62 protein-coding genes, 2 pseudogenes and 1 riboswitch (2 of these 65 cut by a window edge) are annotated in these 54,512 nt (G+C 58.0%); of the genes and pseudogenes, 42 read left to right on the top strand and 22 right to left on the bottom strand.

Annotated elements, in window-relative coordinates:
• Nucleotides 1–17, top strand: the 3' end of a protein-coding gene (locus ACZZ0B_RS09235) for a thiol-disulfide oxidoreductase DCC family protein (RefSeq protein WP_463544951.1). 460 nt of this gene lie to the left of the window's left edge; 17 of the gene's 477 nt are visible here — the last part of the coding sequence; its start codon lies off the left edge, out of view; its stop codon occupies nt 15–17.
• Here the strand turns inward: ACZZ0B_RS09235 and ACZZ0B_RS09230 are convergent.
• The 3 genes from ACZZ0B_RS09230 to ACZZ0B_RS09220 all read right to left on the bottom strand — a co-directional run bounded on the left by ACZZ0B_RS09230 (nt 1) and on the right by ACZZ0B_RS09220 (nt 6,758).
• Complete coding sequence (locus ACZZ0B_RS09230) at nt 1–492, bottom strand: DUF2269 family protein (protein ID WP_463544950.1); 492 nt, start codon at nt 490–492, stop codon at nt 1–3. The genes ACZZ0B_RS09235 and ACZZ0B_RS09230 overlap by 17 nt on opposite strands.
• A gap of 2 nt (nt 493–494) precedes the next feature.
• Nucleotides 495–1,622: a saccharopine dehydrogenase NADP-binding domain-containing protein gene (locus ACZZ0B_RS09225; protein ID WP_463544949.1), complete on the bottom strand. Its 1,128-nt coding sequence runs from the start codon at nt 1,620–1,622 to the stop codon at nt 495–497.
• A gap of 1,311 nt (nt 1,623–2,933) precedes the next feature.
• Complete coding sequence (locus tag ACZZ0B_RS09220; RefSeq protein ID WP_463544948.1) at nt 2,934–6,758, bottom strand: autotransporter outer membrane beta-barrel domain-containing protein; 3,825 nt, start codon at nt 6,756–6,758, stop codon at nt 2,934–2,936.
• A gap of 253 nt (nt 6,759–7,011) precedes the next feature.
• On the opposite strand from ACZZ0B_RS09220, the gene ACZZ0B_RS09215 reads away from it, so the two are divergent.
• The 27 genes and pseudogenes from ACZZ0B_RS09215 (at nt 7,012) to ACZZ0B_RS09085 (ending at nt 30,436) form a co-directional block, all read left to right on the top strand.
• Entirely contained in the window at nt 7,012–8,595 is a 1,584-nt protein-coding gene (locus ACZZ0B_RS09215) for an EAL domain-containing protein (protein ID WP_463544947.1), read from the top strand.
• 99 nt (nt 8,596–8,694) lie between these two features.
• Nucleotides 8,695–8,900, top strand: a riboswitch (cobalamin riboswitch).
• Nucleotides 8,901–8,993: 93 nt separating this feature from the next.
• Nucleotides 8,994–10,931 (top strand): TonB-dependent receptor plug domain-containing protein, encoded by a 1,938-nt coding sequence (locus tag ACZZ0B_RS09210; RefSeq protein ID WP_463544946.1) that lies wholly within the window; start codon nt 8,994–8,996, stop codon nt 10,929–10,931.
• A complete protein-coding gene (locus tag ACZZ0B_RS09205; protein WP_463544945.1) occupies nt 10,931–11,290 on the top strand; it encodes a (2Fe-2S) ferredoxin domain-containing protein in 360 nt (119 codons plus the stop codon). Before ACZZ0B_RS09210 ends, ACZZ0B_RS09205 begins: the two co-directional genes overlap by 1 nt.
• Nucleotides 11,287–12,216, top strand: coding sequence for an ABC transporter substrate-binding protein (locus ACZZ0B_RS09200; protein ID WP_463544944.1), 930 nt, complete (start codon nt 11,287–11,289; stop codon nt 12,214–12,216). The genes ACZZ0B_RS09205 and ACZZ0B_RS09200 overlap by 4 nt, the downstream gene beginning before the upstream one ends.
• Nucleotides 12,217–12,363: 147 nt before the next feature.
• Nucleotides 12,364–13,617: an MBL fold metallo-hydrolase gene (locus ACZZ0B_RS09195; protein WP_463544943.1), complete on the top strand. Its 1,254-nt coding sequence runs from the start codon at nt 12,364–12,366 to the stop codon at nt 13,615–13,617.
• Between the two features lie 65 nt (nt 13,618–13,682).
• Nucleotides 13,683–13,790, top strand: a pseudogene (locus ACZZ0B_RS09190) (ABC transporter substrate-binding protein); the annotation flags it as partial.
• 50 nt (nt 13,791–13,840) lie between these two features.
• Nucleotides 13,841–14,041 (top strand): PLD nuclease N-terminal domain-containing protein, encoded by a 201-nt coding sequence (locus tag ACZZ0B_RS09185; RefSeq protein WP_008085597.1) that lies wholly within the window; start codon nt 13,841–13,843, stop codon nt 14,039–14,041.
• 64 nt (nt 14,042–14,105) lie between these two features.
• Nucleotides 14,106–15,164 (top strand): NAD(P)/FAD-dependent oxidoreductase, encoded by a 1,059-nt coding sequence (locus ACZZ0B_RS09180; RefSeq protein ID WP_463544942.1) that lies wholly within the window; start codon nt 14,106–14,108, stop codon nt 15,162–15,164.
• Between the two features lie 140 nt (nt 15,165–15,304).
• Nucleotides 15,305–16,906 carry a hypothetical protein gene (locus ACZZ0B_RS09175; RefSeq protein ID WP_463544941.1) on the top strand — a complete coding sequence of 534 codons (1,602 nt, stop codon included), beginning with the start codon at nt 15,305–15,307 and terminating at the stop codon, nt 16,904–16,906.
• Nucleotides 16,907–16,981: 75 nt separating this feature from the next.
• Entirely contained in the window at nt 16,982–17,533 is a 552-nt protein-coding gene (locus ACZZ0B_RS09170; RefSeq protein ID WP_463544940.1) for a P-loop NTPase family protein, read from the top strand.
• A gap of 34 nt (nt 17,534–17,567) precedes the next feature.
• Entirely contained in the window at nt 17,568–17,894 is a 327-nt protein-coding gene (locus tag ACZZ0B_RS09165) for an isochorismate lyase (protein ID WP_463544939.1), read from the top strand.
• A gap of 15 nt (nt 17,895–17,909) precedes the next feature.
• Nucleotides 17,910–18,587 (top strand): hypothetical protein, encoded by a 678-nt coding sequence (locus tag ACZZ0B_RS09160; protein WP_463544938.1) that lies wholly within the window; start codon nt 17,910–17,912, stop codon nt 18,585–18,587.
• A gap of 21 nt (nt 18,588–18,608) precedes the next feature.
• Nucleotides 18,609–19,040, top strand: a complete 432-nt coding sequence (locus ACZZ0B_RS09155) for a bleomycin resistance protein (protein ID WP_463544937.1) — start codon at nt 18,609–18,611, stop codon at nt 19,038–19,040.
• Between the two features lie 45 nt (nt 19,041–19,085).
• On the top strand, nt 19,086–19,571 hold the full coding sequence (locus tag ACZZ0B_RS09150; protein WP_463544936.1) for a GNAT family N-acetyltransferase: 486 nt from the start codon (nt 19,086–19,088) through the stop codon (nt 19,569–19,571).
• Entirely contained in the window at nt 19,568–19,990 is a 423-nt protein-coding gene (locus ACZZ0B_RS09145) for a hypothetical protein (RefSeq protein WP_463544935.1), read from the top strand. Before ACZZ0B_RS09150 ends, ACZZ0B_RS09145 begins: the two co-directional genes overlap by 4 nt.
• Nucleotides 19,991–20,070: 80 nt before the next feature.
• Nucleotides 20,071–20,934: an AraC family transcriptional regulator gene (locus ACZZ0B_RS09140; RefSeq protein WP_463544934.1), complete on the top strand. Its 864-nt coding sequence runs from the start codon at nt 20,071–20,073 to the stop codon at nt 20,932–20,934.
• A gap of 32 nt (nt 20,935–20,966) precedes the next feature.
• Nucleotides 20,967–21,353 carry a cupin domain-containing protein gene (locus ACZZ0B_RS09135; RefSeq protein WP_463544933.1) on the top strand — a complete coding sequence of 129 codons (387 nt, stop codon included), beginning with the start codon at nt 20,967–20,969 and terminating at the stop codon, nt 21,351–21,353.
• A gap of 67 nt (nt 21,354–21,420) precedes the next feature.
• Nucleotides 21,421–22,329 carry an alpha/beta fold hydrolase gene (locus tag ACZZ0B_RS09130; RefSeq protein WP_463544932.1) on the top strand — a complete coding sequence of 303 codons (909 nt, stop codon included), beginning with the start codon at nt 21,421–21,423 and terminating at the stop codon, nt 22,327–22,329.
• A 67-nt stretch (nt 22,330–22,396) separates the two neighbouring features.
• A complete protein-coding gene (locus ACZZ0B_RS09125; protein ID WP_440097145.1) occupies nt 22,397–22,720 on the top strand; it encodes a gamma-glutamylcyclotransferase family protein in 324 nt (107 codons plus the stop codon).
• A gap of 105 nt (nt 22,721–22,825) precedes the next feature.
• Nucleotides 22,826–23,020 (top strand): hypothetical protein, encoded by a 195-nt coding sequence (locus tag ACZZ0B_RS09120; protein ID WP_008085616.1) that lies wholly within the window; start codon nt 22,826–22,828, stop codon nt 23,018–23,020.
• Nucleotides 23,017–23,343 (top strand): low molecular weight protein tyrosine phosphatase family protein, encoded by a 327-nt coding sequence (locus ACZZ0B_RS09115; protein WP_463544931.1) that lies wholly within the window; start codon nt 23,017–23,019, stop codon nt 23,341–23,343. Before ACZZ0B_RS09120 ends, ACZZ0B_RS09115 begins: the two co-directional genes overlap by 4 nt.
• 54 nt (nt 23,344–23,397) lie before the next feature.
• A complete protein-coding gene (locus ACZZ0B_RS09110) occupies nt 23,398–23,556 on the top strand; it encodes a DUF2986 domain-containing protein (RefSeq protein WP_440097144.1) in 159 nt (52 codons plus the stop codon).
• Between the two features lie 334 nt (nt 23,557–23,890).
• Nucleotides 23,891–24,871 carry an ABC transporter substrate-binding protein gene (locus tag ACZZ0B_RS09105; protein ID WP_158832782.1) on the top strand — a complete coding sequence of 327 codons (981 nt, stop codon included), beginning with the start codon at nt 23,891–23,893 and terminating at the stop codon, nt 24,869–24,871.
• Between the two features lie 14 nt (nt 24,872–24,885).
• Nucleotides 24,886–25,503, top strand: coding sequence for a glutathione S-transferase C-terminal domain-containing protein (locus ACZZ0B_RS09100; RefSeq protein WP_463544930.1), 618 nt, complete (start codon nt 24,886–24,888; stop codon nt 25,501–25,503).
• Between the two features lie 42 nt (nt 25,504–25,545).
• Nucleotides 25,546–26,619, top strand: coding sequence for an AraC family transcriptional regulator (locus tag ACZZ0B_RS09095; protein ID WP_463544929.1), 1,074 nt, complete (start codon nt 25,546–25,548; stop codon nt 26,617–26,619).
• A gap of 129 nt (nt 26,620–26,748) precedes the next feature.
• The gene (locus tag ACZZ0B_RS09090; protein WP_463544928.1) at nt 26,749–29,103 is read left to right on the top strand and encodes a TonB-dependent receptor; all 2,355 of its coding nucleotides are present in this window, start codon (nt 26,749–26,751) and stop codon (nt 29,101–29,103) included.
• A 7-nt stretch (nt 29,104–29,110) separates the two neighbouring features.
• Complete coding sequence (locus tag ACZZ0B_RS09085) at nt 29,111–30,436, top strand: LLM class flavin-dependent oxidoreductase (protein WP_463544927.1); 1,326 nt, start codon at nt 29,111–29,113, stop codon at nt 30,434–30,436.
• A 17-nt stretch (nt 30,437–30,453) separates the two neighbouring features.
• Here the strand turns inward: ACZZ0B_RS09085 and ACZZ0B_RS09080 are convergent, their stop codons facing one another.
• The gene (locus ACZZ0B_RS09080; RefSeq protein ID WP_045123253.1) at nt 30,454–30,906 is read right to left on the bottom strand and encodes an Lrp/AsnC family transcriptional regulator; all 453 of its coding nucleotides are present in this window, start codon (nt 30,904–30,906) and stop codon (nt 30,454–30,456) included.
• 150 nt (nt 30,907–31,056) lie between these two features.
• Between ACZZ0B_RS09080 and ACZZ0B_RS09075 the strand changes: the two genes are divergently transcribed.
• Both ACZZ0B_RS09075 and ACZZ0B_RS09070 read left to right on the top strand, forming a co-directional pair.
• On the top strand, nt 31,057–31,674 hold the full coding sequence (locus tag ACZZ0B_RS09075) for a LysE family translocator (RefSeq protein ID WP_158832741.1): 618 nt from the start codon (nt 31,057–31,059) through the stop codon (nt 31,672–31,674).
• Nucleotides 31,675–31,708: 34 nt separating this feature from the next.
• Nucleotides 31,709–32,182, top strand: coding sequence for a MaoC family dehydratase (locus ACZZ0B_RS09070; protein WP_158832739.1), 474 nt, complete (start codon nt 31,709–31,711; stop codon nt 32,180–32,182).
• A 63-nt stretch (nt 32,183–32,245) separates the two neighbouring features.
• On the opposite strand, the gene ACZZ0B_RS09065 is transcribed toward ACZZ0B_RS09070, so the two are convergent.
• Together ACZZ0B_RS09065 and ACZZ0B_RS09060 are read right to left on the bottom strand one after the other, a co-directional pair.
• On the bottom strand, nt 32,246–33,343 hold the full coding sequence (locus ACZZ0B_RS09065; protein WP_463544926.1) for a catalase family protein: 1,098 nt from the start codon (nt 33,341–33,343) through the stop codon (nt 32,246–32,248).
• Nucleotides 33,344–33,670: 327 nt separating this feature from the next.
• The gene (locus ACZZ0B_RS09060) at nt 33,671–34,132 is read right to left on the bottom strand and encodes an HhH-GDP family DNA glycosylase (RefSeq protein WP_463544925.1); all 462 of its coding nucleotides are present in this window, start codon (nt 34,130–34,132) and stop codon (nt 33,671–33,673) included.
• Nucleotides 34,133–34,214: 82 nt separating this feature from the next.
• Between ACZZ0B_RS09060 and ACZZ0B_RS09055 the strand changes: the two genes are divergently transcribed.
• Together ACZZ0B_RS09055 and ACZZ0B_RS09050 are read left to right on the top strand one after the other, a co-directional pair.
• The gene (locus ACZZ0B_RS09055) at nt 34,215–34,604 is read left to right on the top strand and encodes a low affinity iron permease family protein (protein WP_463544924.1); all 390 of its coding nucleotides are present in this window, start codon (nt 34,215–34,217) and stop codon (nt 34,602–34,604) included.
• 126 nt (nt 34,605–34,730) lie between these two features.
• Nucleotides 34,731–35,309 carry a GNAT family N-acetyltransferase gene (locus ACZZ0B_RS09050; protein WP_463544923.1) on the top strand — a complete coding sequence of 193 codons (579 nt, stop codon included), beginning with the start codon at nt 34,731–34,733 and terminating at the stop codon, nt 35,307–35,309.
• A 40-nt stretch (nt 35,310–35,349) separates the two neighbouring features.
• Here the strand turns inward: ACZZ0B_RS09050 and ACZZ0B_RS09045 are convergent, their stop codons facing one another.
• Together ACZZ0B_RS09045 and ACZZ0B_RS09040 are read right to left on the bottom strand one after the other, a co-directional pair.
• On the bottom strand, nt 35,350–35,661 hold the full coding sequence (locus ACZZ0B_RS09045; RefSeq protein WP_158832731.1) for a hypothetical protein: 312 nt from the start codon (nt 35,659–35,661) through the stop codon (nt 35,350–35,352).
• 83 nt (nt 35,662–35,744) lie between these two features.
• Nucleotides 35,745–36,404 carry a hypothetical protein gene (locus tag ACZZ0B_RS09040; protein WP_463544922.1) on the bottom strand — a complete coding sequence of 220 codons (660 nt, stop codon included), beginning with the start codon at nt 36,402–36,404 and terminating at the stop codon, nt 35,745–35,747.
• A 459-nt stretch (nt 36,405–36,863) separates the two neighbouring features.
• Here ACZZ0B_RS09040 and ACZZ0B_RS09035 point away from each other — a divergent pair, with 459 nt between their 5' ends.
• Entirely contained in the window at nt 36,864–38,201 is a 1,338-nt protein-coding gene (locus ACZZ0B_RS09035) for a hypothetical protein (protein WP_463544921.1), read from the top strand.
• Between the two features lie 69 nt (nt 38,202–38,270).
• Here the strand turns inward: ACZZ0B_RS09035 and ACZZ0B_RS09030 are convergent, their stop codons facing one another.
• Nucleotides 38,271–38,825 carry a P-loop NTPase family protein gene (locus ACZZ0B_RS09030; protein ID WP_463544920.1) on the bottom strand — a complete coding sequence of 185 codons (555 nt, stop codon included), beginning with the start codon at nt 38,823–38,825 and terminating at the stop codon, nt 38,271–38,273.
• A 72-nt stretch (nt 38,826–38,897) separates the two neighbouring features.
• Nucleotides 38,898–39,785: an EamA family transporter gene (locus ACZZ0B_RS09025; RefSeq protein ID WP_463544919.1), complete on the bottom strand. Its 888-nt coding sequence runs from the start codon at nt 39,783–39,785 to the stop codon at nt 38,898–38,900.
• 107 nt (nt 39,786–39,892) lie between these two features.
• On the opposite strand from ACZZ0B_RS09025, the gene ACZZ0B_RS09020 reads away from it, so the two are divergent.
• Nucleotides 39,893–40,675: an AraC family transcriptional regulator gene (locus ACZZ0B_RS09020; protein WP_463544918.1), complete on the top strand. Its 783-nt coding sequence runs from the start codon at nt 39,893–39,895 to the stop codon at nt 40,673–40,675.
• 73 nt (nt 40,676–40,748) lie between these two features.
• Here ACZZ0B_RS09020 and ACZZ0B_RS09015 read toward each other — a convergent pair whose 3' ends face one another.
• A complete protein-coding gene (locus ACZZ0B_RS09015) occupies nt 40,749–41,180 on the bottom strand; it encodes a hypothetical protein (protein WP_463544917.1) in 432 nt (143 codons plus the stop codon).
• An 89-nt stretch (nt 41,181–41,269) separates the two neighbouring features.
• Nucleotides 41,270–41,977: a class I SAM-dependent methyltransferase gene (locus ACZZ0B_RS09010; protein ID WP_463544916.1), complete on the bottom strand. Its 708-nt coding sequence runs from the start codon at nt 41,975–41,977 to the stop codon at nt 41,270–41,272.
• 146 nt (nt 41,978–42,123) lie between these two features.
• Here ACZZ0B_RS09010 and ACZZ0B_RS09005 point away from each other — a divergent pair, with 146 nt between their 5' ends.
• On the top strand, nt 42,124–42,645 hold the full coding sequence (locus ACZZ0B_RS09005; RefSeq protein ID WP_463544915.1) for a hypothetical protein: 522 nt from the start codon (nt 42,124–42,126) through the stop codon (nt 42,643–42,645).
• Nucleotides 42,646–42,709: 64 nt separating this feature from the next.
• Here the strand turns inward: ACZZ0B_RS09005 and ACZZ0B_RS09000 are convergent, their stop codons facing one another.
• From ACZZ0B_RS09000 to ACZZ0B_RS08975, 6 genes are all read right to left on the bottom strand, one after another.
• Nucleotides 42,710–43,147, bottom strand: a complete 438-nt coding sequence (locus tag ACZZ0B_RS09000; RefSeq protein WP_463544914.1) for an SRPBCC family protein — start codon at nt 43,145–43,147, stop codon at nt 42,710–42,712.
• Between the two features lie 65 nt (nt 43,148–43,212).
• Entirely contained in the window at nt 43,213–43,599 is a 387-nt protein-coding gene (locus ACZZ0B_RS08995) for a nuclear transport factor 2 family protein (RefSeq protein ID WP_463544913.1), read from the bottom strand.
• A gap of 80 nt (nt 43,600–43,679) precedes the next feature.
• Nucleotides 43,680–44,423, bottom strand: coding sequence for an SDR family oxidoreductase (locus ACZZ0B_RS08990; RefSeq protein ID WP_463544912.1), 744 nt, complete (start codon nt 44,421–44,423; stop codon nt 43,680–43,682).
• Between the two features lie 65 nt (nt 44,424–44,488).
• A complete protein-coding gene (locus tag ACZZ0B_RS08985; protein ID WP_463544911.1) occupies nt 44,489–45,592 on the bottom strand; it encodes an alkene reductase in 1,104 nt (367 codons plus the stop codon).
• Between the two features lie 113 nt (nt 45,593–45,705).
• A complete protein-coding gene (locus tag ACZZ0B_RS08980) occupies nt 45,706–46,962 on the bottom strand; it encodes a cation:dicarboxylate symporter family transporter (RefSeq protein ID WP_008085680.1) in 1,257 nt (418 codons plus the stop codon).
• Nucleotides 46,963–47,076: 114 nt separating this feature from the next.
• A complete protein-coding gene (locus ACZZ0B_RS08975) occupies nt 47,077–47,502 on the bottom strand; it encodes a VOC family protein (protein ID WP_463544910.1) in 426 nt (141 codons plus the stop codon).
• A 151-nt stretch (nt 47,503–47,653) separates the two neighbouring features.
• On the opposite strand from ACZZ0B_RS08975, the gene ACZZ0B_RS08970 reads away from it, so the two are divergent.
• The 6 genes from ACZZ0B_RS08970 to ACZZ0B_RS08945 all read left to right on the top strand — a co-directional run bounded on the left by ACZZ0B_RS08970 (nt 47,654) and on the right by ACZZ0B_RS08945 (nt 51,330).
• Nucleotides 47,654–48,532 (top strand): LysR family transcriptional regulator, encoded by an 879-nt coding sequence (locus tag ACZZ0B_RS08970; RefSeq protein WP_440097125.1) that lies wholly within the window; start codon nt 47,654–47,656, stop codon nt 48,530–48,532.
• A 219-nt stretch (nt 48,533–48,751) separates the two neighbouring features.
• Nucleotides 48,752–49,234 (top strand): HIT family protein, encoded by a 483-nt coding sequence (locus ACZZ0B_RS08965; protein ID WP_463544909.1) that lies wholly within the window; start codon nt 48,752–48,754, stop codon nt 49,232–49,234.
• A gap of 41 nt (nt 49,235–49,275) precedes the next feature.
• The gene (locus ACZZ0B_RS08960) at nt 49,276–49,398 is read left to right on the top strand and encodes a hypothetical protein (RefSeq protein WP_440097122.1); all 123 of its coding nucleotides are present in this window, start codon (nt 49,276–49,278) and stop codon (nt 49,396–49,398) included.
• Nucleotides 49,399–49,752: 354 nt separating this feature from the next.
• Nucleotides 49,753–50,115 (top strand): DUF6124 family protein, encoded by a 363-nt coding sequence (locus tag ACZZ0B_RS08955; RefSeq protein WP_440097121.1) that lies wholly within the window; start codon nt 49,753–49,755, stop codon nt 50,113–50,115.
• A 229-nt stretch (nt 50,116–50,344) separates the two neighbouring features.
• Nucleotides 50,345–50,827, top strand: a complete 483-nt coding sequence (locus ACZZ0B_RS08950) for a hypothetical protein (RefSeq protein ID WP_463544908.1) — start codon at nt 50,345–50,347, stop codon at nt 50,825–50,827.
• A gap of 338 nt (nt 50,828–51,165) precedes the next feature.
• On the top strand, nt 51,166–51,330 hold the full coding sequence (locus tag ACZZ0B_RS08945; protein ID WP_463544907.1) for a MafI family immunity protein: 165 nt from the start codon (nt 51,166–51,168) through the stop codon (nt 51,328–51,330).
• A gap of 433 nt (nt 51,331–51,763) precedes the next feature.
• On the opposite strand, the gene ACZZ0B_RS08940 is transcribed toward ACZZ0B_RS08945, so the two are convergent.
• The 3 genes from ACZZ0B_RS08940 to ACZZ0B_RS08930 all read right to left on the bottom strand — a co-directional run bounded on the left by ACZZ0B_RS08940 (nt 51,764) and on the right by ACZZ0B_RS08930 (nt 54,091).
• Nucleotides 51,764–52,717, bottom strand: a complete 954-nt coding sequence (locus ACZZ0B_RS08940; RefSeq protein ID WP_463544906.1) for a DUF2971 domain-containing protein — start codon at nt 52,715–52,717, stop codon at nt 51,764–51,766.
• Nucleotides 52,718–53,107: 390 nt separating this feature from the next.
• On the bottom strand, nt 53,108–53,491 hold the full coding sequence (locus tag ACZZ0B_RS08935; RefSeq protein WP_463544905.1) for a hypothetical protein: 384 nt from the start codon (nt 53,489–53,491) through the stop codon (nt 53,108–53,110).
• Between the two features lie 309 nt (nt 53,492–53,800).
• Nucleotides 53,801–54,091, bottom strand: coding sequence for a hypothetical protein (locus ACZZ0B_RS08930; RefSeq protein ID WP_440097174.1), 291 nt, complete (start codon nt 54,089–54,091; stop codon nt 53,801–53,803).
• Between the two features lie 21 nt (nt 54,092–54,112).
• On the opposite strand from ACZZ0B_RS08930, the pseudogene ACZZ0B_RS08925 reads away from it, so the two are divergent.
• Nucleotides 54,113–54,196 (top strand): annotated as a pseudogene (locus ACZZ0B_RS08925) (WYL domain-containing protein); the annotation flags it as partial.
• Between the two features lie 33 nt (nt 54,197–54,229).
• Here ACZZ0B_RS08925 and ACZZ0B_RS08920 read toward each other — a convergent pair.
• A protein-coding gene (locus ACZZ0B_RS08920) for a type II toxin-antitoxin system HipA family toxin (RefSeq protein ID WP_463544904.1) crosses the window boundary here: on the bottom strand, nt 54,230–54,512 show its 3' portion. Its footprint extends 1,001 nt past the window's final position; the window shows 283 of its 1,284 coding nt (coding positions 1,002–1,284); the start codon falls outside the window, past its right edge — the gene reads right to left on this strand; its stop codon occupies nt 54,230–54,232.

The raw sequence follows: 54,512 nt of genomic DNA, 5'->3' as shown, positions 1-54,512 counted from the left end.
CTATCCCAGCAGACTGAGCCACTGCGCCGGCGACAGTTTCGTCACCATCATCAGCACAATCACAAACATCCCGGCAAACCCGACAACGCCCATCCAGAACCATTTCTGGTAAACGGCGCGGAAGTCGTCATTCAGCCCCTCGCCAGCCGCGTCGGCAGTCAACGCCATCCCGCACAGCCTCTTTTGCAGCACCAGGACCGGCAGCCACAGCGAGCCCACGCTGAAGAAGATGACCAGCGAGGTGAGCACCCATTCCGTGCTCATCGGCAGCCCCGACACCCTCAGCAGCAGGTAACCCGTGATGATCTGGGCAAACCCTGCCGGCGTGGTAATCCAGGTATCGAAACGCACAACCATCCGCGCGACATGCGCGATGACTGCCGGGTTGGCTGTGCGACTGGCGGCGATCAGGTAAAGGAACGAGCCCATGCCGAAGCCGAACAAAAATATCGCGGCGATCACGTGCAGGTACTTCAAGCACAGATACAGCATGCTCAGCGCTGCCCGTCAGAGAACTGCACGGACAGGCTCAGGTTGTCCGGATCGTTAATGGCGGCCATGTATTCGTCGACGGTGATTTCGCCCACGCACGGTCGTGCGCCAGCCTGTGGCTCATATCCCAGAGCCATTTTCGCGGCCAGGGCGACAGCGGCGCAGCTGGGGATCTCCGGGCCCTTGTCATTCAGGGCGGTCAGTTGCACGGTCATCGACAGCGGTTGTGCCTCAAGACCGACGCCGTGCACATCGATGTACATCGCGCTTTTGCCATCGCCGAACCGTTCGAAACGCGTGCCCAGACGGTGCAACCGCGCCGCCCACAGCGCATGGTCACGCACTAGCCCCAGCCGCAAGGCCTGCGCCAGCAGGTAGCTGGCGAGGCTGCCCATTTTCAGCCCGGCGCCAGCCTTGAAGCTCAGGGTTTGCGCGCCATAGCGGCCGGCGAAAATGTCCATGTCCGGGACATCGACGTTGGCCAGCAGACGCGTGCCCATCTGCGGCATTTTGCGCAAAGTCAGGTCCTGCCAGCCCAACACCTCATGCACTTGACCGTTTTTCAGTTGCTTGATCGGTTTGCCGGCGTAGGCGAACACCCCTTCAATCGTCGACAGGCCGGGCATTTTCGCCGACGACGAAATGCCGTGTTCGATCACGTCGATGCGCGAGAAACGCGAGCGCTGCTGATCGATGATCGCCGACGACAGCGTCGGCACCGAACTGCATCCGCTGAGAATCGCCACGCCCGCCTGTTTCGCCTGGGCATCGAGCAGGCCAATGCCATTGACGAATGTGCGGCAGTCAGACAGATCGCAGTAGTTCACGCCCGCCGCGATGCAGTTCTCGGCGACCGCATAGGATTGCCCCTGAAACGGCCCGCCGGTGTGGATGACCAACTGAATGTCCATCGCGCGCAACGCCGCTCTGAACTCGGCGCCCATGGCATCGCCACACCAGCCTTCGGCGACTGTGCCGGGGTGGGTATTGAGCTCATCGACCTTGCGCTGCAACTTCAGCCGGTCACGGCCCGAGAGCAGCAATTGCACACCCGGCATCTGCGCCAAATGCCTGCAGACGATGCTGCCGAAATTTCCATATCCACCGACGACCATGACCCTGAACGGCATGCAATGCTTCCCTAAACAATTCGATTACACGCCGGAAGAATATAGCGCCGCGCGCCAGCAAGCCATTCCGATCACGCCGACCGCGCGGTCAGTGTTTTACCGTGTTGCCCAGTTTTGTCTAAACCCGAGAAACCTGTGGGAGCCGGGCTTGCCCGCGATAGCGGATTACCTGTGCCGACGATACCGGCTGACCCACCGCATCGCAAACAGCCCCATCCCCGCAGTGTTTTGCCGTGTTGCCCAGTTTTGTCTACACCCGAGAAACCTGTAGGAGTGAGCCTGCTCGCGATAGCGGATTACCTGTGCCGATGATATTGGCTGACCCACCGCATCGCGAACAGCCCCATCCCCGCAGGGTTTTGCCGTGTTGCCCAGTTTTGTCTACACCCGAGAAACCTGTAGGAGTGAGCCTGCTCGCGACAGCGGATTACCTGTGCCAATGCTCCCGACTGACCCACCGCATCGCGAGCAGGCTCACTCCTACAGGATTTTGCAGTGCTGCGCTGGGTTATGCGCACCAGAGATCCCTGTGGGAGCCGGGCTTGCTCGCGATAGCGGATTACCTGTGCCGACGATATCGGCTGACCCACCGCATCGCTAACAGCCCCATCCCCGCAGTGTTTTGCCGTGTTGCCCAGTTTTGTCTACACCCGAGAAACCTGTAGGAGTGAGCCTGCTCGCGATAGCGGATTACCTGTGCCGATGATACCGGCTGACCCACCGCATCGCGAGCAGGCTCACTCCTACAGGGTTTTGCAGTGTTGCCCATTTTTTTGTACACCCGAGAAACCTGTGGGAGCCGGGCTTGCCCGCGATAGCGGATTACCTGTGCCGACGATATCGGCTGACCCACCGCATCGCAAACAGCCCCATCCCCGCAGTGTTTTGCCGTGTTGCCCAGTTTTGTCTACACCCGAGAAACCTGTAGGAGTGAGCCTGCTCGCGATAGCGGATTACCTGTGCCGATGATGCCGACTGACCCACCGCATCGCGAGCAGGCTCACTCCTACAGGGTTTTGCATTACTGCGCTGGTCTATGCGCACCCGAGAATCCTGTGGGAGCCGGGCTTGCCCGCGATAGCGGATTACCTGTGCCGACGATATTGGCTGACCCACCGCATCGCGAGCTGGCTCACTCCTACAGGGTTTTGCAGTGCTGCGCGGGGTTATGCGCACCAGAGATCCCTGTGGGAGCCGGGCTTGCCCGCGATAGCGGATTACCTGTGCCGACGATGCCGACTGACCCACCGCATCGCGAGCAGGCTCACTCCTACAGGGTTTTGCAGTGCCGCGCGGGGTTGTCGGGGGTACCTAAAAATTGATCTTGAACCCGAGCATCGCGTCATACCCGTGGCTGTCGCCATCAAAGCCCTGGCGATATCCCGCCGACGCGGTAAACGTGGTGCGTCGATTGGCCTGGTAATCCACGCCCACGTTGACCTCGCCCCACGTGCCCTGAATGTCCGACTCGAACGGGATGTAACCCGATTCGGAGGAAAACTCGGTCTTCGGCTGGCCCTTGAATTCGTGCCAGACACTCGGCCGTATCCACGCGTTGGTGCGCCGTGCGCTTTTGTCGACGCCTTCGGTGTCCCAGTCCTTGGCGATGCGCACGCCGGCCCGGCCGATCAGTGAGTCGACGTCGCGAAAACGGATTTTCGCGCCGACGTCATCGCTGCTGTCGAGGTCGACATAGCTGTAGATCGCCTGCAATTGCGGTTCGACGTACCAGTCCTTGTCGACCTCGAACGGGTAGCCGTTTTCCAGCGACGCGGTGTAGCCCCAGCCACGGGTTTTCAGTTTGCCGAGGTCGTTGGGTTTGGCTTCGATGTCGAAGCGGTTGACCTGCAGCACACCGTCCAGGTACCAGCCGGACGGGCCGAAGTGCGTCCAGTAGGCGCCCACGCCGTAAGCCCGCAAGGTGTCTTCGCCGGCGGCGCGACGGGTGTAGTGGCTGACGCCGGCGTCGATCGTGCCGGCCGACAGGGAAATCCCGGCCTGCTCGTGACTGCCATCGGTTCTGACCTTGCGATAAAGGTCAGTGCCGACCTGAAAAGCCGTCAGGTCGTAGTTGTATTCGGGCGTGTTGCCCAAGGCGTTTTTAGTGTCGCCATCCTGTTTACCACTGCGATAGATCACCCGGCCCCAACCCATGGACGGCGCCAGCGTGGACTCATCGTCCTTGGGCAACGGATCGCCGGCATTCAGGCGTTCTTCGCCGACGCGCTCGTGCAGGGTGTCGACCATCGTCCGGCCGTAGACCAGCGCCAGCGCCGGAACCGCGCTGTACAACGACACTTCCGGCCGGTAATTGGGCACGTGCGCAGGCGTTGGCTCGGGATCAGGGCCTGGCGGATCGTCCGGAATTGGCGCATCCGAGCGCAGGTACCAGGTGTCCTTGGCGCTGCCGTCCTCAGCACCTTGTTGCAGGCGATACTCATACGGCCCGGCGACCACCCGGCGGGCCAGGCGGAACGCGTTGGGGTCGCTGGCCGCCTCGGTTTTATTGAGCAGTTCGACGACAGCGATGCCGTTGCCCTGAGTCAACTCACCCTGCCCACCGACATTGCTCACTGCCAATCCGGTGGCGCCGCCGCTGCCGGTGATGGTCGAGTCGACGACCAGCATGTCCGAGCGACTGTTCACCCCGCCGCCGTTCAATGTGGTGTTGAGCAACAGGCTGCCGCCGTTGGACACGAAGACCCCGCCACCGTCGGTGCCGGCCGTGTTCGCTCCGCTGATCAGCAAGACATTGCCGACCGTGTTCCCGCCAGCTGCCAAGTCGAGGGTACCGCTGTGAGTGAAACGGCTCACCCCGAGCAATTGCCCCTGCACCGCACCGCCCGGTGTTGGCGTATTGGCTGCCTGGCCCAAGGGCAAATAGGCACCGCTGGCACTGAAGCTGGCGATGCCCGTCGCCGGTTGCGCGGCCAAGCGAATGACCCCGCTGTTATCAATGCTGTTGTTGCCGGCCGAACCGAGATCACCGGTGGCAACACCCCAGGTATCACGCGTGCCGCTACCGCTACTGTCGACAAAGTTGCGCAGCGTCCAGGTGCCGCTGTTGCTGACGTTACTGCTGGCGCTCACCGCATTCACCGAACCGGTCATCTGCCCGGTGTTGTTCAGCGAAAACGCCGTGCCCGGCGTGGTCGCATCGGCGCGTACCGCGACATCGCTGAGCGCGCCGATCGTGCCGGCGTTGTTCAACGTTTGCGTCGCACCGCCGAGGGCCACCCCGCTGCTGTCTGCGCGCCCACCTTGCAGGGTCGCGGTGTTGCTGACACTGACCGTGCCGCCCTCGGTCAGCGCGTCGATGGCTGACGAGCCGCTGCCCTTGCTGGTAATCGCCCCGCTGTTGGTCAGCGAAAGGCTCGCCGCGCCTGAAGCCTGCGCAAGAATCCCCTGACTGTTGCTGCCGCCAAGCGTCTGGATCGCCCCGCTGTTGACGATGGTTTGGCTGCCGCTGACCGACAACGTGCGAATACCGCGCTGCTGATCGCCGCGCGCGATCAGCTCACCGCTGTTACTGACGTTCAGCGTGCCGACGCCGCTGCCGGCGTTGAAGGCATTGCCCGCCAGAATCGCCGCGCCAGCGCCGTTGACATCGATCAGCGGCCCGGTAAACGTGACGCCGACATTGCCCCCCAAAGTCAGCGCCTGTATGCCAAACGAACCGATGCCGGTGCCGTCGCCTGAGCCGGCATCGGAATGGGTAATGATCGTGCCGCCAGCGTTGACGTCGACCGTGCCTGTCGGCGCCTGGGTCGAGACATAAATACCGTTGGCATTGCTGTGCAGTGTTTCGATGCGGTCGCCGGAATAGTTGACCCGCACGTTGCCACCGGTCGAGTCGACCCGAATGCCGCCCGCACCAAAACCACTGGCTAAAATGTCGCCGGAATAATCGATCAGCACGTTGTTGTTTTCAGCGCTGACGATGATGCCGTAAGCCCGCGTGGTGTTGGGGCTGCCCAGTACGGTGAGATTGCCGCTGCCGGTGACCGTCGCATCGCCGGTACCGCGCTTGATGATGTAGATCGCCCTTGAACCGGCGGTATTCGCGGTGCTGCCCACCGTGATCGGCGCGTTGTTGTCGATACTGATCGACCCGCTGCCACCGACGTTGTCGTTGGCGTAGATACCGTGGGCGGCACCGCCGGTAGTGGTGATCGCACCGTTGTTGACGATGGCGATACTGCCGACCGTGGAAAAGGAACGAATGCCGAAACCGTTGAGGCCATTGGTGCTGAGGGTGCCGTTATTGGTCAGGCGGGTATTGCCGGCGCCACCTTCGGTGAAGAGGCCGAAGGCGTTCATGCCGATAGCCTGGACGCTGGCGGCGCTCACCACGGTGGTGTTGCCGTTGACCGCTCGGGTGTGAACCCCGGCGTGATTGCCGATGCCGGCAGTCGGCAAGGTATCGTCGATGATCGGCAGCCCGGCAGACAACGCATCGTCGTTGTTCACCAGAATACTCACCCCGGCACCCACATTGACGTTGCTCTCGCCACTGCCGGTGGCCTTGGTCCAGATGCCGTTACCGCCAAGCAAGGTGATTTGCCCGCTGCCTTGATGGCTGAGGTTGATCGCACCGCCGCCGCTGGCGTTGATGTCGATGCCATCGTGCTCGTTGCCGACCACGCTGTTGAGAATATTCAGCGTGGTGCCGGAACTGACCGAGAACGTCGACGACCCGCTGCCGGCGTTGGTGATTGCCAGGGCGTCGAGCCCACTCCCGCCGACGTTGACCGTGTTGGTACCGCCATTGACGGACAGGTCAGCGTTGCCGGTGCTGCCAATCACGTTGGCAAACACCGCGTTCGCGGCCGTGGGCGGAGTGCTGTCGATCGTCGTGCCGCTGAGGGTCAGCGTGGTGTTGGCGTTGTTGCCGCGGCTGAGCAGTGACGACCCCGCCGTGGTGGTAATGCTCGTCCCCGCTTGAGTGCTGATCGCCGCATCGACAGTCACAGCGGGCATACAGGTTTGCGAGACGTTATAGGCACCCGCCGCCAGCGGTCCGCAGGCGGCCTGCGCGTCTGTCAGCATCAGCGCATTGGCCATGGCGACCACCACGGCACTGCGCAGCAAATGCGGGGCAAACCCGCCGATGGAGTGCTCGCAAACACGTTGCATGAAAACCTCCTTGTTAGGTGTTATCCACGGCGAACGGGCCACGCTCGGCGCCACTTGAATGTTGCCTGCTGATCACAGCTATAGACCTTAGTAGTTATTTCCGAAGAAGGAGCAAAACCGACCGAGGCTCAACCCATTCATCACCGACATTGATCTGCAGCAATATCGGCAAACCGCAACCGCCGTATTCTGTCTTTGCTGGATACAGCCGTGCTGTGCGCACGTCACAGGCCTGTGGCCAAGGTGGCGACAAATGAACAAAAAACGCATCGTCTGGGGGAGCATTCTCCTGGGGTTTCCGTGTGTCTTGCTGCCAGTGATTCTGATGGGCTACCTCGCCTGGATGCTCAATCTGGCGTCTGCTCAGCAGCGTCTGGAAACTCTCGCCGCTGTGGCCTCCAGCCGCGCCAATGGCACGTTCAACGAAGCCGCCGGGGCGCTGAAAGCCATCGCCGGTTCCCACCTGGTACCGTGCACGCCCGAGAGCATCGATGAGATGCGCCTGCTGACCATCAACACCTTCTCGGTGAAGTCAGTCGGCTATGTCGAAGAAGAGATTTACGCCTGCGGTTCCTGGGGGCCGGTCGGTCATCACGCCGTCCCTTGGCGCGAAGACTTCACCAGCGCCGATGGCGTGCGCGTGTCGCTCGGTGTGCAGTCACGCATCGTCCCGGCCAAACCGATGATGGCCCTGCAATATGCAGCGTTCAATGTGCTGGTCGACCCTGAGCAATTCCTCCAGGTGATGCTCGAAGACGATCTGCATCTGGCGGTCGCGACCGCGACCGGCCAACTGGTCAGCGCCTCGCGCCCGGGGGCCGAGCATTTTCTGAGTCGAGTGCACTCCGGCCCTCACGCAGGCCTTGAAGACGGTTATCTGTACACCCTCGTACACAACGGCGACTGGGTCGCCATTGCCACGCTGTCGCGCCATGAATTGATGCAGGGGCTGGTCCGCCGGGAAATGCTGCTGTTGCCGATTGGCGGCTTGCTCGCCGGCGTGTTGGTGTTGCTGATCATCCGCCGCACCCGGCAGCGCTTGTCGCCGCTGGCCGAGCTGAAACTGGCGGTGCGCAATCGCGAGTTCATCGTGCACTACCAACCGATCGTCAGCCTCAGCGATGGCGCCTGTGTCGGCGCCGAAGCACTGGTGCGCTGGCGCCATCCGGACGGCACGCTGGTGCGCCCCGATGCGTTCATTCCGCTGGCCGAGGACAGTGGCCTGATTTTGCCGATCACCGATCAGGTGATCGATGCGGTGATGCGCGACCTCGGTCCGCTGCTGGTCAAGGAACGGCAGCTGCACGTGGCCATCAATCTGGCGGCCAGGGATGTCAGCAGCGGTCGTTTCCTGCCCGGTCTGGAAGCGGCTGCCCGCAACGCCGGCGTGCAGCAGAAGCAGATCTGGCTGGAAGCCACCGAACGCGGTTTTGTCGATATCGACGCCGCCCGCGCCACCGTCAATCAGGCGCGCTCGCTCGGTTATCTGGCGGCCATCGACGACTTCGGCACCGGGTTTTCCAGCCTTCAGCATGTGCAGCAGTTGCCGCTGGACGTGCTGAAGATCGACAAGTCGTTCGTCGACAACATCGATCAGGATGCGGCGACCGGTTCCGTGACCGGGCACATCATCGAAATGGCCAAAAGCTTGCGCCTGAAGATCGTCGCAGAAGGCATCGAAACCGCGGCGCAACGCGATTACCTGCGCGACCACGGCGTGCATTACGGCCAGGGCTGGCTGTTCGGCAAACCGATGCCGGCCGAGGAGTTTCTGCGCTTTTATCGAATGCGCGCCAACGTGGTCATCGACCACGCGGCGCTGGAGGGTGTGGCCTGAGGTCAGAAGCGCGCCTTGACCGAGACCATGAAGTTGCGTGGATCACCGTAGTAGTTGCCGAAGGTGCGCAGAAGTTGACGAACGGTCTTTCGAATGTTCAGATGCCGCCCTGTTTCAGGTGTCCCATGCCGCCGTGCATGGGGTGAAACGGGAAACCGGTACGTTCGAATCGAACAAGTCCGGTGCTGCCCCCGCAACGGTAGGCGCGTGATGCTTTCAACAAACCACTGTGGCCAGACGGCCATGGGAAGGTGAAAGCCTCGATACGCGCGAGCCCGGAGACCGGCCCGAAATGTCTGTTTGGCAAAATCCTGCGGTGGGCGGGCATGGGCCGGTATTGGCTGTGCGCGATGCCTTCTCCTGCATGCTCTTCTGCGAAGATCCTTTTCGAGAAGACAATGATTCGACCTTTCAACACCTCTGCTCCAACCCTTCTGTTCGGCTGCCTGTTCAGCCCTCTGTTGCTGGCCGACGACACGGCGCTGGAACTCAATCAGCAAATCGTTTCCGCCCCGTCGGTGGAGTCCACCACCGTCGCCGACATGGCGCATTACGGCAGCAAAGTCGAAATCGTCAGCCGCGAACAGATCGAGCGCGCCGGGCCGAGTGCCGACGTCAGCCGGGTCATGCAGATGTTCATTCCCGGCCTCTACGTCGCGCCGAAAAACGGCCCGTTCGACTACGGCACTTATTCGCTGCTGGGCGGGCACAATGACGACACGCTGATCCTGCTCGACGGCGTGCGCCTGAACAATCGCCTGTACGGCGGCCTCTATCTCGACACCCTGCCGGCCAACGCGATCGAGCGCATCGAAGTGCTCAAGGGTGGGCAGAGCCTGTTGTTCGGCACACAAGCGGTGTCGGGGGTGATCAACATCGTCACCCGCAGCCCGCAGTCGCGCCAAGCCATGGGCGAAGTGAACCTGGGCGTCGACACCTTCGGCGGCACCACCGAAGACGCGCGAGTGGAAAACATTTTCACCAACGGTTTTGGCGATCTGGGTTTGCTGGCGTACGTCAGCCACAACGTCTCCGACGGTTATCAACCGTATCGCAACCGCAACCTGAAAAACGTCACCGAGAAAAAGCGTGCCTACGAAGTCACCACGTTCGGTGGCAAGGCGATCCAGTCGTTCGGCGACGATTCGCGGCTGGAGCTGTTTTATCAATACGCCGACGCCAAACTCGATTTCGCCCGCCCGGTCGACAATCACAACACCACCAACGACCGTGTGCAGCAGATCGCTACCGCGACGTTCGAACAGAGCCTCAACGAGCGCTTCAGCTACTTCGTCAAAGGCCACATCAACGATTGGGACACGCGTTACACCCGGGTCAACAATGTCGAGGGCGGCGCCACCAAAGTCATCAATCACAACGACTACTGGGGTTTCACTGACTGGGGCGTGCAGGCCGAAGGCAAGGCTGAACTGCCCGGCGGCCATGTGCTGGTGTTCGGCAGCGACAACCAATGGTTCAAGGGTCAGGACGATGTGCTGATCATTGACAACGACAAGGCCGAAGCCCACGCGATCTATACGCAATTGCGCCCGCAGATCGACGCCCTGCCCGACTGGCATCCCAGCATCGGCGTCCGTCACGAGGCCATGGGCGGCGGCGACAGCGCCACGGTCGGCATGCTCACTTCGCTGTATGACCTCAGCGACAACTGGTCGCTGCGCGGTCAATACGGCAGCGCCTACAAGCTGCCGAATGCCGAGCAACTGTTCGTCAACGAACCGGGCGACGAGCTTGGCAACCGCAATCTCAAACCGGAAAAAAGCCGCAACGCCGAGCTGGGCCTCGACTACAAAGGTTTTTTGCTCGACCGCGAATTCAGCGCCAGCGTGACCCTGTTCAAACGCAAGATCGACGACCTGATTACCCTCGACGACATTCAGTGGGTCAACGGTGAAGGGCAGATCCGCATGCGCGGTTTCGAGGCCGACGCCAAACTGGCGCTCAATGACCAATGGAGTGTGCAGGCGGACATGACCCGCAACCTCACCGAGTCGCGCACGGGCGTGACCATCAATGACATTCCGAGCTTCTTCGCCCGCTCGCGCGTGGGTTATGAGTCGGAAAATCGCCTGTGGGGCGCTGGCGGGGCGATCCGTTATATCCGCGACATCACCAGTTCGAAGCAGGTCGAGTACGGTCATTATTCGGTGGTGGATGCCGACGCCTATCGCTACCTCGACAGCGCCCATCAGCACCGCGTCAGCCTGTTGGTGGAAAACCTGTTCGACCGCAATTACGTCACCAGCCGTTCGAGCAACGTCGACAACCTCGGGCGGCCGTTCACCTCCGAAGTGCGCTACACGTATCGCTTCTGATGAGTCAGATCAAAACCATCGACGGCGTCGACACGCACCCGGACTGGTCGCACGTGCCGGCGCATGCCCGCCACGTGTTCATCTGCACCGGCCCGCGCTGCACCCAGCGCGGTGCCCAGCAGTTATGGAAAACCCTGCGCCGGCACTTGCTGGAACATGACCGCATCGAGACGCCGGGCGGCGTGTTGCTGACCCGCACGCATTGTCAGTTTCCGTGCAACCTCGGGCCGGTGCTGACGGTGTACCCGGAGACGTGCTGGTATGGCGTGCACAGCAAGGCTGACGTGCAGCGATTGGTCGAGGTGCATCTGGTCGGCGGTGAGGTGGTCGAGGATTTGCTGATCAGGGCGCAGCCATGAAAACGCTTGGGTTATGCCTGGCCGCCCTGCTCGGCGCAGCACCGGTATTGGCCGACAGTTACCGCAACTGCGGCGAAACCTGGAACGCCGCGCCGCCGTCACGGATCGTCGCGCTCAATCAGCACGCGGCGGACATCGTTCTGGCGCTGGGAGCCGGGCCTGCGCTGGTTGGCGTGGCGTATCTGGACGACACCGATGCCGGCCAGCGTCAGGCTGAGTACTTCGGCGTACCGGTGATCGCCCGTCAGTACCCGGCCAGCGAGGTGCTGTACGCGCAGCGGCCGGACCTGGTGATCGGCGGCTTCGCCACCGCTTTTGGTGACGGCGTGACATCGCGCTCAGGGCTGGCGCGCAACGGCGTCGGCTCGTACTTGCTGGAGTCGGCCTGCGCCGGGCATTCACTGGATTACTTCGGGCATGTGCGCAACGACCTGCTGACCCTGGGCCAGTTACTCGACAAACAGCAGCAGGCTCGGCAACTGATCGACGCCATGGACGCGGACCTCGCCAGCGTGCGCGCGCTGGTCGGCACGGAAAAACCGCTGTCGGTGTTCTATCTCGACAGCGAAGTCAAAGGCCTCGACAGCGAAGGCCAGCGCGGTTTCGTCACCCCGCTGTTGGCCGCTGCCGGCGCCCGCAATGTGTTCGCCGAGATTAATCTGTATCGGGTGACGGTGAGCCGCGAAACCCTCCTCGCCAGCGACCCGGACGTAATCCTGCTGGCCGACGCCGAATGGTCACCGGCCCGCCGCAAACGCTATCTGCTGAGCCACGATCCGGTGCTGTCGCAACTGCGCGCCGTGCGCGAGAACCGCCTGATCGACATTCCCTTCACCCACTTGCTGCCCACGCTGAACAGCGGGCGGGTTGCGCTCGACCTGGCGCAGCAGATCAAAAATCTAAAAGATCAGCAGACATCTCCCTGATCCTTCTTTGGCGTATTAGACGATCCTCCAATTGCTGTTGGATGCTCAATTTGCGATCCTCTGGCTCCCTGTGTAGAGCTCCGCTCGGGACTCGAGAAGCACTACCAAACAGCACTTCGCAAGCGCCAGGAAATAAAGGACGACCTTATGCCACGGAATGAGCCGCGTGACCCGATACAACCTGAAGAACGAAGGGATGGAGTCTTGGTATATGTTAACCAGGCCGATATGCATCCAAAGGAAAATAAACATACGGTTTTGTTGGATGTTCGAAACCATCAAGATGCCGTACGCCTCTCAGAATTTTTCAATGATAGACGCGATAGACCGGCGTCGATGTTTGAGCTCAAATACACTCCACCAAGCCGTACACTAAGCCGTAACGGGCAGTTCAGACACAATCTACTTAAAGAAGGTTATTGGTATTTTTTGCCGTTCCGTTACTTGGAAACTGCGGTGTACACGGCTGTACCAGAAGGTGGAGGGGGCGAACTCTATCTGCGGGCATCATTGAAAATTGAAGGCTCGAAAATAAACATTAGTGGGTTTCGATCGCCCTCCCCTCCCCAAGATAAAAAAATACTCTCGCCATTTTCCTTAATGCTTTCATGCTACCCATCATATTCAACTGCAGAATTAACGGTGGTCGATTGCGGCCATGCCAACTGGAATGAAATTAGAACCAATGGCCGTCTATATATTTATGATACTGGCGCGTCTCGAACTTTTAACGCCCAAAAAGTACGAGAGATAGTTGAACGACGCGCCATCCACCTAGAGAACAACACAACCGTCATCATCAGTCATTGGGATATTGATCACTTTCATGCTCTTCTCGCTTTTCAGCCCTCAGAACTAAGCAAAATCGAAAGGATTATCGCGCCTTGCAACATACCTGAGACCGATACCTATTCTCGCGTAATAACAATGCTGCAAGATCAAGAGATTGAAGTAGTTTCCGTACCCCACGCGTCTAGGCACGCACACCAATGGCAGAGACGCAGCATCGAACTGGTTCCTTTCGGGTGCATCGAAAATATCCATATACTGCGAGCGACCACTGGAGTTTCGAGCAATCAGACAGGTATCGTAGTTGCTGTAGCAGGGTCAGATAAAGTAGCGTTGCTGACCGGCGACCACCACTATCAGAAAGTGTTCAGGGGTTATGAGCGACTTGGATTCACCTACAGTGATTGTGTCATGGTGGCACCGCATCATGGCGGCCATGCGGGCCCTATCAATAAAGCCGACTCACCGTTCGTCAATATCGTGATTCCACTCTCGTGTGGTAATAACCAATGGGAACATCCCTATGAAAATACGCTCAACAGGATTTCAACTCTGCAGGGGAGTCCCCCGATAAGAACTGATTTGCATGGCGATCTCAAGTTTCTCATCTGAAAGATTGGCATGGGTGGTAACTGACCCTCGTCCCAGGGATTTCTCATCTGAGGCGATAGCATCTGAACCGCCTGATCGACATCCCCTTCACCCACTTGCTGCCCACGCTGAACAGCGGGCGGGTTGCGCTCGATCTGGCGCGCAAACTCGCGGCGCTCGATAAAAATAAATGAACCCGCCCCGCCACACGCCACCTAACGCATAGACCATCAGGAGGTAGCCAATGCATATCGAAACCGTGTGGATCGTACTGGCGGCAGTTCTTCTGCTTATCGAGCTTTGGGCCATCAATCGGGTGCGCAAGAGCGAGGGGAAATCGAGTAACAAGGGCGTGTGGATCGTATTGATCGTGTTTGTACCGCTGTTCGGCTTGATTGCGTGGGCATTGGCCGGGCCCAAGCATGTCAGCCACACTTCTGCCTGATATTGCCAACCACCCTGAACTCCGGTTGTAGTACCGTCATCGGTCAACAACACGGAGGTGGGGCATGGGCGAGGGAGCAAACAAGCGCATCGTGGTGATTGGCGCCGGCATCGTCGGCGCCTCGCTGGCGTATCACCTGGCGGCAAAAGGCGCGCAGGTTACGGTGATCGAGGCCGGTGAGATCGCGAGCGGTGTCACCGGGCGGTCATTTGCATGGATCAACACCACCCACCTCGGGCACGACCCGATCGCATTGCTGCGTGGCACGGCGATCGCCGCGTACCACCGTCTCGAAACACAGCTGCCGGCGCTGAACATTCGCTGGACCGGTGCGCTGTCTTATTCTGCAGACGTGATAAAAGCTTGCGGCGCCTCGGCGTCAGTATCGCTATTGTCGCGCGCCGAGATACGGCGCCTTGAGCCCAACCTCAAACATCCTCCGCAGCAGGCTTTGTACAAAGCTGAAGAAGGTGCGCTGGACGCGGTACAGGCGACCCATGTGCTGATCGCCGCCGCTCAGGCGCTTGGCGCGAAATTACTGACGCAGACCCCGGTGTCGGGTTTCACAACGCACAATGCCACCGTGACCGGCGTCGAGACCGCAACGGGCAGCATCGCTGCCGATACGGTGATTCTCGCAGCGGGCACCGGCACCCTCCCCCTGGCAGCAATGCTCAACATCAGCCTGCCACTGGCAGCCTCCCCGGCGCTGTTCATCCGCTACAAGGCTCAGGCGGATCTGATTAACGGCATCATCTCCAGCCCTGCCATGGAAGTGCGTCAGGGCGCCGATGGAACATTGCTCGCCGCAGAAGATTACGTGAGCGATGCGCCCGAGCATCAACCGATGGCCATCGCGCTGCAAACCGCCAAAGCCATTCAGCAGGAACTTGGCGCGATCACCGCCATCGAGCCGGAAGCCGCGTGCATCGGGCTCAGGCCCATGCCTGAAGACGGCGTGCCCATTGTCGGTTATCTGCCCGGCATCGGCGGCGCCTACGTCTGCGTCATGCATCCCGGCGTTACCTTGGCAGCGACGGTGGGTCGTCTGGTCAGCGAAGAGATCGTCGATGGAGCGCTCGCAGCGGCGCTGGTGCCGTGCCGTCCAGATCGAGCCTTCTGAATTTCCTTTGCACAAGTTAGTCTCTGACCGGCGCAGCATTGCCTGCTAGCGCCGTTTTTACTGGACTAGCCAATTGCCATCTCCTCCGCTATTCAGGAGAATAAGACGATCTTCAAGACAATATTAGAAAGGATTTCAAAGTGACGTATTGCGTGGTGTGGAAGACAGATGATGCTGCTTTTATTGCAGCAGACAGTGCGATAACCAGCTATAACGGGAACGTGACCGGCAATCCAAAAGGGGTCTCCTCATTGGGTCAAAATCAGGGTTATGCGGATAACGCCAAGCACGTGTGTGAGGGTGCGTTTAAAATATTCAGCACATCTAACGCCGCACTTTGCCTTTCAGGAGACGTTGATTTCGGTCATAAAATTATTGACCTCATCCTGGCGCACCTAGAGAACGACAACAATCTTTCCACGGCACTAAACTTAGCGATTTCAAATTATCCAGACTTCAAGGATAGACCCGCAATAAAAATTGCCGCTATCAGCTTCGACAAAAAGCCAACCATCACCGTCCTCACCAACTTACACGATGACTTCATCTCCACCAATGAAAGCTTTGTCGAATTCGGTAGCCCTCCAAAAGACCTGAGCCAATACACCACGTCTTTTCATAAGGCATTTCACGACAGTTGGAAAAACGAATCAAAACAATATGACAAAGCAAATGAAATCATGCTGATACGCATGCTTTCTCTATTGCAGATATATGGCATGCACAATCTTACACTGCCCAACCATGGCATCGGCGGTTCCTTCACTGGGCTTTATATATCGAAACAGGGGATTCATCTACAGCCGGATATTTGCTACGCACTCTTGGCGGAGAATCCTGAACTAGGTGATGCAACCTGTACGTTGACACAAATGAAGTCTGATCATTTTTGCATCGTCAACACAGGTATGTGCCTGGCCATTGGAAATGGTCTTATAAAGACTGACGACGACGACGATCGTATGGAGGTTTCGCTGACTGAGGCGCAGGAAATTTTTGATTCTGGAAAATTCGACTATATTGTCATTCTCAATAAATCCCGACAGACCGCAACCGCGATTCAAATGAACAGGCAGCTCCATCACAGCCTGCTGAGCGTTGATGCTTCTGAACAGTATGCAGAAACCATAGGTTTCGCCTTTTGCAAGAAACTGATGAGAATAGTCAATGACAATTACGACGCCGTCGACACACCGTGCTATGCAGTTATTAGTTTCATTGGTTACGAAGAAGCATCCCCTGAAATTATCGAGGACTTCGAAAAATCCATAAACAACCTTAAAAACCGAAACCTCAGACTCAATATGGCTTACCCACTGCTATTCTCCGTTGTAAAAGAAGGCATTACTATCGACTCATATTTGGGTCGGCATGACCTTGGATTGCCTTTTATCAAACATTTCAGAAAATCCAGCCACCTGATCATCACCGACTGGCAGTCGGGCGAACTTGAACTTGAATATAGAAACGGCAACATCAACGACGAGTCAGTTGATTTGTTCTTCAAAGAAAACATTGACGCAATCCCCGAAAAAGAGAACGAATTCAGCATCTTTTCTTTTATCCTGGAGCCTGAATCATCTGAATTCGCACCGCGTCCCAGCCAACTATTGGCCCGAGATTGGGATGAAGCGGAAAAAATCCTTCAATATGATATTGACGCACAACCGGAAATGAATTTTAAAGCTCGGCGCGCTCAAAAAATATTCTATCACCCACTGTTTAATCGACCCGTTGACTGAAAGCTGACCGCAAGCACTGCCCCATGCACTCTGTGTTTTTTCTAAATTTTCACGTTTTCAGCAAGGGATTTGCACATGCAGCGCATCGTGATTCTGGGCAACTCGGGCAGTGGCAAATCCACCCTCGCCCGAGCCATTGGCCAACGCCTGGATCTGCCGGTGGTCCACCTCGATCCGCTGTTCTGGGAATCCGATTGGGTTGAGCCGGATAACGAAGCCTTTCGTGAGCGGGTTCGGCACGCCATCGCCTCCGACGCTTGGGTCTGCGAAGGCAATTATTCGCGGCGAACCTTCGACCTGCGCCTGCCTCGGGCCAATCTGGTGATCTGGCTGGATACGCCCCGCGTCATCTGCATGAAACGGGTCATGCTGCGCAGCGCGCTGAACCTGCCTCGGGCAGATCTTCCGGCGGGCTGCACCGAGCGACTGGACAAAGCGTTTCTGCAGTTTCTGCTCTACGTGTGGCATTTCGATCGCGTCAACCGCCCCGGCATCGAGGCCATGCGCCTGGCCATCGGCCCGCAGATTCCGCTGATTCACCTGCGCACGCCGCGGCAGATTTCGGCGTTTCTCAATGACCTCTCCAAGGGACCGCAAGCCTTTGCCAAGCCGCCACTGGCCAGCTAAAAACCTGTCCGCCCACCACAAAAAGAGAATGCACATGGACGTCATCAAGCCAATCCCCCCCGCCGACTGCGCCAACATGCAGGACATTCGCCGAGAAATCGATCGACTCGATCACCAGGTCATCGAGTTGCTGGGCCAGCGCTTTCAGTACGTGCTGGCGGCCTCGAAATTCAAGACTTCGGCATCGTCGGTGCGTGCGCCTGAGCGCTTCAACGCCATGCTGGCGACCCGTCGTGAATGGGCTGAGGCCGAGGGCTTGAACCCGGATGCCATCGAGAAAATGTACAGCGATCTGGTCAAGCATTTCATTGCTGAAGAGATGAGGCATTGGGCGGCGCTTCAATCGGACTCCCCGCAGTAACCCGAGTGTTCGACGATGAAAATCTACTGCCCGATGTTCTGGTCTCTCGACCAAGGCATTGACTACAGCGCGCCGATTATTCAGCTTGCAGACATTGTGCCGCGCGCGGGTCAAACAACCTTCGCGTATTTCGACCGCCACGACACGCTGCACATCGGTGAAACCCTGCAGCTCATCTGGTGCCCGCCCGTTTCGGACTTGAATGGCTGGAGTGAACAACCCTCGGAAATCGCCCATAGCTACCTGTTGCAAGCCCGCGTCGTCAGGCCGGTGCCATCTTCAGCGTCCTCGATGCATCTGAGCATGGGCAAACATCGCTTTGAACTCAGTGTTCTGTCCCGCGAGAACCTGCTCTCGGCGCTGCGCGCACTGCCGGAGGACTCAGGCGCATGGCATTTGCAGCACAATGCGCTGGCGTGGCAGGAGCTGACCGCGTGTGGCAGTGCTGTCGTCGACGGCTTGACCTACCTGAACGCGAGCGCCAGGCACGAAGCGTTTATGGAGTTGATTCTTGAGGTCACCGAGGAGCAGATTGTCGGTTTTTTTTCCTTGCACAGCGATCCCGGCGGCATGTATCAGCAAATCGGCAGAAAACGCTTCACGGGCGAAGAACTGCGCATCGTCCGCCACGCACTCGACACGGCACACGTACTGCATGACACCCAGGACGCGTACCTCGCGACGGGCGATTAACTTTGAAACGGAAGTCTTCTCATGCTCGAACGCAACACACTGGTTCCGGAACTGATGGTCAGCGACCTGCAAGCCAGCCTGGCATTCTGGGTGGCTTGCCTGGGATTCAATATCGCCCACCAACGCGCCGAAGACGGCTTTGCCTACCTCGACCTGAATGGCGCGCAAGTGATGCTTGAGCAGGTTGATCCGAGCGCCGGGCAGTGGTTGACTGCAGCGCTGAGCAAGCCCTTTGGGCGAGGCATCAACCTGCAGATCGACGTGGTGGCAGTTGCTCCCATCCTCAACAATCTGGAGCAGGCAGGGTTCGGCCTTTTCCGTGCCTGCAAGGACACCTGGTATCGGGCTGACAGTGTCGAGGTCGGCCAGCGCGAATTCATCGTCCAGGACCCGGATGGCTATCTCGTCCGATTGGTTGAACGCCTGGGCGAACGAACCATTTGTCCTGGCTGAGACACCGCTCGACGATCACCCCAACTTCAAGGAGCGTTATCCGCCATGGAAGCCACCATCTTTTACCGAATCGCCACGGCGCAAGATGCACTGACGATGTGTGAGTTGGGCCAACTGCTCAATTCGGTGCACCACGACGCCCGCCCCGACATCTACGCAGCCGCCACCGAAGACTATTCGCGTGACTTGCCGCACTGGTCCGGTATTTTCGAGAAACCCGGTCAAGTGGTGTTTCTCGCCACTGTCGACGGTCAGGCCGCCGCGTTCATTACCGCCAACCTGTCGGCCAGCGCCGGGCCGCTGATGCAGCCGCAGAATGTCGTGCGCATTGGCTCGGTGTGTGTCGCCGAGCCGTTCTGGGGCAAAGGCATCGGTCGCGGGCTGATGCAACGCGTCAAGGACTGGGCCATCGAACATGACGCCCAGGATTTGCGGCTGACAGTCTGGCCGTTCAACGAACGCGCCATACGGATTTACGCGGAGTTCGGCTTCGAGCACCGCGCCATCGAGATGGGCCTGCGCTTGTCATGACCCGCAGAAGCCGAATCGTGTGGGTCATCCTCGGACTGCTGATCTTCTACGCCGGACTCTGGGGCATGTCCCAATGGTGGGAGAAGGCCCTGGCCAAACGCGACGGAGCCGCTGACTACAGTCCAGACGGCTGCTTTCGCGTGCAACTGTTCAAACCGTTTTGGCTGTTGCCGAGTTCGTTTCATCCGCAGTCGCCACCGGACGGATCACTGGAGCGCAGTTGGTTCGTCAGGTGGGAATACCCGCGATTTTTTCGCTTGTATGATAATCGCAACGACCAAGTGCTCGGCGAGAGCGAGATCTACGACCTCGTGGCGTATGGCGCACCCTTGCGCTGGGGGCACGGCAGCGACCTCGACGTCAGTGCCGGGATGATCGAGATTGGCACCATGACAGCTGACTGCTCGTTCAATCGGTAAGGCGTGCAGGTGGCACAATCACTGATTGGCAGCTCGGCGCTGGCCTCCCGTGCAGCCCTTCCCTACCGGACATTGAAACAATGGATCGACGCGAATCTTCCCCCGCCACCGACTGGGTCATCCGCAATGCCCAGCCCGGTCAGGTAGAGCGAATCGAGGCCTGGTTCGGTGGGCATGGCTATGACCCGCACCGGCACGACACCTACTCCATCGGCCGCACGCTGGCGGGAGTGCAGAGCTTTCATTACAAGGGCTCGCTGCGTCACGGCGTACCCGGCAACACGCTGATCCTGCACCCCGATGAACTGCACGACGGCAGCGCCGGCACAGCGGCGGGCTTTCGCTATCGCATGGCCTACATCGATCCGGCCCTGATTCAACAGGTCCTCGACGGCGAGCCACTGCCCTACATTGCCGGCGGTTTGTCGAGCGATCCGCGCCTGTACCGGGCCAGCGCAACGTTTGTCCAGGCCATGGACCATCCGCTCGACGCGCTGGAAGAACAGGACGCGCTGTTTGATCTGGCCACCGCCATGAGAGCCGTCGCCGGCAAACCGCGCGGGCGCAAACTGCTGGACTACCGGGCGGCCGAGCGGGCCCGGGAATTCATCCTGGCGCACCTCGACCTGGGGATTACCCTGGAGATGCTTGAACACGCCAGCGGCCGCGAGCGCTGGAGCCTGTCGCGCGACTTTCGGGTGCTGTTTGGCACCAGCCCCTATCGATTCGTGACCTTGCGCCGTCTGGATCAAGTCCGCGCCCTGGCGCTCGACGGCTTCAGCCTGGTCGACGCCGCGTTGGCCGCAGGCTTCCATGATCAAAGCCACATGACCCGCCACTTCACCCGCTGTTACGGCGTATCGCCGTCGCGCTGGCTGGAGCGCATGGGCGCGCACCGTCCACTTGCAGGATCGTACAAGCCACGCAACCCACCCCTTCGCTAGGCTGACGATTCCCGACTCTTAGAGGATTCGTCATGCACTTCACTTGCGCCAAACCCAACCCGCAACCCGTCAACCTGGCGCACAAAGCCGCGCTGATCGATCGCCAATGGAGCCCGCGCGTCGTCGCCGAAATGAACGACTACCAGTTCAAGGTCGTGCGCATCGAAGGTGAATTCATCTGGCACACCCACGCCGACACCGACGAGGCGTTTCTGGTGATCGAGGGCACGCTGCGCATTGACCTGCGCGAAGGCTGTGTCTACGTAAAACCGGGCGAGTTGTATGTCGTGCCGCGTGGCGTTGAGCACCGCACGGCCGCCGAAGGTGAGGCCCGCGTGATGATGATCGAGCCTCGGGGTGTGTTGAACACGGGCGATGAGGGGGGCGAACGCACGGCCGATAATGACGTGTGGATCTGACAGCCCCGTCGGAATTCGCGCAGGCGTCTACGCTCATTCCACCGCCCCCCGCCCTGGAACCATCGACATGACGCGCCCACTGCTTGCCGCTCTCACCTTGCTCGCCCTGAGTCTGCCGGCCCACGCCGACGTGACGCCGTTCCCCGCGACCTTCCACACGCAGGAGATCAAGGCCGACGGGGCGACGATGCATGTGCGTGTCGGCGGCAAAGGCCCGGCCGTGGTGCTGTTGCATGGTTTTGGCGATACCGGTGACATGTGGGCGCCGCTGGCGGCGGATCTGGCGCGTGATCACACGGTGGTGGTGCCCGACCTGCGCGGCATGGGGTTGTCGTCGATCCCGCAAGACGGTTACGACAAGAAGACTCAGGCGGCGGACATTCGCGCCGTTTTGGCCGCGCTGAAGATCGAACATTCGGTGGTCATCGGCCATGACATCGGCACCATGGTCGCCTTCGCCTATGCAGCGCGCTATCCGCAGCTCACCGACCGGCTGGTGGTGATGGATGCGCCCGTTCCCGGCATCACGCCGTGGAACGACATTGTTCGCTCACCGATGCTCTGGCACTTCGATTTCGGCGGTGCGGACATGGAGCGTCTGGTGGCCGGACGCGAGCGGATCTACCTCGACCGTTTCTGGAACGAGTTCGCCGGCACCCCCGCTAAAATCGACGAAGGCACTCGCCAACACTACGCCAGACTCTATGCCCGGCCAGGTGCCATGCATGCAGCGTTTGCGCAGTTCCGCAGCATCCGCCAGGACGCAATCGACAATGCACCTGTGCTGCAGCAAAAATTGCCCATGCCGGTGCTGGCCATCGGCGGTGAAAAGTCCTTCGGCAATAACGAAGCGATCGTGATGCGTAACGCTGCGGACAACGTCACGGAGGTGGTGATTCCGGCAGCGGGACACTGGCTGATGGAGGAAGCGCCGGCGCCGACGATCAAGGCCGTTCGAGACTTTATCGCGATGTGAGGATTTGCCGTTGCCGCGCCCCGCGCCATGCGTCAGGATTCCACTCTTTTGATCGCAAGGAACTAACGTGGAGCGTCTATTCGTTTATGGAACCCTGGGCCCGGGGCGGCCGAATGAGCATGTCATGCAGAACATCGGTGGCACCTGGCAGCCGGCCTCGCTCAGAGGTCGACTGACGCAGGCGGGCTGGGGCGCCGAGATGGGCTTTCCGGGGCTGGTGATTGCGGATGATGGCGACGTAATCGAGGGTTTCGTATTTTCATCGCAGAACTTCCCTGCCCATTGGGCCGACCTCGATGCGTTTGAAGGCGCCGAGTACCAGCGGGTTGTGACCGCCGTGACGCTGGCCGACGGCACGCTGATCGAAGCCAACGTGTACGCCTTGCGCTGATCAATATTCGCCATCGCCGCCTAGCCACTGCACCGATTCACGCTTACCATAGCCACAACTCGTATTACCGCGGCTGCTGAACCCGGTATTCACGAGGAAATGACCATGAACAGAACCCGCGCCTGGCGACGTCAGCAGGCCCGTAAACACGGCAATGGCAAAGCGGCCGATCCGCTGAAGTTCAAGCCGCCCAAGAACTGGAAGCTGATGTACACCCGTGGCGACAAGTTGATCAGGGCACGCCAACTCGGCATGAGCTATCCCATTCGCTCCACTCGCCAATTGTTGGATCAAGCGTGACCAATCTTCTGTTTGTCTGCAGCCGCAACCAGTGGCGTAGCCCCACGGCAGAGGCCATCTGGCGCCGCCGTGAGGGCTTCAAAGCCCGTTCCGCCGGCACAAGCCCGAACGCACGCAAACCGATCGGCCCGGCGGATATTCGCTGGGCCGATTTCATCTTCGTCATGGAACGCAAGCACCTCAATCGCCTGCAGGCCGAATACGCCCGTCTGCTTGAGCACAAGCGCATCTACTCGCTGGACATCCCCGACGATTACCCGTTCATGGACCCGGCGCTGGTGGACCTGCTCGAAGACACCGTCAAGCCCTACCTCAACCCGTAGGCTTCATGCGCGAATCGCAGCCTTAATTCAACAATTTCAAACCGAGCAGAACCCATGAATCGTCAAAAAAAGCTGAAGCAGTTGTTCAAGGAAAAGGCCAAGAAGGCCAGCGCCAAACTGGCACCGAAAAAACCTAAATACATCAGCAAGGCTGACCGGGCGAAACTGGCGACTGAAGAAACGCCCGAGTCGCAGGATTCTGCGCAGAGCTGATCACCCCTGCTGCGTCATACCGGGCGGACTTCAGCCATCCGCTCAGCCCGCTGGTAAGGACTTTGCGGCGCCTGCCAGCCCTGCATAATTTTTATGCCCGCAAAGCATTGCACGCGCAGGCTTTGCCCCACCGCTTATATTCCGCAATCGAATAAAGCGCATATTTTTAAGTATTTTATTTCTCCAACCACAGGCCGCTATATCTGCGCCTCCGATCCGGCACCTCGCTGGAATTTGCAGGAGCATCCGCGTGATTCGAACGACGTCGTCAAGCACAATCTCCCTCACCACAGCGGCGCTTTCCCTCGCTGCCGTCCTGGTCAGCGGTGCCGTCATGGCCGATGCGGTCAAGGAAATCCGTATCGCCGTGCCGGACATCAGCGCGGGGCCGACGCCCAGCGGCGCCGGGATTGTCGATGTGCTGCGCGATCGCCAGGCACTGGAAAAGGAGTTTGAGAAAGACGGCATCAAGGTCCGCTGGGACTTCTTCAAAGGCGCGGGGCCGGCGATCAACGAAGCACTGGCCAACAATCAGGAAGACTTCGCGTACCTCGGCGATTTGCCGGCGATCATCGGCAAGGCCGGTGGCCTCGACACGCGCCTGCTCAGTGCAACCGCGCGTGACGTCAAACTCTACCTCGCGGTGCAGCCCGGCTCGGGCATCACCACACTCGAAGCACTGAAAGGCAAACGCGTGGCGATCTTTCGCGGGACTGCCACGCAGCTTTCGTTTGCCTCGGCACTGGCGCATCAGGGCTTGAAAGAAAGCGACTACAAAGTGGTCAACCTCGATTACAACGCTGCCAACGCGGCACTGGCCGCCAAGCAGATTGACGCCACCTGGTCCGGCGCCGGGGTGATTGCGCTGAAGGCGCGCGGCCTCGCCGAGCTGCCGCTGACCACCGTCGACCTTGATGGCGCCGGTAGCATGCAAGCCGTGCTGTTGGGGCGTGGCGCTTTCGTCGATGCGCACCCGGAACTGGTCGCGCGTCTGATCAAGGCGCAACAACCCGCCATCACCTGGTTGCGCAACGACGACCATAAACAGGACTACATCAACCTCGTTTCCAAGCTTGCCAGCTTCCCGGCAGACATCCTCACCACCGATGCCAAAGACCAATCGCTGGTGAAGATTTTCGCCCCGCAACTCGACGCACCCTTCCTCGACAACTTGCAGCGCAGCGTCGATCTGGCGCTCAACGCGAAGCTGATCCGCAAAGGGTTCGACGTGAAGAGCTGGGCCGAACCGCGCTTCATCGAGGCCGCATTGCAACAGACCGACACCGCTTCGCAAACCCCACAAGCCAGCCGCTAAAACAAGGAATGCCCATGACCACCCTGTTCATTTTTCCCGGTGCCTGCTCGTTCGCAGCCCATGTCGTGATTCACGAATTGCAACTGCCGATCAGCGTCGAGCGCGTGACCTTCGGCGACCCGAACTCACCGTATCGCCAGATCAACCCGACCGGCCGCGTGCCGGCGCTGTTGCTGGATAACCAGACGCTCCTCACCGAGAACACCGCAATCCTGCCGTACCTCGCCGATCTCAAACCCGGCACAGAATTGTTCGCCCCGGCAGGTTCGGTCGAGCGCGCGCAGATTCAGGGCTGGCTCGGGTACGTCGCGACCGAAGTACACGTCGCCGCGTTTCGCCCGATCAATCGGCCCGAGCGTTACAGCGCCGATGAAACAGCATTCCCCGGCATTCGCCAGCGAGCGCTGGAGCAACTGACCAACGCACTCAAGCCGATCGAAGCACGACTGGCGCAGACCGAGTATCTGGTCGGCGATCGTTTCACCGTGGCGGACGCCTACCTCGGCGTGTTCCTCGGCTGGAGCGCCCGCGTTGGTGTGCTCAACGATTTCCCTGCGCTGCAAGCTGCGCTCGGTCGCTTCCGCGCCCGTGAATCGGTGGTGCAGACATTGGCCGCCGAAGGCCTCGCCTGAGTCACCCCGAGGACGGATAACCGAGCACGCCGGAGAATCACCATGCCAAGCACCGATACCATTGCCACCTGGGCCCAAGTCATCGCCCGCACGCTGGAAGCACGGGGCATCGACGCCGCCCCGTTGCTGCACGAGGCCGGTATCAGTCGCTGTCATCTGCATGACCCCGATCAGCGCATCGCCCTCCCCGCCATGAGTGCGTTCTGGCGGGCGGCGCGGCGTATCAGTGCTGACGAATGCTTCGGCCTGCAAGTGGCGCAGTACAGTTATCCGACCGACTTTCACGGGTTGTTTTTCGCCGCGCAAAGCAGCTCGACGGTGATTGAAGCGTTGCAACGGGGCGTGCGTTACGCCCCGGTGATCACCACGTCGGCGGCAATGAGCCTGGTGCGCGGGCCGCACACCACGCGCATGGTTTACGGCGTGGCCGACGGCGCGGAAGTGGAGCAAATCGCCACCGAAGCGTCGATTGCCTGCGCGGTGCGCTTCACCCGGCAAACCTGGGTGGATCTGCCCATCGTGGACGGTGTGCGATTGGCGCGCCCTGCTCCAGAAGATCCGCAGCGCTGGACGCGTTTACTCGGTTGCCCGATCCGCTTCGACGCCGGCGAAAACGCCATTGAATACAGCAACCGCTGGCTGGATGCACCGCTGACCACGGCCAATCACGCCGTGGCCCAGGGACTCGACGGCGTGCTCAACGATTACCTGCAACGGCAACGACGCCTGAATCTGCCAGAGCGGGTTCGCGCGGCGATTATCCGTTACCTGCCGTTGGGCGAAGTTCAGCAAAGTCGGGTTGCCGACGAACTCGGCATGAGCGTACGCAATCTGCATCGGCACTTGCTCAAGCACGACAGCAGCTTCAAGACGTTGCTCGACGATTGCCGGCGGCAACTGGCGTTCAGCTACCTGCGCCAGACCGACTGTTCGATCAACGAAATCTGCTACCGACTGGGCTTCAATGAGCCGAGCAGTTTCAATCGCGCGTTCCGTCGCTGGACCGGCGCAAGTCCCGGTAAATGGCGCCGTGATGATCTGCCATTGCAGCCTCAACGCTACGTGCCTCGGCCCGCTGCTTTCGCGGCTGAGCGGGCACTCTCGATCGCGGTTTGAGTCACTTGTCTGCGGCGGACCACAGGTTGTCCGCGCAGGCCCCTTTTCTCTCCTTCACACGCTCTAGCATGGCACGCCTACCGAGCCCGACCGATAGCGTCGCGCGGCAATAAAAGGAGCTCTGCGTTCATGCTTTTACGTTATTCGGCCACCACGGCCCATCGCCTCAAGCCCCTGAGCTTTTCCTTATGGCTGGCGCTGCCCGGTGTCCTCTGTTCGACCCAGAGCTTCGCCGCTGAAGAAAGTGAATCGTCAGCAGCGACGTCAGCCCAGGCCGACAAATCGGCACCCAGACTTGAACAGGTCACCGTGACCGCGCGCCGTCGCGAAGAACAGTCGCAAGACGTGCCGACGCCGATCACCACCCTCAGCGGCGCCAACCTGGAAAGCCAGCGCATCTACAAGATTCAGGATCTGCAACAGGCCTTGCCCAGCGTCAACGTCGCCTATGTTCATGCCCGCGTTTCCAGCCTTGCGGTACGCGGCATTGGTAACAACCCGGCCAGCGATGGCCTGGAAGGCAGTGCCGGGATTTATCTGGACAACGTCTATCTTGGTCGCCCCGGCATGGCCGCGTTTGACATGCTCGATGTCGAGCAACTGGAACTGCTGCGCGGGCCGCAAGGCACGTTGTTCGGCAAAAACACCACGGCCGGCGTGCTCAACATCACCACCCGTGGCCCGACGTTCACCCCCGAGCGCAGCCTCGAAGTGTCGGGCGGGCAGGACGGCTACTTTCAAGGCAAAGGCACGGTGTCCGGGCCGTTGACCGATACCCTCGCCGGGCGCTTGTCGTTCTATCGCACACGCGATGACGGCTACCTGAACAATCGCCATGACGACCGCACGTTGCTCGGCGGTGAGCGCGAAGGTTTGCGCGGGCAATTGCTGTTCAAACCCAACGACGATTTCAGCCTGCGCTGGATCAACGAATACAACACGGAAAACTCCAGCAGCGGCAGCAGCGTGATCTATGGCGCCGGGCCCGTGTTCTGGCGCCGCGCGGCACTGGTCGGGGCCAATCCAGAGGTAGGCGAAAGCAACATCGACGGCCGGCAGAACGTCAGCGTGCACCAGAATGCGAGTTCCGTTGAAGCCAACTGGAACCTCGCCGGCGGCTATACGTTGACCTCGATCAGCGCTTACCGCAGCTGGCACTTCAACCCGGCCAACGACGCCGACCAACTGGAAGTCCCGGTGATCAACGACTTCGGCTACGAAGTCCACGACCGTCAGTTCTCCCAAGAGGTGCGACTGGCCTCACCCAAGGGCGAATTCTTCGACTATGTGGTTGGCGCCTACGCGTTCAAGCAAGACCTCGGCAACCGCATCTTCACCAATCTCGGGCCGCTGGCGGACCTCAACCTGATCGGCACCAATCTCAATGCGCTGAACAACGTCAACAGCAAGGTCAACGGCAAGATCGACACCGAGAGCTACGCGCTGTTTGCCCAAGGCACCTGGCACCTGACGCAGCGCCTCGATTTCAGCGCCGGCATCCGCGGCACCTATGAAGAGAAAGAGGCCAACGTCAAGCGCTTCGCCCCTGTGGGTGGCGGCACGCCAGTGGTGATCCCGGGCGTGGTCGATGGCAACGCGATCCGCGCCGGCCAGGTCGGCGCCTACGACACCGGCGACCTGCACCTGTACAACGCGGCGCCGTCGTTTCTCGCCAGTTTGAGTTATCACTTCAGCGATGACGTGCTCGGTTACACGTCGCTGTCACACGGTGAAAAATCCGGCGGCGTCAACCTTGCGGTCGGCTCGGCGCCTAGCGCTGGCGCCGAGTCATTATTGGTCGGCCCGGAGCGGGCGAACGATGCAGAACTGGGCATCAAAAGTCAGCTGTTCGACCAGCGCTTGCAGCTCAACGCGAACGTGTTCTGGACCGGCGTGAACGGCTATCAAGCCACCACTTACTACCAGCCGCCCGGTTCATTGACCGGTTACCAGTTGCTGACCAACGCCGGCACCGTGCGCTCGCGCGGCGTCGAGTTCGAAGCGACCACCGTACCGGTGCGCGGCCTGACGTTGAACGTCAACGGCTCGTTCAACGACGTCACTTACCTGTCATTCAAAGACGCGCCCTGCCCTTCGGAAAATCCAGGGCAAACCAATTGCGACCTCAGCGGCCAGCGTGTGGCCGGCGCCTCGCGCTGGATCGGCAACGTCAACGGTGAATACAAATGGCCGCGCATCGATGGCATTGAACCCTACGCCACCGGCAGCTACGCCTATCGCTCGGCCAGCGAAGGCACCCTCGACAACTCTGATCTGGCGAAGATCGACGGTTACGGCCTCGCCAACTTCTCGCTGGGCGCGCGCGTCGACTACGGCGACGGTTTGCTGGACGCCTCGCTGTGGGTGAAAAACGCCTTCGATCGCGAGTATTACCTGGCCGTTGGCAGTGGTTCCAACGGTCTTTACACCGCCTCGCCAGGCCAGCCGCGCACTGCCGGCGTGACCTTGCGCTATGACTTCTGAGGACACTATGACAACAGCAAAAATGAGCCTGGGCGCGTTTCTCATGAGCAGCGGCCATCACCTTGCCGCTTGGCGCCACCCGCGTGCCTGGGCCGGCGGCGGACTGGATTTTCAGCACTTCAAAAAACTTGCCATCACTGCCGAGCGCGGCAAGTTCGACGCGATATTTTTCGCCGACAACCTGGCCCTGATGGGCTCGCCGGAGCTGGGCCAGTTCACCACCGCCGGCGATGTCTTCGATCCACTGGTGCTGCTCTCGGGGCTGGCAGCGGTGACCGAGCGCATTGGTCTGGTTTCAACCGTATCGACCAGCTACAACGAACCTTATTTACTGGCGCGCAAGTTCGCCTCCCTCGACCACCTGAGTGGCGGGCGCAGTGGCTGGAATCTGGTGACCTCGGCGACCGATCTGGAGGCGCTGAATTTTGGCCGCGAAAAACATTTCGAGCACGGTGACCGTTATCAGCGCGCCGAAGAGTTCATCGATGTGGTGACCGGGCTGTGGGACAGTTTTGAAGACGATGCCTTCGTCCGTGACAAAACCAGCGGCGTGTTTTTCCAGCCGGACAAACTGCATGTGCTCAATCACCACGGCGAAAACTACCGGGTACGCGGGCCACTGAACATTCCGCGTACGCCGCAGGGTTACCCGGTGCTGATTCAGGCGGGCTCCTCGGAACCCGGCAAGGCACTCGCCGCGCGCACCGCCGAAGTGGTGTTCACCGCGCAACAAACACTCAGCAATGCCCAGGCCTTTTATGCCGACGTCAAAGGTCGCCTGGCCGGCTATGGGCGCCGCCCTGATCAGTTGAAAGTCATGCCGGGGATTTCGCCGGTAATCGGCCGCACTCAAAGCGAGGCGGAAGATAAATACCAACAGCTACAGGACTTGGTCGAGCCGCGTGTCGGGCTGGCGATGCTCGCGGGCATGGCCGGTGGTTTCGACCTGTCCGAATATGATCTGGACGGCCCGTTGCCGGAGCTGCCGCCGAGCAATTCGATGCAGAGCCGTCAGGCGTTGTTCATCGATCTGGCGCGCCGGGAAAACCTGACGATTCGCCAGTTGTACCTGAAAGTCGCCGGTGCGCGCGGCCATCACACTGTGATCGGCACGCCGAAAACCATCGCCGACACCCTTGAAGAATGGTTCGTCGGCCAGGCTGCCGACGGCTTCAACATCATGCCGCCGTTCCTGCCGGAAGGTCTGGATGACTTCGTCGACGGCGTGGTGCCTTTACTGCAGCAGCGCGGGCTGTTCCGCGAGGAATACAGCGGCAGCACCTTGCGCGATCATTTGGGCCTGGAACGGCCGGACAATCGCTACCGGCGCTGACCCGAAACCCGCCGCCGTCACAACGGCAACGGACGATCCTGCACCACCCGTTTCATCACCAGCGTCGAGGTCAGGCGCTGGACATTCGGCAGCGTCGAGAGACTGTCGTCGTACAGGCGCTGGAACGCCGGCAAATCCTCAGTGATGACGTGCAGCAAGTAATCCGGCTCACCGAACAATCGTTGCGCATCGACCACTTGGGGGATGTCGACCAGCGCCGTCTCAAACGCCTCGACCGCTTGCCGGTCGCCTTCGCGCAGGGTGACAAAAACCATGGCGGAGAAGTTGAGGCCGAGCGCTGCCGGGTCCAGTTGCGCACGATAACCCAGCAACACCCCCGACTCTTCCAGCGCCCGCACACGGCGATGGCACGGCGAGAGACTCAAGCCCACTCGGTCAGCCAGTTCGGTGACCGACAGGCGTCCATCCTTTTGCAGCTCAGCAAGAATCTTCCGATCAATTCTATCCACGCAGTAAAACCTTCCAATCAGCAGCGTCTTTACGACCATCTTTGAGAGAAGATTCTAGCGGACTTTCATTATTCTTCCTGCATCCAAAAATCTGTTTCAGGACGCAATGATGAAAAAAACAACCTGCTATCCACCGTCTAGGGTGACGTCATGAGCCTCAGTGTGTTCGCCGCGTTCTGGGCGGTGTCGATCCTGTTCGTCATCACGCCGGGCGCCGATTGGGCTTACGCGATCTCCGCCGGCCTGAAGCATCGCGTGGTCTTGCCCGCCGTCGCCGGGCTGTTATCCGGCCACTTGCTCGCAACCCTGATCGTCGCCGCTGGCGTCGGCACCTTGGTCGCCAGGCATCCGCTGGCCTTGTCCGCGCTCACCGTGGCCGGCGCCGGCTACCTGCTCTGGCTGGGCGCCAACCTGCTTGCCCGCCCTGCCGCGCCACACGCCGACGAGGGTCAGGCAAGCGATTCGTGGGCCCGTTGGGCCTTCAAGGGCTTGTGCGTCAGCGGACTCAATCCGAAAGTCTTTCTGCTGTTTCTCGCGCTGTTGCCACTGTTCACCGATACCGCTGCGCCGTGGCCCGTGCCGCTGCAAATGATTGCCCTCGGCCTGGTGCACACCATCAGTTGTGGCGTGGTGTATTTGCTGGTCGGTTTCGGTTCGCAAGTCGTTCTTCGGGCACGTCCTGCCGCTGCGCGTTGGGTCTGTCGGTTGTCTGGCTTGATCATGATTGTCATTGCGCTGGTGCTGCTGATCGAACAGTGGCGTGCCTGATCTATTCTCTGTCCACTGCCCACTGGAATCTTCCATGAAAAGCCCAAGAGAACGCGCCGCCGAAGGCCTCAACGTCGGGGACCGCTTCACCGTGGTTCGCTGCTTTTGCGCAGACGATATCCTGCAATTTTCGCAGATCTCCCGGGACTACAACCCGGTTCACTGCGACGCGGATTACGCACAACTGCGCGGATTCAAATCGCCCATCGCCCACGGGCTTTTGACGGCCAGTCTGATCACGCAAATCGGTGGGCAGATCGGATGGCTGGCAACCGGCATGAGTTTCGAATTCAAGCGCCCGGTGTACCCCGGCGAGCAGATAACCTGCGATTGGCTCATTACTCACATTGATGAGCGCGGTCATGCGAAAGCCGAAGTCAGCGTTATCAACGCAGACGGCATCCTCGTGCTGCAAGCAACGACAACTGGCGTGCTACCCGGTGAACGGGAGCGTGAACGTTTGAAGCGCATGCTCGCTGAGGGAGATCTTTCCAACGGGGCGCGGTGATGACTCGCTGTGTTTAGGGAAGGTCGCTACGCTCATAACGCTTCGCGACTGCCCGACTTTAATTCAACGCGGCTCATGAATCGGACAGCCATTGTGTTCCCCGCGAAATCCGGCAGACATTTCATAGGCGGGTTTGCGCACGCGCATGACTCCACCTAACGGCCGATGAGCCGCGAGACCCTGCCATGGACTGAACGCCATGCCATCGTCAATCTCCTGAATGTTTTCGCGACTCCACGCGGTTTGTGGCTCGACCTCGATTCGCGCCACGGTGATGTAAGGACTGAGCGCCTCCGGCCACTCGACCGAGGCATCCTCGATGGGCATTTTTTCGAGGTCGGTGGCGAGTTGCACTTGCATCTCCCAGATTCCGGAGTGCTGATCAAAATAGGCCTTTACAGCTTCTCGCAGACCATCGGGATTGTCGCCAAAATCCACGTGCTGATGAGTCAATTCTGTCAGCGAGGGTGCCACCGGCACAACGGCCACTTTTGCGTAGTAAGGGCCATAAAGCACCGGTACGACGGTGCTGAAACTCTCGCCAAGGATATGCGTTTGCGGGTGGCCGCCCAGACTCTTCAACGTACCACTTTCGCTGCCGACGGCTTCAATTGTTGCCTCCACACCACGAAGCAATGCAGAAAAAGCCTTCTTTAAACCCGGCGCCTTGTCCGTGGTTTTCGCCAACAGCTTGAGTGACTTGAGAAATGCCTTGGGGGTGGCGGACGTGAAGGCTTTGGCGTTGATCATCACAAAATCCTGAGTCACCGCTCCTTCGCTGCCCGGCAAACGAGGGCCTTCGACTCCAATGATCTTTAGCGCCAACCCTCTTGGGGTCGACACCTTGTCATCGAGGATGTCACCGGGATTGGTCGAGAAACGCAGAACCACCGGTAATGTCCCTGGCGTGGCGAATGCCCCTTGGGCCAGTGCGGCGGGCAAGTTGTCGAGCACGGTAATGCGCCCTCGCAGCAGGCCATGAGCCTTGGCATGGACGCTGCGAGTGGCGTGTGCATTGTCCTTGAACGTGGTCTCTGAAATGGCGTGCAGCGCTTTGACCAGCTCTTCGCTGGTCTGGGCTTCGTCGTCGGCAATCTGCTCGAAGGACGGCTCGAACGGCAACGGCCTGGAAGTAGCGCTGATTACTGGAAGGTCATTCATTTGGGTAACTCCGCTCGGTGAGCCAGCGTCCACGGTGAAAGAAACTTGCCGGCTGTTAGGCTGCCGGCAAAGGCATGAATGACTCAGGCTATGGGCACGACATGGTTCAGGGTGCCACCGTGCGGGCCGTCGTAGACGATCGCTTTCATGGTGTTCTCCCGTTAGCGAAACGAAGAAAAATCTCGTCTGCTCAGACTTATCTGTCAGGAAGCCAGGAACCAATGTTCAATTGATTGCAGCGCATGCCTGACGAACGGTCAGCCGCAGCGCCAGCCATCAAAAACAATGAATTTTGTGAGCACGCCGCTATCTATTTGCGCGCGTTGCTCACTGGGAGGGAGTTGACCGGTTGGCGTGTTCAAACAGCACGCCTGCGGCCTCTCTCATGAAAATCTCGACAGTCTTGGGGCCAATCCCCTCGAACTCGGACAAGCGCTTTTCGAACGCCTGACGATCGGCGCTGGCCGCCACGATGTTCGTTACCTTGGCGGCGTATTCATCGTTCAGCTTGTTGGCCAGCGCCAGCAAGCGCGATGCCGTTGACTCGTCGTAACGCACGTAGTGAGCCTGACCGAGCATGGCGACCAGTTGCCGATGCGTGCAACGCGCGAGTTTTTGCGGGGTGTCTCGCTGATGCTGTTCGACGATTACCTGATACGCCCTCGCAGCAATCTCACCCTGGATTCTTTTGCCCATCAGAAAACTGGCGACCAGCCATTTGAACAGGCCCGCTTCGTTCGCACCGTCGAGGTCGATCTGCAAGTCCTGGGCGCTGATGATTTTGGCCATTGAGCCGTCCACGAGAAATGTAAAAAAGAATTTCAAAGACTCAGTGTGGTCTATCCAATCTCCACATCAAGAGTCAGACACCATGAATTTTGCACGTTTCTGCCAGGCGCTTTCCAACTGGGCCGGCAGCTCGAAAACTTTTCTCCTGGCAATTGCCTTGATTGCGGTCTGGGGTTTTTCCGGTCCCTACTTTCACTACAACGATACCTGGCAACTCATCATCAACACCTCGACGACCATCATTACCTTCCTGATGGTGTTCCTGATCCAGAACACGCAAAACCGCGACAATGACATCCTGCACCTGAAGATCGACGAGCTGATACGCGCCACCACCGATGCGCAAAATGCGACGTTGTGCCTGGACAAAATGGGCTCCCGAGACCTTCGCAAGCTTCGCGACCGATACAGCTCGCTGGGTGAGAATGATCAGGTCAATCTGCAACCGGAAACGGCCCCGACTGGCGAATGACAGCGGAGCCCGACACTTCTGCGGTTTGGCTCTGTCGATTACATACGCATTGGATCTTTCCATAAGCATCTGCGGCCCTAGACTGGGCTCAGTCTCTCGGCTCATTTGCAAAGGAAGCTCCAGATCGTGCGCGACTTTGATTGCCAACCCGTTTTGTGCGGCCCCACGTTAAGACTCAGGCCACTGAACGCGAGTGATCTTGAGGGCATGTTTTCGGCGGCCAGCGATCCAGAGATATGGATCGGCCATCCTGCCCGGGATCGCTATCAACGACCGGTGTTCGAAAGCTATTTCGCCGCTCGATTGGCCACGCGCCAGGCACTGACAATCTTCGATATCGACACTGGGCAAATTGTGGGGATGTCGAGCTACTACACGCCGCCGGATCTGCCCGCCAGCATCGCCATCGGCTACACCTTTCTGACGCGGGAAAAATGGGGTGGTGAAGCCAATCGTGAACTGAAGCAGCTGATGCTGGAACATGCCTTCAGCGCCTACGACACCGTTTACCTGCACATCGCGCCCACGAACATTCGCTCGCAAAAAGCGGCGTTGAAGTTAGGCGCGGTGCATTTGTATGACGCTGAGTTGAACCTGTCCGGGGCGGCTGCTTTGTGCAGGTGTTATGGCGTTACGCAGGCGCAGTGGGCGGCGGCAGAACATGGGAATCGGTCGTCTGAGTGGATATCTGCCCGATCTGAGTAGCGGAAAAAGAGCAAAGCAGCCTCTCACCGATGCCGTGCTTTCAGTTTCTGATTTCGCTCAAAAACGCTTTGATTTTTTCATGCTCTTCAAAGGTCAAATCATAAGTAAGCTTTATTTTCTGAGCGGGCAACGGTTTAACCGCAAGAAGTTTATGTAAAAACTGCCACGCTGCCACCATCAGAATCAAAGCCGCCAGATAGGCAAGGAGATAGAAACTGAAGACAAATATAAGTTGCGGGGCATCCTTAAAATCCAGCAACGTCGAAAGGTATATCAAGGTGTCGGTGACAACGATAAACAGAAGGATAAAAACCCATAACAAAAGACTCCGCACTCCAGTTGCAACCTTCATACTTTTTACTCTCTTTTTCCCGAATAACTAACGCGGCGACTCAACAGCCTTTATAGCTCATCACCCTCTTTGCCGTGGAACGATCAGATACCTGTATCTACATAGTACCAACCCCCACTCATATCCGTGACACTGGCTTTTTCCGCCTTATCGGGCTGATATGCAGCCTGCGGCGAATAGATATACGAGGCATAACAGTAGAAGCACGAAAGATCGATTTGCGCGAACGAAACAGTGCCTTTCTCAGATAGGACACTTATTCTGATTGGCGTTATTCCAGCCTTTTTTGCAGCTGCTCTGATCTTGGCAAAGATCTCGTTTCCGTGACCATCGAAGGGTTTGGCATTGTCGCCATCACCGCAGGTCGAGGCAGGCGAGCTGGCATAGTTACCCGTATCGACAAGCAACGCTTCACACCAGTCCTGATCCTGAAAATAACCAACCTTATGATCGTTGGCGGTGGCGACCAGCGCATTTAGCCGAGGCACCATATCGGAGCTCGTCGAATCAGCCGTCGCGTAGAGAACAACCAAGAGAACGATCACAAGCGCAGCGACACCCAGCAGGAGGTTAATCAAAACTCCAACCAGGTAGGTAAAAGTTCCCCACAGCGCACGACCCATCGATCTCATGGAGCGCGTCATGACGACTTTGATGCGCCTGCCGGCAGAGCCGTCGCGGCCGCAATTATCCGGGGTGCGTTTGGGTATCTCAGGGTTGGGGGCGCTTGCCTTTTCGCTCATGAATCATCCTTGCTCTTCCTTGAAAATCCCGTCCTGAAACCTTGCCGAACTGCAGGACAAAAAACTCCGCGCCGACGAGTCGGATCCTTGTCACGCGCAGTGGCGGAAGGATAACACCAACAGCTTCCGTTCAAACCGTTCTACAGGTTAGCCACGGCCTGCAAATGTTGCGGCAAGGCTTCCAGCATTGGCTCTCGATGAGCAACTTCGCTGAAGCACTCACCCGGTGTTTAACCGTTTCTGGACTGGTGTTTAAACATCACGTCGTCTCATGCCATATAAGCCACAACACCTTGCGACTTTGCCTACAACTCCGCCAGAATCCGCCGGCTTGTGCACTTGGTGGTCCGTCGATAACGTGGCGGGTGTCGCTGATCGACACATTTCAGCAGGATCGGTGTTTCACATTCAGAGCATTTTTAACCAAGGAATGACCCAGGAAAACAAGGATTCAGATTAATGTCATTTTCCGTCGCGAGCTTCTTCCACCCTTATTCAAAATTCCTCCATGGCGCCGCCTACAATCTGCACCAGAACCTGGAAGGCTTGGGCGTCGTGTCATCGAGCTTCACCGAGCGTGATGAAGCGGGAAAGGTCATCGCAAGCTACTGGTCGCCCGATCAAGCAATGGTGATCACGCTGGGCTTTCTGGTGATGCTGGCACTGCTGCTGATTCCCTTACTGTCAGCAGCGGCCTATACGGTGGGCAAAAAACGTGGCCTGTTCTGCTTCTTCGCACTCCTGATCCTGCCGGGTGTATTGAACTGCCTGGGCCTATTTCCAATCATCAATTACCTGCCCACTCGTTACGCAATCAATGGTGTGGGTAAGCTGGGCAGCGAGGTCGGGCTAATTCCCCTTTTGATGCTGTGCGCTATCACTGGATGGGGCGTCATGGTTCTCCTGTACGACAACCTCAACCTCACTGAACGCTTCCGCCAGATCTACGATCACTTCTGGTTTCCTCTGGCTTTGGTTGCAGCGGTATTTTTCGTGGCGGACAACGGCGCCAACGAAGACACCGCATTGCTGAACGGGGCAACGGTGAACGTCCAGGACGCCAGCGGTTACTTGTTGAGCCAAATCAGGCGCTACGACGATTACTGTAAGGCCAATGGCCTGGATGACCTGAGGTCGTGCCAGTGGAGCCGCGATTCGCAGTGGACCTTCACACACATCAAGGAAGGCGAAGCCGGCTACTTCATTGAATTCGCGCCAGATGACTCCAGAGGTTTTTACGCCGCGAATCGCCGGACCGTGAGCGATGATGATGTGAACGCCATTCGCAAAGAGATCGCCGAATACAATCAACGATTGTGTCCTGTGAAGTACTTTTCCAGTGATATCTCACGGTCATCGCCGCTGTCGAGCACATGTGAGTACGTGCCTTACCACTATTGCTCGGCCAGACCTGATGGTCCGCCGGGTATTGTGGACGAGGGTATCGGCAGCCACACAGTGGCCTTGGCCAGCGAGTGCATCATCCCCCGGCTCGCAGCTGCCAAACCCTACTTGAAGCAGTTGTCGGCGTTGGTGAGCCAACATGAAAAAGCCAAGAATCATCGTTGGCTGTATTTCCTCGCTGTTGCTTTAGCGATCGGCGCAAAAGTGGCCCTATCCACCACCAAGCTATGCCTGATTGATGCGCGCCCTGCAGTTGATAGACGTCTTATCCTACGGGCTAAGCGCTACCGCGCTGGCCAGTGCGTCCGTTTTATGAAGCGTCTGCTGGTTGATTGCGGCCAATGGGCTGGGTTGGTTGCAATTCGCGTATTCAAGCGTTTCAAACGTGGCTAGCCCGAGCCTACTGACATTTTTTGCCAGTAGGCGTAAGACCGCCTCGCCCTAAATCCGTCACGGCTGCAGTTATCGTGTTATCTGCGCTAACGCATGAATGACATCCGCAGCGATCTTTTCAGCAGCGCCCGCCCCGTCAATCCGCAAGAGCGCAGCCCGTTGCTGCGCAATCCACGCCTCATGCCACGCTCGGTTGCGCCCTGAAAAGTCTGGATCGTCATACTGCGAAGCCCACTCGCGGAATGCCACATGGATCTCATGCATGTCACCCCCGGGCGCTATCCGATCACCGAAGCGCGCCTTTTCGCGGGCAGCCAGGCGTTCAAGGCGTACGGGCGTGGGTGTCACCACGAACACAATCAGATCAACCGCAGTGATCAGCGCCTCTCCCCAGCCCATACAAGAACCGGTCAGCAGCCAATCGTTGTCACCGAGATTTTCCTGGATCATCGACACGCGCTCACCGACAGGCCGCTTGGTGGTGAACGGCGGATTGGTCGGCATCCAGAAGAAATCGTCGACGTCGACGTGTCGTACGTCGAGCAGACGGGCGAGGTTTTGACCCAATGTGGTCACCCCCGCACACGAAGCACCTGTGATGAAAATTCGCACCGTTTCCTCCATGAATACACATCCGTTTCGAGGTAGGCAGGATATCCGATATTCACCTCTGGGAAGCCGATCCGCCGGTGATGATCAGGCAATTCGCGCTCGACGACGGGCCAACATGCCTTGCAAATATCCTGAACCCAATACGATCGCCACCAGCACCAACAGGATCAATCCCCAATTCGCAGGGCTCGGATGTTGGCCAAGGATAACCATCGAACTGAAGATGCCAAACACCGGTATCAGCAGCGACAGCGGTGCCACGCGGGAGATCGGGTATTCGCGCAACAGCAGGTTCCAGCCCCAATAACTGAAGTGCGTGGCGGCATACACCTGGAACGCGAGTGAAAACAGGGTCATCGCATTGAGTTGCGCAGGCAGCGCAATGAAGGGCGCCGAGCCGTGCAGTGACCACGTCAGCAACATCAGCGGGATGGGCGGAAACAGGCTGGCCCACACCACGAACGCGAAGATCTCGCGCACCTTCGAGACTTTGATGATGACGTTGCCCACGCTCCAGGCCATTGCGCTGCCAATCACCAACGCCAGCCCTGCCCTCGACGCATCACCCGGGCTGCACAATACGATGCCCAGCAACCCGGCGGCAGCCAACAGCGCGCCGAGCAGTTGCGGCCGCCCGAGGCGCTCGCCGAAAAAAATCACGCCCCAGCCCAAGGTGAAAAATGCGCTGCACTGGATCAACAACGATGCCGTGCCAGGCGGCACTCCCCACGCGATGCCCTGATTGATCAACGCCCACATTGCAACGCCAAATATCATCCCGTAAGCAGCCAGCCATCGAAACGCAACCCGTGGGCGCTCCACGAAAAACACCCAGGGCAACGCAGCCAGCGCGAATCGCAACGCGGTCAGCAACAACGGATCGATGTCGGCCAGGCCCAGCTTGGTCACGGGGAAGTTCAGTCCCCACACCGCGGTGACCAGGATCGCGAGTAGGAGGTGTTTCTTTTGCATGATCAATCGTTCCCGACGCCGAGCGAAAGTGCTCGTATCGGGCAAATATGCAAGTAATCGAGATGGCCCGCTTTCAGTCACAGGCCATCTTTCATTAGAATCGGGCCATGCGAACAATCACCGGCCATCCTTACCAGAAGACACCACGCGATGCGGTCGTGACCGCCGTTGAATATGCGGACGGCACGTTGTTCCCGCTGCACGATCATCAGCGGGGGCAGTTCGCCTATGCTGCCAGCGGTGTCATCACCGTATTCACCGATGACGGCAACTGGGTCGTTCCACCTCAGCGCGGTATTTGGGTGCCCGCACAACTCTCTCATTCCATGCAGATGCGTGGTCCGGTCACCCTGCACAACACCTATATCCGTAAACAAGCGGCGAAAAAACTTGGGCTGTCGGAGCAATGTCAGGTACTGGAAGTTTCACCGTTGCTGCAGCATCTGCTGATGAAAGCTATCGACGTACCCGCGCGGTATTCCACTCAAGGGCGCGACGGTCATTTGATGAGTTTGCTGCTGCACGAAATCGCCGCGATGCCCGCGCTGTCGCTCAATGCGCCGCTGCCGGCGGAGCCGCGCCTGGCGTTGGTGTGTCGCGAGTTTTTGAATCAGCCTTCGCTGGAAGTGGGCATCGATGAGATGGCCGAACGTACGGGAATGAGCCGACGCACCTTTACCCGGCATTTTCGACTGCACACCGGGATCAGTTTTATCGAATGGCGGCAACAGGCTTGTCTGCTTGCAGCGGTGGTGATGCTGGGCAAAGGTCAGTCGGTCACTCAGGTTGCGATGGCGTTGGGGTATAGCAGTTCGAGCGCGTTTGCCACGGTGTTCAAGCAATTGCTGGGGGAAGTGCCGAGCCGTTATGTCGTCGAGCAGCATTTTTAAAGATCAAAAGATCGCAGCCTTCGGCAGCTCCTACATCATGTAGAAGCTGCCGAAGGCTGCGATCTTTTGATCTTCAAACGCGCAAATGCCTGCTGTCCGCCGCCCTCCTGCGCAGCAGATTGATCACTAACAGAACGCAGGCCACGATCCCCTGAGAACCGCACAAAAACCCGAACAGCCCCGTGCGAAAAATTACCCAGGCTGCGATGCCCAATAGCAGCGTCAACACCAATCCGAATACCACCCAGGGCAGATGAGGCACCGCAGGAATGTCCTCCAGCCCGTCAGCAAAAATGCTCCAGCACGCCCATTGTGAATACAGCGACGCAACCAGCAGCAGTAAGCCCCACTCCGCACCCGCCAGTGTTTGCGAGGTCAGCAGTCCCGTCAGCAAGCCGAGTCCGTACCAGAGGATAAAGCCGATCGTCGCGCTGGCGGGCACGGTGTAGGCTGGCAACGCGAGGCCGATCTGGATCAGTTTGAGAACTTGCAGTCGAGTGATCACGTCGCGCACTCCTGGCGAGTCGCAATGGCCGCATCCGCTGGCCGACTGAGTGACTATAGATCAGCCGTAGAACGCTGTGAGACCTCCGCTCAGACGTTTTTACACGTCAGCCAGGCACCCCAGAAAAGACTGCTGAAAAACCGCGTCGCCTGACCAAACCCGGCGTCATGCAGCAACTGCTGAACCGCCGCCTCGGAGTGCGGAGGATCGGCGCCCTGCAGAATCTTCCCCAGCTTGGCCTGCACCTCTTGCGCACTCGCGCCCTGCTGCCGCCAGCGCTGGCCCCAGGCCTGAAGCAACAACGGTTGGCTGGCGTAGGCGTAATGATTGCCGGCCACGATCAATGGCGCGCCCGGCTTGAGCCGAGCCTGAACCGCGCGCAGGATTTGCTGCTTGGCCGCATCGCCCGGCAGATGATGGAGCACGCCGATCAAGGTCGCTGCATCAAAGGACGCGTCCGCCGACAAATCTTCGACCTGCCCCAGATGCACCTGCGTTCTGTGCAACAGATCGTTTGCCTGTAACTGCTGCGTCGCGGCCTCCAGCATCGGCGCAGAAGGATCGACAGCGGTGAACGTCCAACCCGGCTCCAGCGCGCCCATCGCAATGATCTCCTGCGCCGTACCACCCGCGCCAACCACCAGCACCTTGGCCGATCGAGACTGGCCGAGACTGGCGGCCAACATGCACGCGGCCAGATCGTGACAGGCGTCATAACCGGCCAGGGCGATGCGACTTTGCTGGGCGTATTCGCTGGCGCGGGCGGTGTCGAATTTTTTTGCAGAAGTCGATTGCATGGCGTTGCTCCTTGTTCTGCGAGCAACTTACGCCATGGGCAGAGACAAGAAAAATTCATTAATTTCATGCGCTGCATTCCCCTGAGGAATGCCCTGCCCGGCTAAACTCCGCAGCTTGCTCGTCCTGCCTCAAGAGGTATCGTTCAGTGTTGAACCGCTATATCGCCTCTCGCGAGAGGTTGGCCTCGGATTTAGGCCATGCACGCTTACTGGTCGGCCAGACACTTCGCGCGCTGCTGCACGACCAGTACTATTTCAACGGTGAACCGTACTCGCAAGATGTTGGCTCACTGCTGTGGCGTTTTGGCGAAGATCAAACCCTTGCGATGTACCTGCTCAGCGATGGCGAAAGTGTCGGCGCCGATCAAGCGGAGTTGCAAACGCCGGCCTCTTTTCGCATTGAGGAGGATGGCGAGTGTTCGTGGCGGCGGGAAGATTTGCTGGCCGAATTACCCCGCCTCGCGGTGGCAGGCAAGCTCATCACACAGGTTCAAGGCGTTATCGACCAGTGGCCGGATCAGCACAGCCGGCTGGTCGCTTTCAAAATCACGTTCGAGACTGGCGACTACTTGATCTATCTGAACCGTGGGGATGACGCCGTTGTGTTGATCAACGAAATGCCGCCGGAGGTGGTGGGTGTCGACACGCGGGTATTGGACGCGTTTTAAATAACGTCGTGATGACAAACCAGTGGCGAATGAAATGCCGCTCGCCACTGGCCAGCGTCGTACATTACTCAACCAGCAATGCCTGAAGCCCCTTGTGTCCCTCCACGATCAGGCTGCGGATCAACGCCTGATACTGCTCGGCTGTATTCGGCTGTTGCAGGTCGAAACTTGCTGACCAAGTAACGAGCGTCTGGCTGCAGTCCGTCAACGCCACCAACCGAACCGTCGCCACGTAATTATCCAGCGGCAAAGGTGCCTCTTCGAAACGATAAGACAGCGTCAACCCACGATCATCAACCGACAACAACCGCTCCCTGACCCCAGCGCCATCGGCGAGGACGAGTCTGCGAATACAACCGGTCAGGCCATCCGGCATGCCACCTTCGATCTCGCTGCTCACGATCGAAGGATGCCATTTATCGATCTCGCCAAATTTCTTCAACACGCTCCAGACCTGCTCTGCGTCGCCCTCCAGAACAGCGGAATATTCAACCATCGTCATCGTATAAACCTTCCAATAAATCGTTCGCCGATCCCGGCATCAGGCACGCCGGGATCGGTGGATACTTACGCGTCGAACTGGTGATACACCTTGGCAATCACCTTCCAGACGCCGTCCATTTTGATCAGCGTCAGATAGTCGTTGTAGTCGGCGCCAATCGCATCGTTTTCCATGTCGACGCGCACCACGGCAGTGGTCGGCGTGATTGCCAGGACGTCCAGGCGCGTGGTGATTTGAGGGGCGCCGCCGTTCTTCTCGACAAAGTCGAACAGGTTGGTGATCGGCCCACCCAGCAGTTCGCCGTTGGTGAAACCGTACATCACTGCCTCTTTATGGAAGGCTTGTGCAACGCCGGCAGCGCTGCCGATCCGCAGTCCTTCGACGTACTGATTGGCGGTGGCGATGACAGCGTTGTACTCAGCGGTCGGTACTGCCTTGATGTTTTTTGACATGGTTGTTTCCTCTTGATGAAGTCGAGCGATCAGAGTCGCTTGTGGGTAAAGCGGATGGGGTAAAACAGCCGCTACAAGCGTCACCAATCCTGACGCGTCGGCGAGATGATCAAGTCGTTGACGGTGACGTTTTCCGGCTGATTGAGTGCGTAGATCACCGCCCGAGCGATATCGTCCGGTGCGATGGCGATCCGGTTAAGCGCCTGGGCCGCCTTGCGTCCCTCGGGATCACTGACCTTGTCCGCCCAGCCGGTATTGATCACGCCGGGGCTGACCGTGTTGACGCGGATGCCATGCTGCACACCGAGTTCCTTGCGCATGGACTCGGTCATGGCCTGGACGAAGAATTTGGTAGCGCTGTAAACGCCTGCGGCCGGGCCGACCTGATGGCCCGCCACCGAGTCCATGTTGAGGATCTGCCCGGACTTCTGCTCGAGCATCACAGGCAGCACCGCCGCGATGGCGTTGAGATAGCCTTTGATGTTCACGTCGATCATCTTTTCCCAATCCTGTACGGCCATATCGACCCAGTTGGAAAACAGCATCAGCCCGGCGTTGTTCACCAGAATGTCGACGGTGCCGTAGGTTTCCCGGGCGAATCTGGCCAGTGCCTGAGTCTGCTCCGCTTGAGTGACGTCAGTGGTGAACGCGACCACTTCATGGCCGGCTTCGCGCAATTGGCCGACGAAGGCTTCCAGGCCCTCTTTATCCAGTGCCGCAGCCACCACACGGACACCCTCTGCGGCCAGCGCGCGGGTGGTTGCCGCGCCGATACCAGACGATGCGCCCGTGACGATGGCGACCTTGTTTTGCAGATAATTCATGCTCACACCTCTTGGCGATAATGCGTTGGCGACCCTGCGTCGTAGCGGGCGCAGGTCGTGGTTTTTCAGGCGTTGGCGGTTGGCCAGTCGGTGTAACCCTTGGCGCCACCGCCGTAGTAACTCTCGCGTGGCGCGATGGTCAGTTCGAGCCCACGACGCAGACGCGTCACGAGGTCGGGGTTGGAAATGAACAGACGACCAAACGCCACCGCATCAATCCGGCCCTGCGCCCGACGCTCCAGTGCCATCGCCAGGTCGTAGTTGTTATTGCCGATGAATGCCCCTGTGAACTGCGCACTCAATGCATCCAGATCCACACCTTCAGGCACGGTGCGCGAGGTGGCCGTGGCGCCTTCGACGAAATGCAGGTAGGCCAGATCGAGGGGGTTGAGTTGCTGGATCAGGTAGCCGTAAGTCGCCATGACATTGCTGTCGGGCGGCGTATTCCCGGCATCCGGCGTGACCGGCGAAAGACGAATGCCGACGCGCTCGCTGCCCCAGATCGAGACCACGGCTTCGGTGACTTCCAGAGTCAGTCGAGCGCGGTTTTCAATGGAGCCGCCGTATCGGTCCGTGCGCTGGTTGGTGGAGTCGCGCAGGAACTGGTCGAGCAGATAGCTGTTGGCGGAGTGGACTTCCACGCCATCGAAACCGGCGCGCTTGGCATTTTCGGCGGCCAGCCTGTACTGCTCGATGATCCCTGGAATTTCCCAGGTCTCCAGTGCGCGCGGCATCGACACCTCGACAAACCCTTTCTCGGTGTACGTGCTGCCTTCCGCCTTGATCGCCGAAGGCGCCACCGGCGCAGCGCCGCCGGGCTGTAACTCGACGCTGGAAAAACGCCCCACGTGCCACAACTGGCTGACGATTTTGCCGCCCGCTGCGTGTACGGCGTCGGTGACTTTTTTCCAGCCGGCGACCTGCTCTTCCGACCAGATCCCCGGCGTCATCGCATAGCCTCGGCCCTGCGTGGAAATATTCGTCGCCTCGGCAATGATCAGGCCGGCACTGGCGCGTTGGGCGTAGTACGTCGCGTGCATTTCATTCGGTACGCCGTCTTCGGCCATTCGGCTACGGGTCACCGGAGCCATGACAATCCGGTTGGCCAGTTGCAGTGCGCCCATGGTTACGGGTGAAAAAAGGTCGGTGTCTGAAGCGTAATCCGTCATAAATCCTCACAATCAATAGACCGGTCGTCTAGTAAACAAACCCAAAAAAAACGTCCCTGTGTCAGCAGACGTGCACGTGTGATCGGTGCAACCGCAAAGCTGCGTTGTCCCGGTTAGACCCTTGCCGCTGGGTGAGCGGGTAGCGGTTGCAGTTCGACCTTCTCCCACTTGGCGATCACCAGCGGTGCAATGGCATTACCCAATACATTCAACGTGGTGGTGCCGCTGTCGATGATCCTGAAGATGCCGGCAATCAGCGCCACACCTTCCAACGGCAGCCCGGCTGAAGCCAATGTGGCCGACAGAATGATGATGGCAAAACCCGGCACCCCTGCCGCCCCTTTGGAGGTCAGCACCATCGTCACCACCAGCAGAATCTGCTGAGACAACGACAGGTCGATGCCATAAAGCTGCGCGACAAAGATTGTTGCCACGCCGAGAAAAATCGACGCGCCATCGAGATTGAATGCATAGCCCACCGGCACCACGAAACTGACGATCCGACGCGGTACACCGTAGCTCTCCAGCTTGGTCATCAATTGCGGCATGACCGCCGCTGAGGCTGCACTGGAAAACGCCAGAATCAACTCGTTGCGGAAGTAGCGGATCAACTTGAAGATGTTTTCGCCAATCAAGTAGCAAATGCCGCCCAGCACCACCAAAGCGAAAACCATCAGTGCCAGATACACCACGCCAATCAACTTGAGCAGCGGCAACAATGAGGCGAAACCAAACGTCGCTACCGTCGCGCCGATCATGCCAAACACCCCGATTGGCGCGTAGGCCATGACGATTGAGACGACTTTGAACATTGCATCGGAGAGGCTCTGAACCACGGCGATGAAAGGCGCACTTTTGTCTTTCGGCAATGCGTTCAATGCCAGGCCCAACAGCACGGCGAAGAACAATACCGACAGCAACTTCGCCTCCGACATCGCCACGATCACGTTGTCTGGAACGATGTTCTGCAAAATTACCAAGGCGCCTTTCGAAGGCTCCAGGTTAATGGCCGCCGAACTGTGCGAGACGCCTGAAATATCGGTCCCGGTGCCGGGCTCGAAGAGGTTGGCGAAACACAAGCCAATGACGATCGCCAGCGCGGTAATTGCAAAGAAATAGCCGAGCGACTTCGCCCCCATCCGGCCAAACGACTTGCTGTCGCCACCGCCTGCAATCCCCAGGATCATGCAACAGAACACAATCGGTACAACCACCATCTTCATCATCTTGATAAAGATGTCACCGAGCGGCTTTAAGATCTCGGCGCTGACCCATGTTTGATACTGCGGATGCGTATTGAAGTACCAACCGACGAGCACGCCAAGCAACAGCCCGGCAACGATTTGCCACACCAAGGGAATACGTTTCATGTCTAGCCTTCTTGTTGGAATGAAAGGTCTGCGGGTAATGCGCAGTTGCTAGAGTCATGAGCTTCCAGCTCACTAGAGATCAAATGGCACAACGCGGTTGTGCCATGCCTGTTGTTACTTGGCGAACAGTTGGCTCATATTCTTGAAGGCCTTGAACTCGAGGGCGTTGCCGCACGGGTCGAACAGAAACATGGTGGCTTGCTCGCCCACCTGACCTTTGAAACGAACGTACGGTTCGATCACAAACTCGGTCCCAAACGACTTCAGACGCTCGGCCAACGCTTCCCATTGCGCCCAACCCAGGATGATGCCGAAGTGCGGCACCGGCACATCGTGACCATCGACCGGGTTGCTGTGCACGCTCTCTTGCGAGGCGGTTTTCGGGTGTTCGTGAATGACCAGTTGGTGACCATAAAAATCGAAGTCGACCCACTGCGTGCTGGAGCGCCCTTCTTCAAGACCAAATACCTCACCGTAAAAGGTTCGCGCTGAAGCCAGGTCGTAAACAGGGATTGCCAGGTGGAAAGGTGAAAGGCTCATCAGAACTCCAGATATTTTTGTTGGTTGGCGAATTCCCACCGTCATTGGCGCTCTCGGTTCAGCCGTTGCCGGGGATGGGAAACATCCTAGGACGGAAAACCAAACAGAAAAATCAATATATATTTCTTAGAAACACAATTAATATTTGTGAATGATCAAAGAACTCAAAACACTCATCGCTGTGGCGCGCGAAGGCACATTCGCTGCGGCCGGCAACAAGATCGGCCTCACGCAGGCCGCCGTCAGCGCACAAATCCAGCGGCTGGAGGCGGAACTCGGCTTCGAGATATTCGACAGGAAAGGCCGCTCGGCGCACCTCAACAAAATGGGCCACCAGATCCTGCTGCAAGCGCAGGAGTTGCTCAGGCTTTACGAAAACCTGGGCTCGACGACGATGGGACAACCGCCCAGTGTGCTGGTCAACATCGGCGCCATTGCGTCGGTGCAGCGTTCCTATTTGCCGGATGCGCTGGCGAAGTTTCACCAACATTGTCCGCAGTGCCGCACGCGTGTGGTCCCGGGGCTGTCGATGGAGATGGTGAACCTCGTCGACGCTGGCGAGATCGACATGGCCGTCATCATTCGCCCGCCTTTCTCGCTGCAGAGCGATCTGCGCTGGACGACTCTGACGCTGGAGCCCTACCGTCTGATCGTGCCGCGCGACGTGCCGGGAGAAGACTGGTCTGAACTACTCTCCAGCCAACCCTTCATTCGCTATGACCGATCATCCTTCGGCGGCAGACAGGTCGACCGCTTTCTGCGGCAAATGCATTTCACCTTGCATGAGGTGTGCGAACTGGATGAGCTGGAGGCGATCGTCAAACTGGTGGAAAACGGTGTCGGCGTTGCGCTGGTGCCGCAAACAACGCCCGAACCGCAATGGCCGGCAGGCGTGCGGGCACTCGACCTCGGGGCGCACACTTTTCACCGGGATATCGGCCTGGTCCATCGCTCTCGCCGCAGCATGACTGAACCGGTGCGGAAGATGGCTGACCTGATCAGTGAGCAGGTCAAGGGCGGCTTCCTCTAGCAACACAACGCTGGTTGCCAATGATCAAATCAGGAGTGGCGAACCTTGAATCCGCTTACGTAAATTGGCGCATGTCCCTCATCACGCCGTAACGACGGTCAACTCCGGCCAGATTTATGGCTGTGCAGCGTCAATGGCTGACGCCACACGCTGTCATTCGCAGCGTTGCCAAACAAGCTTTGCTACTCTGCCGCATTCATTCCATCAGGACAAACGGCGATGGAAATTGCCCCGCAGTTCATTGTTCATGAAACCGACCATTGGATTATCAACCACCACCTGGCGAGCGCCCTCCCCGGGTATCTGATGCTGGGTTCCAAGCTCAACACCTCATCATTGGCTGATCTATCGGCTGACGCACTGACGGAAATGGGTGGCCTGCTGGCCAAGACCCAGCAGCTCATGGAGCGGATATTAACTCCTGCGCATCTCTACATTGGCCGCTTTGGTCATCAACCGGGCTGGCCCATTCACTTCCATTTCATTCCTGTTTATCACTGGGTCGAAGACTTGTTCTGGAAGGATGAGCGCTATCGGCAACTGGCAAACTTTGCCTACGCTGAAAACGCCCTCGCGGCGACTGACGGTGCCGAGCTGACGCTGTTTATCTGGAGAGAGTTTGGGGAAAACCCGACACCTCCAGAGACGCCGGGGCTATCGGTCGAAGAAGTGATCACCCAACTGCGTAATGCGTTCCGGTGATCAAAAACTGCAGTTCGATGTGCTGTCGTTGCGGAGATGAAATGGCATCTCCCGCTAATTTCAAAGTGTTCGAGAGCGCCGCACGCTTGGGCAGTCCGGCGGCTGCGCTTGAGTTGCATGTCAGCGTCGGCGCGGTTGCATCGCTGATGGCCGTCATTGTTTAACGTTTTTGGGGATGTGTTTAAGGACACCTGACGTTACGTCCGAAAGGCTACAACGCCTTGCGCCGTTGCCTACGACTACGCCAGAATCCGCCGGCTTGTGCGCCTGGCATGCCATCGGTAACTTGATTCGCGTCACTGATTCTCAGTGATCGGGTTTAGTAGCCCGTGGTAAATGAAAGTGCACAAGCGTCTGTCAAAAAGGTATTCACGTACCTGCACTTGATGGCGGCTGTGCGTAGGGCGCCCCCGGGCGCGCCGGCTTTCTTCTTTTCCCCGGTCTACTAACCTGCGCACCGCTGCCACCCCCTGTTTAGTAGCTCGGCGCGGCGGCCACATAACAGGAAAAAGAAGAACATGTTCAAGATAACGCCGAACCCTCCGGACATTGATCCGGCTTCACCGTACGAATCACTCGATTGCAGAAAAATGCACGACGCGGCTGAACGCGCACTCGATCACTATCTCAATCCCGCTGCCGCGATCATGGCTGCGCCGTATCAGGCGAGCACGATGTTTCTGGTTAATCCGGAAACGGATACCGAGTCATTGCTGGTCAACGCCTGCGAATCGCTGGCCTCGGCCTCCATCATGCTGGGGGATGTCGCGGGGTTGGTGGATGGGCCGATTCGCAAGACGTTGCTGGGCATTGCGCAGGTGGTGATGCTTGGGGAGTTGGCGGTGAATCGGGCTTTGGACAGGGTTGAGATTACAGACTAGGTCCATACCGTTCAGTGACGATTTGGCCGTCGCCACTGAACGCATCAGATTTTGAGTGCTTGTGCATGGCTGCATTGGGACATTTCTGGCTTCTCGCGGAGATAGAATAGTGGCCGCTGGTTCCTTCTGATGCGCTGATGCTGATCCGGTCTATATCAGGCATAACCCGTAGTCGATACCGCATGAAGTTCACCCCTTACAAATTCTAAAACTCAGCGATGGAATGAGAATGTCCAAAAAAATCATCTATGCCAAAGAGTTCGACATCTGCGTATCGATGTCAGATTTAGTAACCTGGGAAGGTGACCAGAAAACTCCCAGCGCCGACCTGCAGGCGGTATTTACAATCCTTGAAATTCCCGTCGACATTCTCGAACTCCACGAGTTGTATTTCGCCCACCCTTACAGCGGCTACGGCGACGTGCATGTGTATCATGCTGAAAATAACGGAGGCAGTATTTTTGCCATCGACTTGTATCGAGAGCTCACGGATCAGCAAGATTTGACAGGTCTATTTCTGCGTATTGAAGGCCCTGCATTTGATCAGGCTCTCGCTCATCTCCGGTCTTTCTTTGACAGCGCCAGAAGGCAAGTAGCATTTGAGCAGGCAAGTTACTCCAGGCGACTTCGCGAAAGGCTTGACGCAAGCAGGTACCCTCGACTGGTCGAAGAAGATCACGACTTCCTGCAGCAGCATTTCATTCATCGGTGACGCAAGCCAATCAGACACTGCACAAGTCCGATTCAGCATTGGCTTCTCGCCATTGCTCCTCGGTACCGAGTTTTTGTCACCGGCAAGGAGATATTCGTGGCCCGAAAAGCCCACGGCATAGTGCCGCGACACGACGTTGCGAACGTGGGCTCCCTAGTCCACCGTAATCGAAGGAGATGTTTTCAATGCTCCCCCCTAACAACAACTTGAGGGCCGACTTCATAGTAGTGCTCAAGGAAATCACCGCGCTGATGTCCAGTGCATACGAACAAATCGGCCCAGTACCGGACGACCATCCGTTAGCTCAGGCAGGTTAGGAGAATGGTGGTGAAACCGTTATGGATTATGTCGATCACAATGAGGCTGGATTAGCGTTCGAACACCTGCTTTACATGATTAATGAGCCACCCCTCATTATTTCCGAAGAATGTACAAACATCTTGGCTCACATCGCAAAGGTTCTGGAGATGCCGTTTAGAAGGGGCGAAAGCTGCCACGTATGAACGGCCGCTTTCGGCCAGAAGCGGACGGTCGTGAACGTCTACGTTTGCCGCAGCCTACCGCCCACCGCCCACCGCCCACCGCCCACAGCTAAAATAGTCGATTCGCCTCACTCGCAGAGCTATACAAGGCAACTACGGAATTGGTTTTCTATCACAACCCATACACCACGAATAAAATTAAGCATGAAGATTTCTTTAAAATATTTACCAACCACTTTCATGCGTTCCAAACAAACACAGGGTTAGAGTGGAAACAAATAAAACGACGCGCTCAAAAATAGTTTGCCTCACTCACTACTACCGCGCCAGTTAGCACTAACGTTATGAATACCTGCAAAGGGGCGGAAGCTGCGCTTCGCGACAGACTGCAATTAGCCTTGCCCTCTCTGTCGCGGGATAGAAATCATAAAGCTACGTCCGAACGCGTTGACATTCAAGGTCGGAAAGGAATAACTGAGCGTTCAATTATTACATTTTCATAAGAGTTCGCCTTTAACAAACTTTCAATAGACGCATAATTGCGCTCGAAGTCAACACCGGGACCTACAACAATACGTTCTATAGGCAGTTTAGGTTCATCCTCGTCTGCAAGCAACCCTAATGACATTGGAATATAAGGTATCAGGTCACTCCCCTTTGCTCTAAATTTTAGAGGGAGCTCATTCGTAAGGAGGTCAACACCCTCGCTACTGCGGCTGCATATTAGACGGCTTTCTTGCTCTTCACTATATCCTTGATGCTTAAAAGACTTAGCAATAATGTTTAATGTCGTTGCCCATTCCCCATACATCATATCGTTCCATTTGGGAGTGGCAGACGTAAAAAGGTCAAGAAGGTCAACGGCGAGATCCATAAATCGATCATCGCCATAAACCACATCATAAAAATGAGCTATCTGTGGGTGTGGCGCACCGAAACCAAGATTTAGACCAATCGCGTAGCCTTTACCAAAGTCTCCATACCCCCGCCATTGGCTAAGCAGATCACCATTGGCCGAAAGGCTAACGCAGAAGGCTGGATAATTTGAGCGTGGGGAGTGGAGAGCATCTTTTATGCCCTCGATGATTTTCTGCTCAGCATCATTAATGCCACCTGGCTTCAAGGCCATTAGCTCCAGTAGCCTTTCGGGTAAGTAGGACCCTTCTGACGGATCATTCAGGAAGCGAAGGTCAGTTGCCCACAACCGGCCATTTTGAACAATGCCCAACAAACCCGCTGCATCAGTATAGTGGTAACGAAGTCCATTTTTTCGCCAGCCATATTTAGGGGTGTCGTGGTTCTGACTTAAATATCCGAGAAGAACCATCATGTGGGGGCATTCAACCACTGCCTCCCGAGAGAACATTTCATCGTGTTTATCAGTTGAATACTTGCTATTATCGTTCAATTTAGAACCTTATTTTTTTGGTTTTTACTAATACTTTTCCACAGATTTCTACAGACCACTCAGCCAACAATAGATGATTGGCCCACTAGTAGATTACCAATAACCAATATTTTAAGGAAGTGTGCTTTGTTTTACCTTGTTCTTGAAATGGGCTGGTCATAGCACGCCACCGGTGGTCGGAGTGGCTCGATACCAAATAGTCACGATGAGCAGCCTCCATCGTTGACACTCAAAGCGGACCCTGTTGAACGTCCGGTATTGGCCGTTTTTTGCCTGTCGCGATCGATTGAATCCACAACCCAAAGCAGCCACTCGCTGAAGCTTAGGGTGCGGAGCAGCAGAGGGTCCCGGAGAGCGAAACGAATCACTTGGACGACTTATTATAGGAAGTCACTTCGCACGAAAATGCCGAATAAGTTCACTTGCCTTTGTTGATGCATAAAAAATTAAAATTGAAAAAGCTATAGCACTTACCGTCGGGCCGATGGAATTTATGCCTACTGCGATTTGTATATATATAGATATAAATAAGATAAGGATTGTGTAGCTTATGGCGACCTTGTTAAATGCGGCCAGCAATAGCGGAACTATTGAAATTATAGTTGAATGAGCTGCAATGGTTAAAATTATCTCCATGATCAGCCGAAGAGGAACACCGTCAAATTGTGCTTGCGCAATTGCAATCAAGGGTTCGTACAAAAATATCTGCACCCCCCCAACGACAGTCGCACTGATTCCAATAAAGGGCAAGGTTGTTTTTTTCGTAATGTTCATCGTACTTCCACTGACTCCTATAATCATTGTTAAGGACATCGTCGTTTCATAACATTCCTTGCTATACGCTAAGACGTTACTTTTCTTAGATCCTATCATGGCAAATGCGGAACCAAGCAGAGAAAAAAGTGATATGAAGTCGGCCAAATTACCGAGCGTTAGCAGTCAATGAGTGGCGGGCTATGGACTCGCTGACACGCTGTTGAGTGGCTACTTTTGGTCGGAAGCATTCACTCATTGATGACCGTTTCCAACATGGTGGTCGTCTAAATAGGTGCGAACTGACATTAACCCAGCGCCTTGAGATGACTAAAGCTTCGATGCCTGAATGGCTGCGTCAAGCAATGGCCCTGTGATTTTTCTGTCGTTGTAATCACCGACGAAGTAATTGATTCGATTAGCCAGGTGCTGAATGGATAGCCAGCCCAGGCCGTGGTAGTCACGCAACTCCTCGGCGTTCAGCTTGATCAGGCATTCGTAACTCACGAAAGACGCTTCACATTCGACGAGAATATAAACAGCGCCATCCTCTGCCCTGAGAAGATGCCAGTAGTCGTCCGTAATGTGGTATGCCGCAGGTGCGATCTGAACCAAATCCATGTCTTATTTCCGTGCGGCCCACTGTCTTTTAAAACACCAAATGGCGAAACACGCCTGATCGCGCCTCACACGCTTATCTATACGGGGATGCGCTGGCATGTGAGGAGAACTACGCCGCCATACTCTCGCCGGCGGTCGTCATCTGCGACCGTGGCCGTTGTCACCTTCTCGTAACCGGGCAACGTTCTTGTCGATGCAGCCTTTAATCATACGCAGGGTATCGCGCGTAATAACCTTCGGGTACATCTCATCGGCGATAGCTGCAAACTGGCTGGCCACATCACAAATGCCGTCAATCATCTTGCAGGCAAGGTCCTGGGGCACCTCGGCTTCCTCTGCAAGCCGAAGCATGTCCGCGCGGAAAACTTCCTCTGCATGCCCCATCACGTCCATCTGGTGATATCCGCCAGGCCCTTCGCAA

This window comes from Pseudomonas sp. AC247 (assembly GCF_979258015.1).
This window is presented reverse-complemented; position numbering and strand designations above follow the sequence as displayed.

Excerpts from the sequence above, each read along its gene's own strand:
- ACZZ0B_RS08955 (WP_440097121.1), top strand. The coding sequence starts at position 49,753 with ATGTTCAAGATAACGCCGAACCCTCCGGACATTGATCCGGCTTCACCG.
- ACZZ0B_RS09090 (WP_463544928.1), top strand. The coding sequence starts at position 26,749 with ATGCTTTTACGTTATTCGGCCACCACGGCCCATCGCCTCAAGCCCCTG.
- ACZZ0B_RS08975 (WP_463544910.1), bottom strand. The coding sequence starts at position 47,502 with ATGAGCCTTTCACCTTTCCACCTGGCAATCCCTGTTTACGACCTGGCT.
- ACZZ0B_RS09070 (WP_158832739.1), top strand. The coding sequence starts at position 31,709 with ATGAAAAGCCCAAGAGAACGCGCCGCCGAAGGCCTCAACGTCGGGGAC.
- ACZZ0B_RS09200 (WP_463544944.1), top strand. The coding sequence starts at position 11,287 with ATGAAAACGCTTGGGTTATGCCTGGCCGCCCTGCTCGGCGCAGCACCG.
- ACZZ0B_RS09225 (WP_463544949.1), bottom strand. The coding sequence starts at position 1,622 with ATGCCGTTCAGGGTCATGGTCGTCGGTGGATATGGAAATTTCGGCAGC.
- ACZZ0B_RS08965 (WP_463544909.1), top strand. The coding sequence starts at position 48,752 with ATGGAAATTGCCCCGCAGTTCATTGTTCATGAAACCGACCATTGGATT.
- ACZZ0B_RS09150 (WP_463544936.1), top strand. The coding sequence starts at position 19,086 with ATGGAAGCCACCATCTTTTACCGAATCGCCACGGCGCAAGATGCACTG.
- ACZZ0B_RS09230 (WP_463544950.1), bottom strand. The coding sequence starts at position 492 with ATGCTGTATCTGTGCTTGAAGTACCTGCACGTGATCGCCGCGATATTT.
- ACZZ0B_RS09170 (WP_463544940.1), top strand. The coding sequence starts at position 16,982 with ATGCAGCGCATCGTGATTCTGGGCAACTCGGGCAGTGGCAAATCCACC.
- ACZZ0B_RS09045 (WP_158832731.1), bottom strand. The coding sequence starts at position 35,661 with ATGAAGGTTGCAACTGGAGTGCGGAGTCTTTTGTTATGGGTTTTTATC.
- ACZZ0B_RS09065 (WP_463544926.1), bottom strand. The coding sequence starts at position 33,343 with ATGAATGACCTTCCAGTAATCAGCGCTACTTCCAGGCCGTTGCCGTTC.
- ACZZ0B_RS09130 (WP_463544932.1), top strand. The coding sequence starts at position 21,421 with ATGACGCGCCCACTGCTTGCCGCTCTCACCTTGCTCGCCCTGAGTCTG.
- ACZZ0B_RS08960 (WP_440097122.1), top strand. The coding sequence starts at position 49,276 with ATGGCATCTCCCGCTAATTTCAAAGTGTTCGAGAGCGCCGCACGCTTG.
- ACZZ0B_RS09100 (WP_463544930.1), top strand. The coding sequence starts at position 24,886 with ATGACCACCCTGTTCATTTTTCCCGGTGCCTGCTCGTTCGCAGCCCAT.
- ACZZ0B_RS09105 (WP_158832782.1), top strand. The coding sequence starts at position 23,891 with ATGGCCGATGCGGTCAAGGAAATCCGTATCGCCGTGCCGGACATCAGC.
- ACZZ0B_RS09155 (WP_463544937.1), top strand. The coding sequence starts at position 18,609 with ATGCTCGAACGCAACACACTGGTTCCGGAACTGATGGTCAGCGACCTG.
- ACZZ0B_RS09060 (WP_463544925.1), bottom strand. The coding sequence starts at position 34,132 with ATGGCCAAAATCATCAGCGCCCAGGACTTGCAGATCGACCTCGACGGT.
- ACZZ0B_RS08995 (WP_463544913.1), bottom strand. The coding sequence starts at position 43,599 with ATGTCAAAAAACATCAAGGCAGTACCGACCGCTGAGTACAACGCTGTC.
- ACZZ0B_RS09055 (WP_463544924.1), top strand. The coding sequence starts at position 34,215 with ATGAATTTTGCACGTTTCTGCCAGGCGCTTTCCAACTGGGCCGGCAGC.
- ACZZ0B_RS09030 (WP_463544920.1), bottom strand. The coding sequence starts at position 38,825 with ATGGAGGAAACGGTGCGAATTTTCATCACAGGTGCTTCGTGTGCGGGG.
- ACZZ0B_RS08945 (WP_463544907.1), top strand. The coding sequence starts at position 51,166 with ATGGATTATGTCGATCACAATGAGGCTGGATTAGCGTTCGAACACCTG.
- ACZZ0B_RS09075 (WP_158832741.1), top strand. The coding sequence starts at position 31,057 with ATGAGCCTCAGTGTGTTCGCCGCGTTCTGGGCGGTGTCGATCCTGTTC.
- ACZZ0B_RS09010 (WP_463544916.1), bottom strand. The coding sequence starts at position 41,977 with ATGCAATCGACTTCTGCAAAAAAATTCGACACCGCCCGCGCCAGCGAA.
- ACZZ0B_RS08980 (WP_008085680.1), bottom strand. The coding sequence starts at position 46,962 with ATGAAACGTATTCCCTTGGTGTGGCAAATCGTTGCCGGGCTGTTGCTT.
- ACZZ0B_RS09210 (WP_463544946.1), top strand. The coding sequence starts at position 8,994 with ATGATTCGACCTTTCAACACCTCTGCTCCAACCCTTCTGTTCGGCTGC.
- ACZZ0B_RS09025 (WP_463544919.1), bottom strand. The coding sequence starts at position 39,785 with ATGCAAAAGAAACACCTCCTACTCGCGATCCTGGTCACCGCGGTGTGG.
- ACZZ0B_RS09180 (WP_463544942.1), top strand. The coding sequence starts at position 14,106 with ATGGGCGAGGGAGCAAACAAGCGCATCGTGGTGATTGGCGCCGGCATC.
- ACZZ0B_RS09165 (WP_463544939.1), top strand. The coding sequence starts at position 17,568 with ATGGACGTCATCAAGCCAATCCCCCCCGCCGACTGCGCCAACATGCAG.
- ACZZ0B_RS09120 (WP_008085616.1), top strand. The coding sequence starts at position 22,826 with ATGAACAGAACCCGCGCCTGGCGACGTCAGCAGGCCCGTAAACACGGC.
- ACZZ0B_RS09145 (WP_463544935.1), top strand. The coding sequence starts at position 19,568 with ATGACCCGCAGAAGCCGAATCGTGTGGGTCATCCTCGGACTGCTGATC.
- ACZZ0B_RS09195 (WP_463544943.1), top strand. The coding sequence starts at position 12,364 with ATGCCACGGAATGAGCCGCGTGACCCGATACAACCTGAAGAACGAAGG.
- ACZZ0B_RS09035 (WP_463544921.1), top strand. The coding sequence starts at position 36,864 with ATGTCATTTTCCGTCGCGAGCTTCTTCCACCCTTATTCAAAATTCCTC.
- ACZZ0B_RS09160 (WP_463544938.1), top strand. The coding sequence starts at position 17,910 with ATGAAAATCTACTGCCCGATGTTCTGGTCTCTCGACCAAGGCATTGAC.
- ACZZ0B_RS09215 (WP_463544947.1), top strand. The coding sequence starts at position 7,012 with ATGAACAAAAAACGCATCGTCTGGGGGAGCATTCTCCTGGGGTTTCCG.
- ACZZ0B_RS09095 (WP_463544929.1), top strand. The coding sequence starts at position 25,546 with ATGCCAAGCACCGATACCATTGCCACCTGGGCCCAAGTCATCGCCCGC.
- ACZZ0B_RS08935 (WP_463544905.1), bottom strand. The coding sequence starts at position 53,491 with ATGAACATTACGAAAAAAACAACCTTGCCCTTTATTGGAATCAGTGCG.
- ACZZ0B_RS09110 (WP_440097144.1), top strand. The coding sequence starts at position 23,398 with ATGAATCGTCAAAAAAAGCTGAAGCAGTTGTTCAAGGAAAAGGCCAAG.
- ACZZ0B_RS08950 (WP_463544908.1), top strand. The coding sequence starts at position 50,345 with ATGTCCAAAAAAATCATCTATGCCAAAGAGTTCGACATCTGCGTATCG.
- ACZZ0B_RS09220 (WP_463544948.1), bottom strand. The coding sequence starts at position 6,758 with ATGCAACGTGTTTGCGAGCACTCCATCGGCGGGTTTGCCCCGCATTTG.
- ACZZ0B_RS09135 (WP_463544933.1), top strand. The coding sequence starts at position 20,967 with ATGCACTTCACTTGCGCCAAACCCAACCCGCAACCCGTCAACCTGGCG.
- ACZZ0B_RS09000 (WP_463544914.1), bottom strand. The coding sequence starts at position 43,147 with ATGACGATGGTTGAATATTCCGCTGTTCTGGAGGGCGACGCAGAGCAG.
- ACZZ0B_RS08990 (WP_463544912.1), bottom strand. The coding sequence starts at position 44,423 with ATGAATTATCTGCAAAACAAGGTCGCCATCGTCACGGGCGCATCGTCT.
- ACZZ0B_RS09085 (WP_463544927.1), top strand. The coding sequence starts at position 29,111 with ATGACAACAGCAAAAATGAGCCTGGGCGCGTTTCTCATGAGCAGCGGC.
- ACZZ0B_RS09205 (WP_463544945.1), top strand. The coding sequence starts at position 10,931 with ATGAGTCAGATCAAAACCATCGACGGCGTCGACACGCACCCGGACTGG.
- ACZZ0B_RS09140 (WP_463544934.1), top strand. The coding sequence starts at position 20,071 with ATGGATCGACGCGAATCTTCCCCCGCCACCGACTGGGTCATCCGCAAT.
- ACZZ0B_RS09020 (WP_463544918.1), top strand. The coding sequence starts at position 39,893 with ATGCGAACAATCACCGGCCATCCTTACCAGAAGACACCACGCGATGCG.
- ACZZ0B_RS08985 (WP_463544911.1), bottom strand. The coding sequence starts at position 45,592 with ATGACGGATTACGCTTCAGACACCGACCTTTTTTCACCCGTAACCATG.
- ACZZ0B_RS09185 (WP_008085597.1), top strand. The coding sequence starts at position 13,841 with ATGCATATCGAAACCGTGTGGATCGTACTGGCGGCAGTTCTTCTGCTT.
- ACZZ0B_RS08930 (WP_440097174.1), bottom strand. The coding sequence starts at position 54,091 with ATGGATTTGGTTCAGATCGCACCTGCGGCATACCACATTACGGACGAC.
- ACZZ0B_RS09040 (WP_463544922.1), bottom strand. The coding sequence starts at position 36,404 with ATGAGCGAAAAGGCAAGCGCCCCCAACCCTGAGATACCCAAACGCACC.
- ACZZ0B_RS08970 (WP_440097125.1), top strand. The coding sequence starts at position 47,654 with ATGATCAAAGAACTCAAAACACTCATCGCTGTGGCGCGCGAAGGCACA.